We start from the raw sequence: 53,159 nt of genomic DNA on the forward strand, positions 1-53,159 counted from the left end.
GCCGGATTCGTCCGCGTTGACCCAAAGCGGCACCTTCAGCATCACCGCGCTGGACGGCGTAACAACCCTGACGGTTGGCGGCATCGCAGTCGTCACCAACGGCGTGGCCGCAGGCTTCCCGCAATCGATCACTACACCTTTGGGCAGCACGCTCACCATCACTGGATTCAACGCCGCAACCGGCGTTGTCAGCTACAGCTACACCCTCGCCGATAACGAGGCGCATCCGACCGCCAACGGCGCCAACAATCTGCCTGAGCAATTCGCTGTCACCGTGGTCGATGACAACGGCACCACCGCCAATGCGACCCTCGACGTGAACATCGTCGACGACTTGCCAAAAGCGGTGGACGACAGCAACCCAACCACCGCTTCGGAAAGCCAGCTCACGCTGACCGGCAACGTCCTGACCAACGACGTACAAGGCGCCGACCGCGTGCCGACCGGCCCGATCACTGCCGGCACTTTCACCGGGACTTACGGCACGTTACAGCTCAACGCCAACGGCACTTACACCTACACGCTGAACATCAGCGACGCCGACTTCAAAGCCTTGAACGGTGGCGGCAACGGCACGGAAACGTTCACCTATACCCTCACCGATGCCGACGGCGATACCAGCACTGCGAATCTGGTTTTGCAGATCCACAACAACGACGATCCAGTGATCATCAACGGCCTCGACGTCAACGGCGGCGAGCTGACGGTTTACGAGCAAAACCTCAGCGACGGCACCAGCCCCAACACCCCGGCGCTGACCCAGAGCGGTACCTTCACCGTAACCGCCCTCGATGGTCTGCAAACCCTCACCGTGGGCGGCATCAGCGTAGTGACCGGCGGCGTGGCCGCAGGCTTCCCACAATCGATCGTCACGCCGCTGGGCAGCACGCTGACCATCACCGGTTACAACCCGACAACCGGCGTGGTCAGCTATAGCTACACCCTGGTCGACAACGAAACCCATCCGAACGCCAACGGCGCAAACAGCATCACCGAGAACTTCAACGTCGTCGCCACAGACACCGACGGCAGCACTGCCAGCGGCCAGATCAACGTCAACATCGTCGATGACCTGCCGAGCGCCTATCCCGATGCGGCGTCGGTGGCCGAGGGCGGTACCGTCAGCGGCAATGTGCTGAATAACGACATCGGCGGCGCCGACGGCCCGGCGGTTACCGGCGCGGTGGTCGGCGTGCGTGCAGGTTCCGACACGTCGACCTCGGCCATCGGTGGCTTGAACGCGCAAATCAACGGCACCTACGGCTACCTGACGCTCGATGCCAACGGCAACGCGGTCTACCACAGCAATCCGAATGGGGTGAACGGCCCCGGTGCGGTGGATGTGTTCACCTACACCGTGCGCGATGCCGACGGTGACGAAAGCACCACGACCATCACCATTGATGTCGCCAACAGCAAACTGTATGCGGTCAGTGACACCGACGTCACCGTCTTTGAGAAAGCCCTCGACCTGACCAAGGACGGCGCCGATCTGGCCCCTGGTACGGTCACCGGCAGCGACCCGACCAACACTGGCGAAACCGCGTCGGGCACGCTGGTCGGCTCGGTCACCGGTGCGGTCGGTGCGATCAGCTATGCGCTGGTTGGCAGTGCCACCGGCAACTACGGGCAGATCGTGCTCAATTCCAACGGCACTTACACCTACACCCTGACAGCGCCGGCGACCACCTCGCCGAATGCCGACGACGGCGCCAACACCCTGACCGAATCCTTCACCTATCAGGCCACCGATTCGCTGGGCAATATTGTCACCAGCACCATCGTTGTCAGCATCGTCGATGACGTGCCAAAAGCTGTGAACGACAGCAACGCGAACACCGCTTCGGAATCGTTGCTGACCCTCAACGGCAATGTGCTGACCAATGATGTTCAAGGTGCGGACGTGGTCGCGACCGGGCCGATCACTGCCGGCACGTTTGTCGGGACTTACGGCACCCTGGTGCTCAACGCCAACGGCACTTACACCTACACGCTGAACACCAGCGACGCCGATTTCAAAGCCCTGAACGGTGGCGGCAACGGCACGGAAACCTTCACCTACACCCACACCGATGCCGACGGCGACACCAGCACCGCCAACCTGGTGCTGAACATCCACAACAACAACGATCCGGTGGTACTCAACGGCCTCGACGTCTACGGCGGCGAACTCACCGTCTACGAGAAAAACCTCAGCGACGGCACCAGCCCCAACACCCCGGCGTTGACCCAGAGCGGCACCTTTACCGTCACCGCGCTTGATGGTCTGCAGACCCTCACCGTGGGCGGGATCGCGGTGGTCACCAACGGCGTGGCCGCAGGTTTCCCGCAATCGACTGTTTCGCCACTGGGCAGCACGTTCACCATCACCGGCTACAACCCGGCGACCGGTGTGATCAGCTACAGCTACACCCTGGTGGATAACGAAACTCATCCAAACGCCAACGGTGCCAACAGCCTCACCGAGAACTTCACCGTGGTGGCGACCGACACCGATGGCAGCACCGCCAGCGGCCAGATCAACGTCAACATCATCGATGACCTGCCGACCGCCAAACCCGACACCGGCTCAGTGGCGGAGGGCGGCACGGTCAATGTCAGCGTTTTGGGTAATGACGTCAGCGGTGCCGATGGCGCGGCCACGGTGGTCGGCGTGCGCGCCGGCAGCAACACCGGCACCTCGGCCGTCGGCGGCCTCAACAGCAATATCAACGGCGCCTACGGTTACCTGACCCTGGACGCAGCAGGCAACGCCGTTTACCACAGCAACCCGAACTCGGTGAGCCCGCCGGGCGCCACTGACACCTTCACCTACACCATCCGTGACAGTGACGGCGATGAAAGCACCACGACCATCACCATCAACGTCGCTGACTGCAAGCTCGTGGCCTCGGTCGATCAGGACGTGACGGTTTACGAAAAAGCCCTCGACCTGACCCAGAACGGCCAGGATCTGGCCCCCGGCACGGTCACCGGAAGCGATCCGACCAACACTGGCGAAACCGCCACCGGAACACTGGTTGGCGCCGTCACCGGCGGCAGTGGCGCGATCACTTACACACTGGTCGGCAGCGCCACCGGCACCTACGGGCAGATCCAGCTCAACGCCGACGGCACCTACACCTACACACTGACTTCGGCGCCGAAAACCTCGCCGAACGCCAACGACGGGCCGAACACTCTGAGCGAAAGCTTCACCTACAAAGCCACCGACGCGCTGGGCAACAGCACCACCAGCACCCTCGTCGTCAACATCGTCGATGACGTGCCGAAAGCCGTGGCCTCGGATCGCTCGGTGACAGCGGTGGAGATCGATTCCAATCTGCTGATCGTCCTCGACATCTCCGGCAGTATGGCCGACGCGTCCGGCGTGCCGGGCCTGTCGCGGCTGGCCTTGGCCAAGCAGGCCATCAGCGCCTTGCTCGACAAGTACGATGATCTGGGCGATGTGAAAGTGCAGCTCGTCACCTTCAGCAGCAACGCCACTGACAGAACCGCGGTGTGGGTGGACGTGGCCACGGCCAAAACCATTCTCGCCGGGCTCACGGCGGGTGGCGGCACCAACTACGACGCCGCCGTGGCGGTGATGCAAACTGCGTTCAATACCTCGGGCAAACTCACCGGGGCGCAGAACGTTGGCTACTTCTTCTCCGACGGCAAACCCAACGAAGGCGACATCAACGCCGCTGACGAAGCCGCGCTGAAAAACTTCCTCGATGCCAACAACATCAAGAACTACGCGATCGGCCTGGGCAGCGGCGTGAGCAATGCCAACCTCGATCCACTGGCCTACGACGGCATCAACCACACCAACACCAACGCGGTGGTGGTCACCGACCTCAACCAGCTCAACTCGGTGCTGTCGGGCACCGTGGAAGGCGCACCGGTTACCGGTTCGTTGCTGGGCCAGGGCGGCACCTTCGGCGCCGATGGCGGGTTCATCAAATCCATCGTGGTTGACGGCACCACCTACACCTACGATCCGAAAGCCAACGGCGGACAGGGTTCGCTGGTGCCAAGCGGCGGCGTCAATCACGGTACGTTCAACACCGCAAACAACACGTTGAGCATCGCCACCAACAACAGCGGCACGCTGCTGATCAACCTCGACACCGGCGAGTACACCTACACCTCGCAAAAAACCACCACCACGGTGATCACCGAGAACATCGGCTTCACCGTGAGTGACAACGACGGCGATCTCGCCAGCTCGACGCTGACCGTGAAGGTGATCCCCAACGCGCCGCCAGTGGCGATGGACGACCACATCATCACCAACGTGCTGTCGAGCAACATCGTCGTGCCGGGTGAGCTGCTGCTGGCCAACGACACCGATCCGAACGGCGATACGCTCAACGCTACGCCAACCAGCTTCAACACCGGCTGGATCTCGAAAGCGGCGGACTTCACCGGCACCGGCGCCATCAGCTTCACCGGCACCAACCCCAACACTGCTGCCAACCAGAACCTGGCCAACGTGCGTAATTCGTTCTCGGCCAACGCGGCAACCATGACCGCCGTGCTGGTGGTCAGCGGCTACCTCGGTGCGGTGACCAACACCAACGCCAACGATGAAGATCGCATCACCGTCAACCTGCGCCAGGGCGAAACCCTCAATCTGGATCACAACCTGGCAGCCGGTAACGTCAGCATGGAGTACTCGATCAACGGTGGCGCCTACATGGCGCTGGCGGACGGCCAAACCCTCACCGCGACGTCGAACGGCGTCTACCAGATCCACATCACCAACATCACCAACCCCACGGGTGGTAACGCCAACGGGTTGGAAAACTACCAGCTGACCATGACCCTCAACTACGCCGGGGCACATGACATCACTCCGGATTACAACGGCACCTACACCGCCAACGACAACCACGGTGGCAGCGACACGGCCGCCGTAACCATCAGCTATCAGGATGGCCACACCCTCACCGGCACTGCGGGCGATGACGTGCTGGTGGCCGGCACCGGCAACAACATCCTCAACGCGGGCGACGGTAACGACGTGCTCACCGCAGGCTCCGGCAATAACGAAATGCACGGCGGCGCCGGTAACGACTTGCTCTACAGTGGCTCGGGCAATGACCTGCTCGACGGCGGCAGTGGCATCGACACGGCGAGCTATGCCCATGCGACTGCCGGGGTCACGGTCAACCTTGGCCTGCTCGGTGCGCAAAACACTTTGGGCGCCGGGACCGATACCCTGACCGGCATCGAGAACCTCGTCGGCTCGAACTTCAACGACAGCCTGACCGGCGACAACAATAACAACGTGATCAACGGCGGCTTGGGCAACGACACCCTCAACGGTGGCGGCGGCGATGACCTGCTGATCGGCGGCCTGGGCAACAACACGATGACCGGCGGCGCAGGGGCTGACACCTTCCAGTGGCTCAAAGGCAACAGCGGCCACGACCTGATCACCGACTTCACCCCCGGCACCGACAAGCTCGACCTGTCGCAACTGCTGCAAGGTGAAAACGGCAGCACGTCGTCACTCGATGACTACCTGCACTTCACCGTCACCGGCAGTGGCGCGTCGGTCCTCACCAGCATCGACGTCAGCGCCATGGCCGGCGCCACGCCGAACCAGACCATCGACCTGGCCGGCGTCAACCTGGCTAGCCACTATGGTGTTACGCCGGGGGCGGGTGGGGTGATTGCCAGCGGGCATGACACGGCGACGATCATCAGCGGCATGTTGAATGATCATTCGTTGAAGGTGGATACGGTGTGATTGGCCTTTGATCCAGGCCTGAAACGACAAAACCCGCCGTCCCGGTTGAACGGGGCGGCGGGTTTTTCATGCCCGAAGACAGGTGTTATCTGAGGGGCTGCCTTCGCGAGCAGGCTCGCTCCCACCATTGACCGCGTTCCACTGTGGGAGCGAGCCTGCTCGCGAAGGGGCCAGAGTTGCCATCGAATGCTCAGCGGGTGTTCACCACGCCGGCATCAGCCCGGCAACTCCAGATTATCCAGCACCCGATTCACCGCCAGCTCCCCGAGCATGATCAATTGCGCGATACCCAGCAGCGTTCTGCGCTGCGTCGCGGGTATGAGATGGGCGAAGTCATTGGCGATGGTTCGTGCTGAAGCGAGGGTTTCGCAGGCATCGGCCAGTAGCTCCTCGTTTTTGAAGTCCGCGGTAGCGGCGTACATTCTGCGGTTTTTACGTGGCGGAGGCGTCGAGCCAGGCGAGCAGAGGTAATGATCGAGGGCGCGGTCGGCGGCTTCGTTGAGCTTTTTCGAGTCGAGGGATTCGTAGGGGGAGGTGGGGTCGGTTTCAGGCGGGTTGGGCGTTGGTTTGATCATGGTTAAAGTCTCTAGAGTAGTGAAGCTGCCACCGTTCGCTGCTAACGTAGGAGGTGGCGGCTGTACGCGGGTTAGCAGACCAGGACTCTAGAACCCGGCGCACCGAAGTGCCCCACGCAAAGCCGCCATAACGGCAACGGACTTTGTGCGTCTAGAGAAAACCCGGGCTGCTAAACCCGATCACTGAAAAGTCAGCGACCGAGCCACAATAGAACCCGCCCCCAAGGCGCACAAGCCGGCGGATTCTGGCGTAGCTGTAGGCAAAGGCGCAAGGTTTTGTAGCCTGCGAGAGTGTCTGGGTTTTTTTATTAAACATTTCTGTTTAGAGAGGTAGATCATTAGATCCGTCCCGGTTATTCCACATCATCAAGAGACAATACTCACCTGTGGCAAGGGGATTCATCCCCGAGCAGCCCCAAAACCTGCCACCTCGATCCTTGAGGTATATGCATACTCAGGTTTTGCGACTGCTGCGTCGCCGGACGGGGACAAATCCCCTCACTACAGGGGGCTGTGTCCGGCCGTGTGGAGCTGTCGAGTGAAACGGGGCTGCGAGTAAATAAATACGTCCCCTTTTTTTCCTCTTAACTTTGCTGAGGTCATACGTTATTGACCACAACAACATTTTCTCCATTAATCGCACAATACCAATGTTTGCCAGTAGGAGAAACAGCAATACCTGAAGGGTTTTTTCCAATGCCAATGGTTTCCGTTACTTTTGAACTGCCTGTGTCAATAACTGCAATTTCTTCATCGGCGTATTTTATCGCGTAAATTTTGCTGTTGTCAGGAGTAATTGCTAGTCCTCTCATGACCGTTCCTCCCACGTTAATAGTCCCGACAAGCTTCAGTTGTAGCGGATCAATAATGTAAATAATTCCATCCCCCGTGCTTCCTACAAAAATTTTAGAATCGTCAGATGTTCTTACTACATATCTAGGGCTGATCAAGACGGTGTAGCCCAGTGCAATGGAAGCTATTTCGCTTAAATTTACAGCGTTGACAATCAGGAGGCTATTCCCCTGAAATGGGCAAATATACAGGCGGCTGTTATCTGCACTAACTTTTGCATCTATTGGGCGTACACTTCCCAATGATGTTGTCTGGACAGTCAAGTTTTGAACGTTGACTGTCGAAATTGATTTTCCTGTTTCGTTACATACATATGCTTTGGTGCCGTCCGGGCTTATGCATACTGAGTAGGGGCTTGCGCCAACAGGCAATACCGTAATTGGACTATTTGTTTCAGTGTTTATTATCGTAATACTGTAATTCTCTAAGTGACATACGAAAAGGCGAGCACCGTCAGGAGTAATTGCCATTCTTGCAGAGTGTTTTCCGCCCAAATTAATGGTCTCAATAATGGTATTGCTCACGGTTTCAATGACAAAAACATTGCCTGGGCTACCGTTACTGATATAAGCGCGCTGCCCATCTGGCCGGAACACGATGAACGATGGGGTCACTATGGGAATGCGTGTATTCACCTTCCTCACCGTGATGACCCAGGCATCCGATGGTGGCGCACTGGCATCTGCCCGAACGGTAAAACGATGTTCTGCTATATCCAGCCCATCGATTGTAAGAGTCCAAGTACCGTTCGTTGCGTCGACCTCGGGTTCCCCCTTAATGAACGCACCGTCCAGCACCTGGACTTTCCGACCTTTTATACCTTTCCCCGTCAATACCACGCTGGTTTCAATGGTCCAATCCCCATTTTCGATAACAACCTCACTGGGCGAGCCTTCGACCGAGGTGATTTCTGGCTTCACATCCTCCACAGCCTTGACGATATAAGTGCGTTGCGGAAAGGTCACCGCCTTGGCTTCATCGGTGTCGCCGCCGTAACCAACCTTGAACTCGATCCGCAGCCTTGCGCCATTAGCCAATTTCTTGAGCTCGACCACGGGTGTATACGGATGCATACCGCCGGGCACACCTTCGGGTGGTACTGATTGCCCGTTGTAGGTCACGCTGATCGGTGTGGGATTGTCATCGACAAAGTAACGCAGCCAGATCGGTTGCCCCTCTTTGATCAGCGGCCAGGCGTCAATCCGGGTGAGGGGTTGAACCGGCAGGGTGTTGACGTCCAGTTCGGTATTGGTGTTGCCATTGATGATCGGGCTGGGTAGCCGCGTATCTTCATTCGCAATCGGCAGCACACTCAGAACCAGCGGATCCGATGGTGTGTCATTGCCGGTCACGATGTAGGTCACCGTCACCGCTTTACCAAGGTTGAACGCCACGACTGCGTTGTCCAGAGGGATGTTCAGATCCCCTTGCGTGCTCACATTGATGGGGCCGACGGTCTGGCTGCCGGAACCGGCGGTGCCGGCCCAGGTCACGATGATCTGCGTGCCGATCATGTTGAGGTAGGCTGGAATCACGGCCGTCAGGGCGTCCTTGGCGGCAATCGGGTCGAGGCTTGTATCGTTGGGCGCTTCCTTGATTTTTGGTGGTTTAAGCGTCTCGGCCTCACCCACCACAAACTCCAACGGATTCGAATGGCTGGTGGTATTGGTCGCCACCCGCAGTATGCGATAGCGCGCCGTCACCTTTTTCCCGCGGTTGGGCTCGATGTGCGCCGCCACGAACGCCGCATCCAGCGCGAACTCCACGTCCTTGTCCTTGGACAGTGCATTGAGTTTCTTGAAGTCTTCCTTCTCGCCTGTGACCTCGCCGACCCAGGTATAGGTCACGATGTCGCCGGTTTCGGTCGGGTTGGCGACCGGGCGGGGGGCGGTGAGTTTGCCGATGCCGCCGGGCAATTTCTTGGGTTCGAGGACGCCGTCCTTTTCGCCGAGGACGATGGGTTTGACCAGTTCGAACTGCGGTTTGCCGATATTCAGCAGCGCGGCGTGCTGCGAAGGGCGGCGGCCGATCACGTCGTTGCCCTCGTCGCTGAGCAGGTTGTACGACAGATCAAGCGTGCCGCCTTCCAGGGGGTTACCGTGCGCGCCATTGACGGTGATGATGAAGCCGTCGGGATCAGCGGCCTCGTCTTCGGAGGGAAAGAACCAGTCGAGTTCGGGGTCGTAGATCGTGTTATCGGGCCGGGTGCCGAACCATTTGAGTTCGATGGCGTTTTCCGCTGTGATCAGCGGGTCGTAGGGAATACGGATGCGGTATTCGGGCAAGTCAGGGCTGATGGCACCATTGATTTCATCCAGCGCGACAGGCGCGGCCAGGCGCGTCGGTTCGCCGATGATGTCGTAGGAGCGGGATTTGGAGCGCTGGATGATTTGGCCATCGCGCTCCAGTTCGAACGCGTACACCGCCGAGCGTGTTCCCAGTGCGCGAAGGCTGGCGTTGCTGTGCAGTACGTCGACTTTGGTCGGCGGGTTTTTTTCGATGCTCTGGAGCACCTTGATGTCGATCGATTGCTCCTCGGCGGTGATGCCGGTGAGGCGCATGATGATGACGTCGTCCTTGCTGAATTCGCTCGACGATTGCGCCCAGACCTGCAACACGGGTTTTTCGTCACCCAGCACGTCCAGATCCACCCTGAGGCCGTCGGCCTGGTCGAGGATGGGCGCGTCCAGACGCGAGTTGCCGGTGTCGACCACGATGCGCTCAGCCTTGCACCAGTCTTCGGACTGGTTGAGCACGCGGTCGCGGATCATGTAGCTGACGGACAGGCCATCAAGATCCGAATCCCCGGCGGCCTTGATCCTGTCTCCGTCGATGAGGATTTTGATCGGATTGCTGTCAGGGGCGTCGATCTGCGCCTGGGTGACCGGCGCCGACGATACGGTTTGTCCGGCCCAACCCACGATGATCACATCGCCCAGGGCGACGTTGATGTACGGCAGGCCCGAGCCGGATTTGGGCGCGACGATGATCTGCACGCCGTCCACGAGATGTTCCGGACCGACACCGTCGCGCACCACCTCCGGCGGATCGAACGCCATGGCCAGCTCGGAGTGACCGTAGTCAGGATCGATGTCCTGACCGCCGGGCAGTTCGAGCTTCACGAAGAGTTTGAGGACCGGGCCAGGCTCGAGTGCCTGACTGATGCGCTTGACCGAGTAGGACAGCTCCCATGAGCCGCTCAGCAAGCGTTCCGGCGGCACGAACAGGGTGGTGCGTTCTTTCAATTCAACCGGATCGGTGACGGTTTTCTGGTCCACCGTGTTGCCGTTGAGCAACAGCTTGACGTTGTCGCCCAGATCCTTGCTGGACCACGCGGGGATCTGGACTTTCAACCCTTGTGGAAAGTTGAGTCGCGCGGCGGCTAGGTTGATACCCCACGTCCCGTCCGCCAGCAGGATCCCGCCGGGAATTTCCGGGTCGAGAAGGGCCAATGTACTGATGGGTTTGCGAGGTTGTACGAGCATGCCGGGCACTCCTGCCGTGGGATGGGGTGATGGAGTGATTGAACGCTGGATGTGAGAAATGCGCACCTGTCAGATCTGACAGGTGGCGACGAGTGGTCGTCAGATGTTGCTTATGCGCTAACTGCCAAGCAGATGCCCGAATCATCCCTCCGCTCGTTTTCAGAGCGAACGGATGATCGGCAATCAGCCCCGCAAACATTAAAGACAACGTTTTGATGACGTGTGTGATGTCATCGGATGCCTACAACATCCGCCCAGTGCCCAGAGGTCCTTGAGGCGCCCTCACCTCCTGACGCTATGTATTTGGTTCGTTTGGCGGAGAAGGGCCACCAGTAGTTGCTGGAATCGGTCGACCAATAATGGTGATTTGACATGGGCCATCGCGCCCCGTAGGCCGCGTGTATTTCGTTCAGCTCCGCGTAGCTCGGAATGCGCATGCCAGCGCCTGAAACTCTGGCATTTGCTGTCGACCAGTTCTCATTCCCGAAGCCACGGCAATGAACCACCCCTGTCACTGTCACGGTATAGCTTTTGGATTGGTTGGCACTGTCTTTGGCCGTGATAGTCGCCGTACCATTACCCCGGACAGTCACGAGTCCCGTGCCATCGACTACCACGTAACCTGGAGGGGTGACACTGTAAGTAATCCTTCCCGAGCCACCGGTTGCCTGATGTCTTACCGAGTTGCTTGAGTTAAAGGCGGGCAGCACATTCGAGTCGGGAATGATGTATGTCTTGCCACGCAGTGTCACGGGACTCGTATTGAAGTTCAGCGGTGGTATCGGGTTGTTCCGGGTGAAAGTTCGAGTCGCGGAGTTTTCTCCGGTCGCCAGTGCTTTGGCATATATCGAGTGTCCGCCGAGGGCTATCGCCAGTGTGGTCGTCCACACGCCGTCTTCCTTGGCGGGAACAATGTGTTTGGGGCCGTTGTTGTCATAGATTTGCACATCATACAAAGGCGTCACTTCGCCGGTCAGACTCACGGAAGCGTCAGTGGTATTGCCTCCTTGATTCAGCTCTCCACTTGAGTGTCGAACCGACGTCAGCCTCACTGACAAGTGAGCCTTGGCCGTAAAGAAGTGCACCGGAGAATCCAATTGATCGCCGTAGAGTGCCTTGGCCCTGATGGAGTAATCCTTCCTCGCCGGAATGGAGAGTCGGGTAGATCCTGTGCCTTCGTTGTTCAGAGCGATAGGAAGGCCAATGGCGACGACATCGTCATAAAGCTGAACCTGTTGGTTCGCATCCGCGTCGACGGTCACGGTCACCTCGGTGTCATAGGTTTTCCCGTTATGGCCGACCGGTCCTTTGGAGTCGTTGACCGCGGTAATGCTGGGTTTGGTGGCGATCCCAATGGTGAATGTTCGCGGTTGTGAGATCGGTACGTCAGCGTCGTATAGCGCCTCTACTGTTATGGTTTGCAGACCTTCGATCAGGCTGGCAACGGGGCACACCCACTCCCCGGATGGCTTGACTTCAGGTGTTCCCTTGGCGTCATCGTTGATCCTGACTTCGACCTTCTCGCCTCGCGTAGCCGTGCCGTGGATCGTCACACGCTTGTCGTAGGTCAACCCCGCTTCAGGGATTTCCTTATCTTGCGAATCTTGCACAAGGGTGATGATCGGGGTCACATAGTCGTAGCGGGTGCGGATGGTCAGTGGCAGGTTCGGAAACTCGATTGCAGCCCCCACATTAGTGCTGCCATCGAAAATCACTTTGCATTTCACGATGGCGGGTGAGTTGTGGAGCAGCTTGAGCAATTCAATTCTTGACAGCGTTTCGTCCAGGCCTCGGATGACTTGCTGATCGCTGATGATCTCGTGATCTTTCAGTACTTCAATGATGACGGGGCCTGCACTGGTAAGTGCTTCGACGATGATCCAGACGCGTTGCCCCTTGGCGATGAACGGCCAGGGTTTTACCTGCACTCTGGCGTCGCCGACGTATTCCATTAGATCCAGAATGTCGCCTTTCGCTTGCGGAACCTCGGGCCTTGGCAAGTCATTTTCCGGGTTCTGAAAATCAAGGACAGTCAGAGGCAACACCTCTGAAGGTGTCCACAGGCCGTAACGTTGTACGTCGTAGCTCACGTCAACCGAGCGCCGAATGTTGGCGCCGACTAAGGAAGCAGGCAGGTGAAAGGTGACTGTGCCCGAGACTTCGGCAGGTTTCTCGAGATCTTCCGAAGTGCCGGGGCCGGGTGTTCCACGCCACTTCAGCGCTAGCGTGTCCAGCGTCTCGTCCATGGTGGCGTAGCTGCACTCGATGTCGACGCCGTCAATGGCATCCATCGGGTTCAACGTTCTGGTCGGCGCCTGCACGACAGTCGGCGGCAGCAGTTGTCCCAAAGGTATGCCGACCATTACCTCGAATGGCGCCGAATAGCTGTACTTCCCGGTCGTCACATGCTTAAGGGTGTAACGCACGGTGACAGGATAACCAATGTTGGCTGAGACGTACTTGGCGTCTACCCGAAAGCGCACGGTTTGATCGATCGACACAATCGTGATCGGCACGCTGCCCCGGGTGCTGCCATACGCAGTGACGCCAATCCAGTGATAGGTCAGGATATCGCCCTTGACCCAGTTGACCGGTTTGACCAGCACATGGGCCTGGGTATAAACCTGCGTCGGATCGATCACGCCATCCTTTGCTTCTTCCACATCCGGTGCTGGCAGTGTCGCGCGCAGAACGCCAACCTCGACTCTGAGAAAGTCCGATTCGCTGATGCCATAGCGGTCGGCCTCTTCGTTGTACACGCGGTAGTAGAGTTTGAGACTGCCGTTCTCCAGCGCAAGGATGTGCTCGTTCTGCACGTAAACATTCACGAAACCGGCCAGCTCATTATCCTTGCTGACGTCCTGCTGTTGTTCGTGCACGTAGGGTGTGTTGTCTGATTTCGTGCCTTCCCAAATCAGGTTGATCGTATCCCCGATGGCGATGGACGGGTAATCAACACGTACTGTTGCCGCTGTGCTATCGACTGGCAAAATGGCCCCGACCACTTCATTGATCGTCGGCGCTGGCAGCAGTGCCGGGTTGCCTATCACCTTGACAAAAGCACGTCTGGAAGAAAGCGGCGGGGTACCGTCTTGTTTGTGCAGTACGTAGGAGCCATCGAGAGTGCCCCTTGCGAAAAGGCTCACGAACTCGTAGGGGATCGGGAAATCGAGGTAGTAAGGTGGGTTGCTCAGGACCACGTCTCTCGTGTACGTGCGTGAGGCTGTTTCCGGAGCACCGATGCCGATGATCTTGATGGTGATTGTGTCGCCCGCGGCGAAGACGTCAGCGTCCTTGATGTTAATGAGCAGGTTGGTGGCTTGATGATCCAGTCGGTCGAGATGCAGTTCACCATCGTCGTGGTCTTCGAAAATCGCTTCATCCAGCCGTGCGGCACCTGCATCTACTAGAACGGTCGTTTCTTTTGACCACTTTTCGCAGTAGTTCCAGACTTCGTCATGTATCTCGTAACGGATTGGCAGCGCGGTGCTATCGCCAGCAGTCAGTATGTCGCCCGGTAAAGCAGTGATTACAATCTGCGCAGAGCCGTCAGCCTCGGCCTGTGTCACCACATGGGGCTCCAGAAAAATACCGCCCCAACGAACCCAGATAACATCTCGCACCCTGATGTCCGGATACTTCTTGATGGTCATCGGCACACCTTTGGCTGCCCATTCACTGGTTACCCCATTGTTGATCACATCCTCTGGAAGACCGACGATGTCCAGTTCCGAGTGCCACGGCAGATGCTGCTCAACATCTTCACCTGCGGGCCTGTTGAGTTTGACCAGCAGCGTCCGCACGGCGGAAGGATCGTCGGGTTTTGTTTCTCCGGCCCTCGTCACCAGGTAATAACATTCAGCGCTACCGGCGACGATGTCATCGGTCGGCAGAAAAAAAAACAATCGCTTGTTGACCTGTTCGCTTTTTACCTTCAGTTCGAGAATGCTTTCTTGATTCCAGAAGATCTCTATGTCGTCGTCTAGCCCCATCCCCGGATACGGGTCGATGATGCTGAACATCCCTTCTTCCCAGGCAGCAATGTTGATGCCGTTGTCTGCGTCGACGACCGGATGAGTCATGCCGGCTATATAGACGGGATCGAGTCGCAATGGCGCGATGGGCGATACATCGCGACGTGAAGGAAACATAAACAGCCTGAAAGAGGTCATGAGCAAATCCACCTTGGTTATCGAAAACGGGTGGATCTGTTCTAATCTCAGTCATTGCTCATTGGCTACTGTCAGATCTGACAGGTGACTGCCTGTTTCGGACGAATGGTTGCCAGCAGGTGTCAGCTTTTGTGAAGGGTTTTCTGCCTAAGAATGTAAACCGTCACAAGCACCGCACTGGTCAGCATGAACCCTCGCGCCCACGGCAGCGGCACCAGATAGCAGGAAAACAGTATGCTCGCCCACATCAGCCCGATCGCGTAGACCTTGCCCTTGAGCGGAATGCCGTTGCCATCGAGGTAATCGCGAATCCACGGCCCAAGGCGCGGATGCTCGACCAGCCAGCGATAAAAACGCGGAGAGCTGCGGGCGAAACACGCGGCCGCGAGCAATAGAAAGGGGGTAGTGGGCAGGACAGGCAGGAAAATCCCGATCACCCCCAATGCGACGCTAAGCCAGCCGATGGCCAGCAGGATGTAGCGCAACATCAGGGGGCGGTTGCCTATGGGGTTGTCCATAGGCCGTATCTTAGTGGTGACGAGGCTTGAGAATCGCCGGTTTTTCGTCTGGCGCCTGGCACAGCAGGTACAGCGCGGTCAGGGCTTCCGGGATCTGTACGATCATGTCGTCCATCAGGTTGGCGTCTTTGGCGATGTCTTCGAACTCTGGCTGTTCGTCGAACAGGCCCGAACCGACCATGATCGGCAGAAGCATTTCGCTGACTTCTTCTTCGGCGGTTTCGAACCAGGCCGCTTCGCGCAGGAACACGCCTTCCATGAAGCCGATGCACCAGCCACGCAGTTCCGAATCGTCCGGCTCTTCGCCCAGATCCAGTTCGCATGGCAGTTCGAATTCTTCGTCGGACGCCAGTTGGCGGGCGATGTGCGCCTTGAGGCCGATCAGGGTGGCTTCGATCTCTTCGCGCTGTGCCTCGCTGCTGTAATGCGGCTCTTCGGCGAACAGGGCGTCGATCCACTCACGTTCCGATACGTCTTCCGCGCAGATCGACAACGCGGTGAGGTAACCGTGGGCGGCCACGTAATCCAGCGCCTCGTCATGCAGTTCGTCGGCGTCGAGGAAGACTTGCAGGCGGGTCAGTTGCTCAGCGAAGGACATTACGGGGCTACCTTGGGGGAATAAACAATGCGGGAATTCTAGGCCTTCTTGAGCGCTCAAGCCAGCCGCATGGCAGATTTGCCTGATTGCGGCAGGTTTCTCGAGTCTCTTATCAGCGGCACCCTCTGCGGGGGAGGGCTCGGGTATACTGCCTCGTTTTGCGATCCCTGCCCGTATTGCGGCCGCCATGCAACGCGCCCTTACGTTTTGTTTAAGCAGCTCAGGCTGTCTTGAACCAGCCTGAGCAGGGATGTTTCGGTAGATTTTTGGAGTTTTTATGCTCGAACAGGCTCAACGCGTCCTCAAGGACATCTTCGGCTACGACAGTTTCCGTGGCCGGCAGGGTGCAATCATTGAGCGCGTGGCCAGCGGCGGTGATGCGCTGGTGCTGATGCCTACCGGTGGCGGCAAGTCCCTGTGCTTCCAGGTGCCCGCGTTGTTGCGCGATGGCCTGGCGGTGGTGGTCTCGCCGTTGATCGCCTTGATGGACGATCAGGTCGCCACCCTTGAAGAGCTGGGTGTGGCCGCCGCCGCGCTGAACTCCACTTTGAGCGCCGAACAGCAGCGTGATCTGGCGGCGCGGATCAAGCGCGGTGAAGTGAAGATGTTGTATCTGGCGCCCGAGCGTCTGGTGCAGCCGCGCATGTTGTCGTTCCTGCAAGGGCTGAACATTGCCCTGTTCGCCATCGACGAAGCCCACTGCGTATCGCAATGGGGCCACGACTTCCGTCCGGAATACCTGCAACTTGGCCAATTGGCCGAGATGTTCCCCGATGTGCCGCGCATCGCCCTGACTGCCACCGCCGACAAGCGAACTCGCGAAGAAATCGTCACCCGCCTGCATCTGCAGAACGCCGAGCGCTTCCTGTCGAGCTTCGACCGGCCGAACATCTTCTATCGCATCGTGCCCAAGGAGCAGCCACGCAAGCAGTTGCTGGCGTTTCTGGCCGAGCGGCGCAGCGATGCCGGCATCGTCTATTGCCTGTCGCGTAAAAAGGTCGAGGAAGTCGCGGCGTTCCTCAGCGAGCAGGGTTTCCCGGCGCTGCCTTATCACGCCGGCCTGCCCAATGAGTTGCGTGCGTTCAATCAGAAGCGCTTCCTCAATGAGGAAGGGTTGATCATGGTCGCCACCGTGGCGTTCGGCATGGGCATCGACAAGCCCAACGTGCGCTTCGTCGCTCACCTCGATCTGCCGAAATCCCTTGAGGCGTATTACCAGGAAACCGGACGCGGCGGCCGTGACGGTCTGCCGGCGGATGCGTGGATGGCCTACGGCCTGCAAGACGTGGTGATGCTCAAGCAGATGCTGCAGAACTCCGAAGGTGACGAACGTCACAAGCGTCTGGAGCAGCACAAGCTTGACGCCATGCTGTCGCTGTGTGAGGAAACCCGCTGCCGTCGTCAGACCCTGCTGGCCTATTTCGATGAAGAGATGGCCGAACCTTGCGGCCATTGCGACAACTGCGTCGATGGCGTGCAGACCTGGGACGCCACCGAGCCTGCACGTCAGGCGCTGTCGGCGATCTATCGCACCGGTCAGCGTTATGGCGTCGGCCATCTGGTCGATGTGCTGCTGGGCAAGGACAACGAAAAGATTCGCAGCTTCGGCCATCAGCATCTCTCTGTGTACGGCGTCGGCAAGGCGCTGAGCGAGAGCGAATGGCGCTCGCTGTTCCGCCAGTTGGTGGCGCGCGGCCTGGCCGATGTCGATCACGAAGGCTACGGCGGCCTGCGTCTGAGCGACACCTGCCGGCCGCTGCTCAAGGGCGAGGTTACGCTGGAACTGCGCCGCGATCTCAAGCCGCAGGTCACCGCCAAAAGCGGCAGCAAGAGCCCGGCCAGCCAATTGGTGCGCGGCGAAGAGCGCGAACAGTGGGAAGCCCTGCGTGCGCTGCGGCGCAAACTCGCCGAAGAGCATGGTGTGCCGCCGTACGTCATCTTCCCCGACTCGACCTTGCTGGAAATGCTCCGCAGCCAACCGACATCGCTGGCGGACATGGCTCGTGTCAGCGGCGTCGGCGCGCGCAAGCTGGAACGTTATGGCGAGGCCTTCCTCGAAGTGCTCGGCGGCGAAGCGGAGGCGCCGAAAGTGGTGGCCGACGTGCGTCACGAATTGATCACCCTGGCTCGCGCCGGCATGACGCCGATGCAGATCGCCGGTCAGTTGCAATGCTCGGAAAAGAACGTCTACACCATGCTCGCCGAGGCTATTGGCAAGCAGCAGTTATCGCTGGAGCAGGCGCTCGACCTGCCGGAAGAACTGATGGGTGAAGTGCAGGACGCATTCCTTGATGGCGAGGGCGAACTGCCGCCGGTCGCCGAAGTGGCTGAGCTGTTTGCTGGTCGTGTTCCAGAAGGTGTTCTTTATTGCGTGCGGGCTGCGCTGCAATCGGAATTCGAAATGTAAGGCGGCGTTTGCGCCAAGCCCCATACAGTTGTAACGATTCAGTACAGAGCGCCACTTGCCTATAGCTGCAGCTCATGCTTAGCTGACTAATAATTAGTTTTTCTCTATTACTTCAGTTTAATCACGAGAGTTTTATGCCGTTAACCGATCAACACCGCTTTGGCATGCAACTGGCCCAGATGTCGCGCGGCTGGCGTGCCGAACTGGACCGCCGGCTGGCGGGCCTGGGGCTGTCCCAGGCACGCTGGCTGGTGCTGCTGCACCTGGCGCGTTTCGAAGACGCCCCGACCCAGCGAGAGCTGGCGCAAAGCGTCGGCGTTGAAGGCCCGACGCTGGCACGCTTGCTCGATAGTCTGGAAGGCCAGGGTCTGGTGCAACGCCAGTCCGTGATGGAAGACCGCCGGGCGAAAAAAATCGTCCTCTGTGCCCCGGCCCTGCCACTGATTGAGCAGATTGAAACCATTGCCACCCAACTGCGTCACGAATTGTTCGAAGGCGTCGACGAGGCGGATTTGAAGGTGTGCATGCGAGTTCACGGGCACATTCTGGGCAACCTGGAAAAATCTTGAGGCATAACCACGTGCCGGTTTTTTGAGGGATCGCGCTGAGCAAGCTATAAGAACTACTAGGCAATATCGTGTTCGTACCGGATGTGCGAATGCATAGAAGTCGGTTTTGCTTATTAAAGGGATGCTCATGCTCGCAAGTTGGCACGTGGTACTGCGCGTTTGCGCCAAAGGGCTGTTGGTCGCTGGCGCAGTCGGCTATTCAACCTTGTCGTTGGCTCTGGGGCTGGGTGACATCACGGTTCATTCGGGCCTTAATCAGCCGCTCAAGGCCGATATTGCGCTGATCGATGTCGGTGCTTTGACGCAAAGTGACCTGTCGGTGAGCCTGGCCACGGCAGACGAATTCGGCAGTGCCGGGGTCGAACGGGTGTTCTTTCTCAACGACCTCAAGTTCACGCCGATCCTGCATGGCAATCGCCAGATGATCCGGGTCACCTCCAGTAAACCGGTCAACGAACCCTTTCTGAATTTCCTTGTGCAGCTCAATCAGCCCAATGGCCGCGTGTTGCGCGAATACACCGTACTGATCGATCCGCCGGGCTCGCCGGGTATCGTGCCAGCCACCGATGAACCGGATCCGCGTGCGCAGTCTTCGGCGTTTCCCACGGTCGAACCGGTCACCGCGCCGCCCCAGGCAGCGCAGGGCAAGCGCGGAACACCTGCGGTGCCACCACCGACAACGGCGCCGGCCAACGAGGCGCTGGCTGAGCAATTGGCCGCCAGCGTGCTGCAGAGCCAACAATTGCAAAAGTCCCTGGACGAGCTGAATGCGAAATTGCAGGCACAGGATGTGCAGATTGCCGACGGCAAGAAGCAGGTCAGTGATCTGCAGACACGCTTGGCCGAATCTCAGAAGCCACCGCCAGCGCCGGTGGTAACTCCGGCACCAGCTGCGGTTGTTGTACCGGTCGAGTCCACGGACGACGGGTTGAACTGGCCACTGCTCGGAGGTCTGTTGTTACTGCTGGGGGCATTGGCTGCGTTGTTCGTTAACCGTCGACGCCAACAACAGATGCCGAGTGACGCACCAGTGCCGCTGTTGCCGCTGCGCAATGAGGTCGATGTGGATGAACCCGAGAGCGCCGAACCGGTCAGGACTCACGCCTCAGCCGAGCATCGTGAAGAGCCGGCGGCGGGTGATGTCCTGGAAGCCGTGGGCATTTACCTGGCATACGGGCGACTTGGCGAAGCAGCGGGGTTGTTGCGCGATGCGCAGCACAAGGAGCCGGAGCGCATCGATCTCGGTCTGCAATTGCTCGAGGTGCTGGGGCGTCAGGGCGATAGTGCTGCTTACGAGCAGCAGGAAAGTCATTTGCGTGCGCGTGGAGTGGAGGCTCACCAGTTGCAGGATATTCGCGCCCGGCATCCGAAACTGACGAGCACTGAGCCGCTGGCGGCAACGGCGCCATTGGTCGCCAGCATTACGCCTGTCATTGTTGCCGCTCCCGAATCCGCTGCGGCTGAGCATGATTTCGAGTTGAATCTGGATGAGTTGTCGATGGATTCCAGCTGGGATCTGGAGGACAGCCGTGCGGCACCGGTTCAGCCACCAGCCGAAGCGTCCGCTTTGGGTTCCAGCCTGCAAGTGTTGCCGCAGGATTTTGAATTGCCGGAAACCGCGACCAGCGAGGAAGCCGAGCTTGAGTGGATCCCCGAGCCGGACGCGCAGCCGCTGGACGATGACTTTCTCAATGAGTTTTCTGATCCGGAGCCATCGCTCGCGCTGGAGCCGTTGGCGTTGCAAATATCGGAGCCCGAAGAGGCGGCAGGTTCCGGGAAGCTCGAACAGGCTCAGACCTGCATCGATGACGGCGACATCGACAGCGCGATTGCGTTGCTCAATGAATTGCTCAAGGAAGGGGATGAGCCTTTAAAGCAAACCGCGCGGAGCCTTCTGGCAGGCATCCGCTGATCCCCTGTAGAAGCTGCCGAAGGCTCGGGACGCGATCGGACGATCTTTTCAAAGCAAGATCAAAAGATCGCAGCCTCGTTTCACTCGACAGCTCCTACAGGGGTATTCAAAAGGTTTGGCCCAGATTCAAATACACAGCCTGCTCATTCGCATCATTCAACCCATAACTGAAATTCAACGGCCCCAGTGGTGTATCGAAGCCAATAAACACACTGGCCGCATTGATGTAGCCACTGTCGAATTCATTGTCGTTATTCCACGCTCGCCCACGTTCCAGCGAGGCGCCGGCGTACAGCGGGAAATCCAGCGGCAGATACGAACGCGGTGTCAGCCGACGGTAATACACCGCCCGCATCAAACTGACGTTCTGCCCGGAAATCGCGTCCTCACGGAAACCTGACAACTGCCGAGCGCCGCCGAGCAGGAAGCTCGACGTCACCACATTGGTGTCGTCGAGTGTGCGGCCATAGCGTCCCCCCAGAATCAGCGTGTCGGGTCCGTGACTCATGGCTTTATCGAGTTTGAATTCCCATTGTCGGTAGCGTGTGTCTGAACCCAGGCTCGGTTCAAATTGCAGGAAGGTCAGGCTGACCTCCTTGCCCTCGTGCGGGTAGTAAACGTTGTCCAGCGAGTCGTAGGAATATTTCAACGAATAGAAGCCTTCGTTGAAGTTTTCGCTGGGCATATCCTGATCGCCAATACGCACGTCGGCCTTGCCCCAGGCTTCACCGACACCCAAACGCACTTCGCCATTGTTGCCGATCTGCCGACCGACATTCAGGGCCATTCCGTAGCGCTCGACCCGGTATTGGGCGATCGGATCATTGTCGAGCACCGCATCGACGTTCTGTGCCTCAAACACCACCGAGGGCGCTATGAAATAGCGAGAGCCGACGTCCAGTGGCTGATAGAACTCGCTGTACAGCTCCTGTTTTTCGCCGATCTGCGCGCGGGTCAGCCATTCCGCACCGAGGCGGTTGATGCCGTTGATACGGTAGCTGGCGCCAAGGTTGAAGGCGCTGGCGCCGCGCATGTCGTCCGACAGGTTGAGGCCGACTCGCAGGTAGTCGGTGCCGCTGCGCTTGCCCCGGGCGCTGATCACCAACGTGTGATCCTGGCCCTTGTGCACTACGCGGTATTGCACCTGCTCGAAGTAATCGAGGCCGTACAAGGTGCCCATGTCCGAATGCAGTCGGCCCAGATCCAGCGGCTCGCCGATGTGCTGACGGATGTAGTAACGGATCACATCGTCGTCGACTTTCGAGTCATTCTCGACCTTGATCGCGGTGATGATCGGCGTGCGTTGGCCGGGCGCGCGCGCGGCGTTGAGTTGGGCATCCTGAGCAACCACCGGTTTGAGCCGTGCCAGGCGGGCATCGAGGATTTTGGTGGCGCGGTAACCGGCATCTATCATTTCCTGGGCGCGGCCGAAATCAGTGACGCCGAAACTCGCCAGCGCCGGTTGGATCAGCACGTCTGTCGGTTTCAGCGCGGCCAGTTGCTCCTCGGAGTTGCGCCGGGTCATCAAGGTGATCGACTGGTTAAGTACATCAACCACGGTGGTCAGTTGCTTGCGGTTGCGCAGCGGCGTGCCGATGTCGACCACAATGGCGATGTCGACGCCCATTTCCCGTGCGACATCGAGCGGGATGTTGTCGGTCATGCCGCCATCCACCAGCAGCCGGCCATCAAGTTCGACCGGGGCGAACACCGCAGGGATCGACATGCTGGCGCGGATCACCTGGGGCAGGTGACCTTTGCGGAACACCACTTTCTCGCCGTTGGCGATGTCGGTAGCCACGGCGCGAAAGGGGATCGGCAGTTTGTCGAAGTCCCGGGTGTCGCTGGTGTGCGCCAGCAGGCTTTCCAGCAGCAGCGCCAGGTTCTGGCCCTGAATCACCCCCAGCGGCAGGCCGACGCTGCCGTCGTCGCGAAAGCTCAGTTTCTGTTTCACCAGAAAATCGCGGTCATCCTGCTTGCGCCGGAACGGCACGTCTTCCCGGGGCGGCGCATCGGACAACGCCTGTTGCCAGTCGATGCTCAGGGCGAGTTTTTCCAGTTCGTCGATCTTGTAGCCCGAGGCATACAGGCCGCCAACCACCGCGCCCATGCTGGTGCCGGCAATCACATCGATCTTGATGCCTTGCTCCTCCAGCGCCTTGAGCACGCCGATGTGCGCCAACCCGCGAGCGGCACCACCGGACAGCACGAGGCCGACTTTCGGTCGCGGCGTTTCGCTGGCGAAAACGAACAGAGGAAGGAAACCAAGCAGCAGGCAGAACAGCAGACGGCGCATTGTGAGTCTCGGGGCAAGCGGTAAAGCCGGCTATTATAGCGGCGCCCTCTGTCTCAGGAGTTTCCACGAACATGACCGTCGCAAAAGCAGAAGTTGTCATCACTTATTGCACCCAATGCCAGTGGCTGCTGCGCGCCGCGTGGCTGGCGCAGGAACTGCTCAGCACCTTCGGCGATGATCTGGGCAAAGTGTCACTGGTGCCGGGCACCGGCGGGGTGTTTCACATCACTTGCGATGACGTGCAGATCTGGGAGCGCAAGGCCGATGGTGGTTTTCCCGAAGCCAAGGTGCTCAAGCAGCGAGTGCGCGATCAGATCGATCCTGACCGCGACCTCGGCCACAACGATCGTACTCAGTGAGAGGTTGCCTCGGCGGCGACGGTTTTTTTGTCGGCATGGCCGGACATGCGCGCCGACACCACGATGGCGACGATGATCAATGCGCCGCCGAGAAGCATGCGTAACGTCGGGTTCTCATTGAACAGAAGCCAGGCGATGGTGATGCCGTAGACGGGCTCCATGGCGAACACCACTGCGGCGGTGCGCGCCTTGATCACCGCCAGGCTGGCGACGAACAGGCTGTGGGCGACGCCGGTGCAGAACACCCCGAGCAGGGCGATCCACAACCAGTCCAGTGCGCGCACTTCGCTCAGTTGCGGCGCCGCGACCGGCAGCAGACACAACGCCACCACCACGTTTTGACACAACGCCGCCTGCACCGCCGGGATGCGTCCGGAGCTGGCGCGGTTGGTCAGCGACAGTAGGGAAAACAACAGCCCGGATAACACCGCCCAGAGCAAACCGACGGTAGAGCCGCTGGCCAGATCGAACGCCGGGGTCACCAGCACCAGACCGACGCTCACCAGCACCACCAGCACAATTTCATTGGCGCGGATGCGCTCACGGAAGATCAGCCCTTCGAGAATCACCGTGAAGGCCGGGAAACTGGCGAAGCCCAACGTCGCGATCGCCACGCCGGCAACCTTCACCGCAATGAAAAAGCTCACCCAATGTCCGGCCAACAGTACGCCGCTCAGCGCCAGGCGCCGCCAGTCCACGGCTTGCAGTTTTTGCCAGCCGCTCTGGCTGGCGAAACGGGCGAAAAACGCCAGGGCAAGTACGGCGAAAGCGGCACGTCCGAAGACGATCACGGCCGGCGATGCTGCGGCGAGTTTGCCGAACACGCCGGTCAGGCCGAACATCAGAGCGCCGATATGCAGGGCGCCGAGGGCGGTACGCGGGGTCATTGCAATCCTTAATCCAGACAAGGTTTTTTTGATTGATCGTTCCCACGCAGGAGCGTGGGAACGATCAATCGTCTGCGGCAGCTCCTACACATTGAACCGTGTAACGACGTATATGTCTGTCGGCGGACTATCGGGTTTTGTTGCAGGAATCGCGTCGTAGCTGGCCGGGCGATGAACCAAACTCACGCAGGACAGCGGCCGAGAAAGCGCTTTGCGAGCTGTAGCCAACGCGACTGGCGATTTCACCGATGGGCAGCACAGTCTCGCGCAGCAGGCCCATGGCCTTGTGCAGCCGCCGACTGCGAATGTAGTCCATCGGTGTCTGCCCGCATTCAGCGACAAACCGTGCGTGCAGGCGCGCCGTAGACAACCCGGCCACTTGCGCCAGATCGGCGACTTGCAGCGGGTATGCAGCGTTTTGCTCAATGTGCGCATCCAGCGCCGCGTAGGGCAGGCGCCGAGTGCAGACTTCGGCAGGTTTGGCGTGATTCAGACTGGCCAACAACAGCACTGCACCTTGCTGCGCAATCACTGGATCGGTGACCGGACTGTTCGCCAGCCAGTTGACCAACTGGCTTTGCCCGGAATCCAGCGACAGGCGCGCAGGGTTGTCGAGCAAGCGGCGGCTGGCGTCGGCATGGTCACCGAGTGAATCCGCGACCCATTGCCCATCGGGAATATCCAGCACCAGACAACGACTCCCCTGTGGACTGCCGCAGGCGTGATGGGCGCCGGAGGGGACCACCACGAAGCTCTGCTGACGCACCTGACTGCCACAACCTTCCACCTCGAAATCCAGCGCGCCGGACAGGCCGAACACCAGTTGGGCGTGCTCGTGGCTGTGGACGATCAGATCGCGGGTGTACTGACGCAAGGTAAGGATCGGTCGCATGGCAGATCGTCTCCGAAGTGATCGCCAGTCTACACCAGCGCCCCCGGAATGCGCTGTCACAGGACTGACTCGTGACTGTCATGGTCGATTAACCGGACGGGCGCACTGTGGCGAAAACATCGCAGAGGGTTGCCCATGACCAGCGCCGAGCTCGCCAAACCCAGCCGCAAACAACGGGTGCGCACCTTGTGGATCTCCGACGTGCATCTGGGCACTCGGGATTGCCAGGCCGAACACTTGTCGCAATTTCTCAAGGGCTATCACGCCGACAAGATCTATCTGGTCGGCGACATCATCGACGGCTGGAAACTGCGTGGCGGCATGTACTGGCCTCAGGCGCATACCAATGTGATCCGCCGCTTGCTGACCATGAGCAAGCGCGGCACCGAGGTTATCTACGTCACCGGCAACCACGATGAATTCCTGCGTCGTTATTCGAAGCTGATTCTGGGCAACATTCAGTTGGTCGATGAGGCTGTGCATGTCACGGCGGATGGCCGGCATCTGCTGGTGATTCACGGTGACCAGTTTGATGTGATCACTCGATACCACCGCTGGCTGGCGTTTCTCGGCGACTCGGCCTACGAATTTACGCTGACGCTCAATCGCTGGCTCAACCATTGGCGCGCGCGGTATGGCTACGGTTACTGGTCCCTTTCGGCCTATCTCAAACACAAAGTGAAGACCGCCGTGAGCTTTATCAGCGATTTTGAAGAAGCGATCGCCCATGAGTGTGTGAAGCGTGAATTGCATGGCGTGGTGTGCGGGCACATTCACCATGCCGAGATCCGTAAGGTCGGCGAGGTGGATTACCTCAATTGTGGCGATTGGGTGGAGTCGTGTACGGCGTTGATCGAACACTGGGACGGCACGATCGAGCTTTATCGGTTGGCGGATGCGCAGGCGCGTGAGGCTGAACTCAAGACTGCCAAAGTGGCAGAGATCGCTTAAAAGCAAAAGCTCGCAGCCTTCGGCAGCTCCTGCACATGGCCTCATGTAGGCGCTGCCGAAGGCTGCGAGCTTTTGATCTTCAGGCGTGTTCTTCCATCGCCGCCTTGTAAATCGAGTGCTTCGGCTGGGCAAACAACCGCTGCATCATCGGCTGGAAAAAGCTCAGCGGCAGAGTGTCATACGCCGGGTCGAACGCCGCCGCGTCGTATTTTGCGCAGAATTCGGCGGTCGCCTGAAACTGCGGGTGCTCCTTGAACTGCTCGCGCAGGTGCCGATCCATGCCCAGGTGATGGAAGAAGTAATAGCCCTGGAAGATCCCGTGCTTTTCCACCATCCAAAGGTTTTCGGCACTGACGAACGGCTTGAGAATCGCCGCGGCAATGTCCGGATGGTTGTAAGAACCGAGGGTGTCGCCGATGTCATGCAACAACGCGCACACCACGTATTCCTCGTCACGCCCGTCACGATACGCGCGGGTCGCGGTTTGCAGCGAGTGGGTCAGGCGATCCACCGGGAAACCGCCGAAATCACCTTCAAGCAATTTCAGGTGGGTCATGATCCGTGATGGCAGCTGTTTGGCGTAGGCACTGAAGTCTGCGGCGATGATCGCCCAGTCTTCCTGCGTACCGTCCTTCATGTGGGTGAAGCGGGCATTGGCGTTCATGGGCCATCCTCAATGTCGGTTTTCAGAAGGCCACGCGACCCAGAATCATGTCGCGGTACATGGCGAAATCGCCGAGCAAGCTGTACAGCGGATGCTGAAAAGTCGCCGGTCGATTCTTTTCAAAGAAGAAATGCCCGACCCAGGCGAAGCTGTAACCGGCCAGCGGCAAGGCCAGCAACAGCAGCCAGGCACCCTTGGCGATGGTCAGCGCGAGAATAAAAATCACCAGTGTCGTGCCGATGAAATGCAGGCGACGACAGGTGCTATTGCTGTGTTCGCTGAGGTAATACGGGTAGAACTCAGCGAAGCTGTTGAAATGCTTGATGTTTTCCACGACCGCGTTCTCTGTGGTTGTTGTTCTGGCGACGAGTTGTTCTGCGGGTAGCTTATTTGAGTCTAGAGTGATCATTGGCGTGGGCCAGTGACTATCGGCGCCACTTTAGTATCCTTCGCAAATCAGGCCGCAGCATGCGGCCCCTCATGTAAAAGAAAAACACCATGAGCGAACGAACGACTTCTGCAAGCTGGGCGATGGGGATTGTCAAAGCATTGGAGATGGACGGCCTGGATTGCCGGGTTCTGTTCAAGCAGTTGGGGCTTGATTACGCCGCCCTGGATGATCCGGATGCGCGCTTCCCGCAAGATTCCATGACCCGACTCTGGCAACGGGCGGTCGAGCTGTCCGGCAACCCGGCGATCGGCCTGAACATGGGCAAAGTGGTGCGACCGGCGTCGTTTCATGTCGCCGGTTATGCGCTGATGTCCAGCAACACGTTGGCCGAAGGCTTTCAGCGACTGGTGCGCTATCAGCGGATCATTGCCGAGAGTGCCGACCTGAGTTTTCGCCTGCTGGAAGAAGGTTATGCGCTGATTCTGACGGTGCATGGCGACCACCTGCCGCCGACCCGGCAAAGCGCCGAAGCCTCGCTGGCGTGTGCGTTGGCCCTGTGTGGCTGGCTGAGCGGGCGCACGCTGCACCCGGTCAAAGTGCTGGTGCAGGGCGATGAACCGCAAAATCTGCAACCTTACAAACAGGCTTTCCATGCACCGCTGACGTTTAACGCACCTTACGACGCGTTGATTTTCGAGCGCGCCGACATGGAAGCGCCGCTGCCCACCGCCAACGAGGCGATGGCGCTGCTGCATGACCGGTTTGCCGGGGAATACCTGGCGCGGTTTTCCGAAAGTCGCGTGACCCACAAGGCCCGCCAGGTGCTCTGCCGTTTGCTGCCGCAGGGTGAGCCCAAGCGCGATACCGTCGCGCAGACCTTGCACTTGTCGCAGCGCACGCTGCAGCGCCGGTTGCAGGAGGAGGGCACGAGTTTTCAGCAATTGCTCGATGACACCCGCCGCGAACTGGCCGAGCAGTACCTGGCGCAACCGAGCATGACCCTGCTGGAAATCGCCTATCTGTTGGGTTTTGCCGATCCGAGCAATTTCTTTCGCGCGTTCCGGCGCTGGTTCGACACCACGCCCGGCGATTACCGGGCGCGGTTGTTACAGGCGCCGAATGCGATCAGTGACGCCAAAAGGCCGGAATACACAGCACAAACACCGTGATGATCTCCAGTCGGCCGAGCAGCATGCCGAACGACAGGATCCACTTGGCAGCATCCGGCAGCGTCGCGAAGTTGCCCGCCGGGCCAATGGTTTCGCCCAACCCCGGGCCTACGCCGGATACGGTACTGGCGGCGCCGGTCAGCGCGGTCATCCAGTCCACGCCCAACAGTGACAGCAGCAGGGCGATCACGCAGATGGTGATGGCGAAGAAGAACGAGAAGGTCAGAATCGAGCGCACGATCTCTTCGTCGAGGCGGTGACCGTTGTACTTCTGCTTGATTACCGCGCGCGGGTGGATCAACTGGTTAAGGTTGGCCTTGAGGAGGATGTAGGCGACCTGGAAACGGAAGATCTTGATCCCGCCGGCAGTCGAGCCCGAGCAACCACCCACAAAACCCAGATAGAAAAACAGCATCAGCGAGAAGTTGCCCCACAGGCTGTAGTCACCGAGGGCAAAACCGGTGGTGGTCAGCACCGACGTCACGTTCAGCGCCACATGGCGCAAAGCTTCGAGCCAATGCAGATTGGTCGTCCACCAATACCAGGTGCCGAGCACCAGCCAGGTCACCAGCAACATGCCGAGCAAACCCTGCACCTGTTGATCCTTGATCAGCGCCTTGCGGTTGCCCCGCAACGTGGCTACGTAGAGGGTAAACGGCAAGCTGCCGAGAATCATGACCACCACCGCCACCCAGTGCACCGCCGGTTGCGTCCACTTGGCCAGCGACTGGTCGGATGTCGAGAACCCGCCGGTGGAAATCGCCGACATCGCATGATTGATCGCGTCGAACAGGCTCATCCCGGCCCACCAGAACGCCAGGCTGCCAAGGATGGTGATGCCGACATACGCCGCCACGATCAGCCGCGCCACCATGTGCGAGCGCGGCATGACCTTTTCCGAGCGGTCTGACGATTCGGTCTGGAACAGGCGCATGCCACCGATGCGCAACAGCGGCAGAATCGCCACCGCCATGCCGATAAAGCCGATGCCGCCGATCCAGTGCAGCAACGAGCGCCACATCAAGATGCCGGGGGACATGTTGTCCAGGCCCGTGAGCACGGTCGAACCGGTGGCGGTGATGCCGGACATGCTTTCGAAAAACGAGTCGGTGTAGCTGATGTGCTGGGTCAGCAGAAACGGCAGCGCCGCGAAGATACATACCACCAGCCAACTGCTGACGGTCAGCAGGTACATGTCGCGCGGGCGCAGATGAATGTGTTCCGGGCGACCGGGAATCACCAGCGCGAGGCCGGCGACGAAGGTGATCATGCTTGCCCAGAGGAACGACGGCAGATCGCCGGTGCGATCGAAAATCACCAGGGTGGCCATGGGCACGACCATGGCAATCGCCAGGGTGATCAGGAAGATGCCGATGATGAAACCAATGATCCGTAAGGTCGGCAACGCCATGAAGTCCGCTCGGGCTGATGTGGGAAGGGCGCCATTCTACCTGTGGGGCAGGGCATGTAAACCGGCATCCCTTTGACAGATACAGCTAGAATAGCCGCACATTTTTCTCAGGAGGTGGCCGATGCAGGCTCTCGACGCTTTGCTCAACCGTGTTTCCGTTCCCCGACTGGTCGAACCGGCCCCGACTGCCGAGCAGCGCGAAGCCTTGTTTGGCGCGGCGCTGCGTGCACCGGATCACGGGCATTTGCAGCCGTATCGCTTCCTGACTGTCGAAGGCGCGGCGCGTGAGCAGATGGGCGAGTTGCTGGCCGAGGCTGCGCAGAAGCAGGAAGGCGAAGTCACTGAAGCAATGATCGACAAAGCCCGCAACGGCCCACTGCGGGCGCCGTTGGTAGTTGTGGTGATCGCGAAGTTGCAGGAACACGTCAAGTACCCGAAGGCTGAGCAATTGCTGGCGGCGGGCTGTGCGGCACACGGGATTTTGCTGGCAGCGTATGCGCAGGGGATTGGTGCTGTTTGGCGTACCGGTGATCTGGCTTATTCGGCGCATGTGGCCAAAGGCCTGGGGCTGGCGGAAGGTGAAGAAGTGATTGCCTTCCTGTACCTCGGCACGCCGCAGAAAGAACCGCGTGTGGCCGAGAAGGTTGATCTGGCGGAGTTTGTCAGCGCTTGGCCGGGTAAAGCCTGAAGATCAAAAGCCCCTCACCCTAACCCTCTCCCGGGGGGAGAGGGGACTGATTGGGGGATACTCCAGAGATACGCCGACCTGAGCGATTTTTGGTGAATCCGGAATCGACTCGGTTTAGCGCTTGGTGTAACCATAATCGACACGGTTTTTCAGGTCGATGTATGACGCAAGACCCTTCGGTCGGCCCCCTCTCCCTCCGGGAGAGGGCTGGGGTGAGGGTGGCTCTTAGGGCTGCACTACAGCACCCGGCACCAACGGCAACTCCAGACTGGCAATAAACCCGCCCTCAGAATGATTCGCCAACACCAGACTCCCGCCATGGCGCTCCGCCGCACGCTTGGCAATCGCCAATCCAAGACCATGCCCCGCTGCGGTCTGCCCCGGCGCCCGATAGAACGGCTCGCCTAACTGATTCAAATGCTCGGCCTGCACCCCCGGCCCATGGTCACGCACGCTCACCACGATGCGTTCGCCCTGACGTGAGGCCTTCATTTCAATCGGCTGGCCCTCCGGATTGAAACGCTGGGCATTGCGCAGCAGGTTATCGACAGCGCGCTCGATCATGGTCGGCCAACCCTTGAAATTCAGTTGCGGCTCGACGTCCAGGTGCACGGTCTGCTCTGGCGAGCCGAGTTGCGCGTCCTTTTGCAGAAGGCTGAGCAGTGCGTTCAAGTCCACTTCTTCAGCGCTGGCGTTGTCGGCATCGACCCGCGCCAACACCAGAATTTCACTGATCAACGCTTCGAGCCGGTCGCATTCGCGGGTCAGGCGGGGCCAGAGCTTTTCCCGTTCTTCAGGGTTTGCCCGTTCCGCCAGTGCCAGTGCAATGCGCAGCCGTGCCAGCGGTGAACGCAGTTCGTGAGACACGTCTCGCAGTAATTGACGCTGACTGCCGATCAGACTTTGCAGGCGCGCGCCCATGCGGTTGAAGTCGGTTGCCAGCACGCCGAATTCGTCGCGGCGGTTGGCCAGTTTCGCCAGGCTATTTTGCTGATAAGTCGTCTGCCCCAGATCATGCACCGCGCCGCGTAATCGGCTGAGCGGGCGGGTGATGGAGAACGTCACCAGCAGGCTGAACAGGGTTAGCACCACCAGCGCGATACCCAGCGCACTTAACGGCCAGAGCAGGCTTTCGCGGTGCCAGGCGTCGAGTTCCGGGTGCGGGATGCGGTAGATGAACAGGTAGGTGTCGCCGGTTTTATCACTGGTGAATTCATCGGTCAGACGCCGCCATGGCAGGCGGCGGTCATCGTTGTTCTGGCGGGCTTCGAAGGCTGCCGCGCGGCGGGGAAAGGTGCCGCGCACCACTGGGTCGCCGGTCTCGTTGAGGACCTGAACGTCGATGTGGTACTGGCGTTTGCGTTGCTCGAGGATGTTCTGAGCGGCTTCTTCGCCTTGGGCTTCGTAGGTCTGCGTCCACTCGGCGGCCAGAGTGTTGAGGCCCGGGTGACGACTGAGGATCCACGCGTCCTGATTGAGCATGTGCCCCAGCAGAATGGAGAGCCCTGCCACCAGAGCGATAGCCAGCCAGAAGCTCGCGAGAATACGCCAGAACAATGAACGCACAGAAAATCCTCAATCAGACACAAAACCCCTGTAGGAGCTGCCGCAGGCTGCGATCTGATCGTTCCCACGCTTTGCGTGGGAATGCAGCCGGGGACGTTCTGCGTCCCACAGCTAAAAGATCGCAGCCTGCGGCAGCTCCTACAGGGTCGAATGTAAGCAGGCCCAACGGTTTAAGCCGTTGGGCCTGAAGTCAGAACATTATTGCGCCTTTTGCGGCTGTTGCGCTTTCCAGGCCTTGAACTCGGCCCATTCTGCGCGACGTTCGGCCTGTTTCTTCTGCATCTCGTCGAATTTCTTCTGTTGATCCGGTTTCAACACGGCGCGGACATCAGACTCGGCTTTTTTGTGGTTGGCCGCCATCTCGTCCTTCATGGCTTTCTGGTCAGCTGGCGAGAGTTTTTCCAGGTACTTGTCGACCACTTGCTTACGCTCGTGCATCTGCTCGCCCATGATCTTGCGGATCTGCTCGCGTTGTTCGCGGGACAGGTCGAGTTGGCTGTACGGGCCTTTGCCGTGCATGCCGTGCATCTGACCGCCGTGGCGTGGGCCTTCGAGTGGGCCACCCATCGGGCCGCCATCTTGCGGCATGGCCATGGCGACGGTTGGCAGAGCGGCAGCGAACATCAGAGCGATAAGAGTCTTGCGCATGGTGTATCTCCTTGTCTCGTTCCCGGTACGTTCCGGATGAGTTCAGATTACGGAGATCAAGGTCAGCGGCGGTCAGCGCTACGTAAAGCTTGGGTAAAGACGATACGGCGCTGACCTGACAAAAATGACACAGCGTCAGAGGCTGTAGTAGTAACCGCGGCTGCGCAGAGCCACGATCCGCGGGCGGCCGTCGGGGTGTGGGCCGATCTTTTTGCGCAGGTTGCTGACGTGCATGTCGAGGCTGCGGTCGTACAGGGTCAACTTGCGGCCGAGGGCAAGTTGCGCCAGTTCCTGTTTGTCCAGCGGCTCGCCGGGCTGTTTGAGCAACGCTTCGAGCAAGCGGCTTTCGGAAACGGTAAGGGTCAGTTCTTTCTCGTCGATGCTGACCACGCCGCGCACCGGGCTGAAACTCAGGTCACCCAGTTCCAACTGCGTCGACACGGCGGCCGGATGGCTGCGGCGCAACACGGCGCGCAAGCGGGCAGTCAGTTCACGCGGGTCGCAGGGTTTGGCCAGGTAATCGTCGGCACCCAGTTCCAGGCCGAGAATGCGGTCCAGCGGCTCGCCACGGGCGGAGAGCATCAGCACCGGCAGATCGGCGTGATCGTTACGCAATTGCTTGAGCAGTTCCAGACCACTGCCATCGGGCAGCATCACGTCCAGCACCACTGCCGCCGGAGCGGTTTCGGCCAAGGCCTTGCGGGCGCTCTGACCGTCGTGGCAGGCGCGCACCTGGAAGCCTTCCTGGCTCAACCAACTGCTCAGGAGCTCACACAGCTCCACGTCATCATCAATAAGTAACAGCTCGCTCATGACTCACTCAATTTAGCCATTGCCGACGTTTTCGGCTTGCACCACTGGCAAAGATACCGCAGAGCAGCGCCAATAGCGCTACCCCGGCGCCGGTGACGAACCACTGCTGCTGATCGGTCAGCAGGCGCGGCAGCGTGCTGGCCTGGGCTTCCTTGAGTTGCAGCTTGAGGCGCTGGTTCTCTTGGCGCAACCGGGCGAGCTGGGCGCTCTCGCGGGTGTTGTCGGCATTTTGCAGTTGTTTGTTCAATTCTTCGCGCTGCTGCTCGCTGGCCTTGAGACGCTGTTGCAACTCGGTGATCTGGCTGCCGGCACTCAATGACAATGGCGTAGAGCTGCCGCCTTCGGTGGCTTCCTCACCATGGGCGGGCGCCATGATCGACAACGTGACCAACATCAGACACAACGGACCCTTGCGCATCGCGACACCTGTTTCCAAATGGATATTGGGCAGGTTGTCGGCAGGCAAACAAGAATAATGAGCGATTGAGAACGCGATGAACCGACAAGGTTCATCGCGTGGAGGATTTGCGGGGGAAAGTTACGGCAGGACTTGCTTGAACGGCTTCACGATCACAGTGGCGTAGACCCCGGCAGCGATGTACGGATCGGCATCGGCCCAGGCTTGCGCGGCGCTAAGGGAATCGAATTCGGCGACGATCAGGCTGCCGGTGAAACCCGCTGCACCCGGATCATTGCTGTCGACGGCCGGGTGCGGGCCGGCCAATACGATGCGGCCTTCGCCCTTGAGCACTTGCAGGCGTTCCAGGTGCGCAGGGCGCGCGGCCAGGCGAGCTTCGAGCGAGTTGGCAACGTCGGTGGCAATGATTGCGTAGAGCATGTCAGTCCTCGGTTTTTGGTGTTGTGGTATCGGTGTCGTGCAGGTGACGGGACAGATAAATGCCCTGAGCCACCAGGAACAGCACGGTCATGCCCAGGCTGCCGAACACCTGGAAGTCCACCCAGAGCCTCTGGAAGCTGAAGGCGACGAACAGGTTGGCGGCCCCGCAGAACAGGAAAAAGGCGATCCAGGCGATGTTCAGGCGCGTCCAGACTGGATCCGGCAGGGTCAGTGCATGGCCCATGATGCGCTTGATCAGCAGGCGGTCACCGATGAAGTGGCTGCCGATGAAGGCGACAGCGAACAACCAGTTGACCACCGGGGCTTTCCATTTCAGGAACGTCTCGCTGTGGAAGGCCAGGGTCAGGCTGCCGAACACGAGGCAGGCGATCAGGGTCAGCCATTGGCTCTTTTCCAGCTTGCGCTGTTTGATGAAAAGCGCGCCGTACACCGCCAGAGAGCTGATGATCAGCATCGCAGTGGCGCTGTAAATACCGCCTACAGTGACTTCATGGCCCGCAATGTCGACGACCCGTGGATCAAGTTTGTAAACGATGAAAAACAGCAGAAGCGGGATGAAATCGATGAATTGTTTCACAGTGAGAGCCAGAAGCTGGATGTGGCGGCATAATAACAAACATATGGGCGCGCGATAGCGCCGGCTGATTTGAGGTTACAACTCCCCGTGAATGTTGATTTGCACTGCCACAGCACGGCCTCCGATGGCGGCCTGGCGCCTGCGGTTCTGGTTGCGCGTGCGTTCGAGAACGGCGTGCGAGTCTTGGCATTGACCGACCATGACACCCTCGAAGGCCTCGCCGAAGCGCGCATGGCCGCGACTGAGTTGGGGATGCAACTGGTCAATGGCGTCGAACTCTCCTGCACCTGGGGCGGCGCGACCATCCATGTGTTGGGCTACGGTTTCGACGTCAACGCCGCGCCGCTGGTCGAGGCCATCGCCAAGTTGCACGATGGCCGCTGGCTGCGGTCGGAAGAAATAAGCCGCAAGCTCGCCCTCAAGGGCATGCCCGGCGCCCTCGACGGCGCACGACAGATCCAGCAAGCACTGGGTGACAGCGGCAACGCGCCGGCCCGTCCGCATTTCGCCGACTGGATGGTGCGTGAAGGTTATGTAAAGGATCGCGCCGAGGCATTCCGCAAATGGCTTGGCGCCGGCAAGCTGGGCGACGTCAAACTGCACTGGCCGACTCTGGAAGACACTGTCGGTACTCTGCGCGCCGCCGGGGCCTGGGTCAGTCTGGCGCATCCATGGCACTACGATTTCACCCGCAGCAAGCGCCGAAAGCTGATTGCCGACTATATTCAAGCGGGCGGGCATGCGATCGAAGTGGTCAATGGCCATCAGCCTGCGGAACAGGTGGGCAGCCTGGCAATCCTTGCCCGTGAGTTCGGTCTGCTGGTCAGCGCCGGCAGTGATTTTCATGGCCCTGGAGGCTGGTCCGAGATCGGCCAATACCGGCCGGTTCCCGAGGACCTTCCACCCCTGTGGTGTCGGTTCAAACATGACACAGTTATTGCCGCCGTCTGAACAGGTAGAGAATGTGAGTCAATTTTTCCAGATTCATCCGGAAAACCCGCAAGCGCGCCTGATCAAACAGGCAGTCGAGATCATCCGCAAGGGCGGGGTGGTGATTTATCCCACGGACTCTTCCTACGCCATTGGTTGCCAGATTGGCGACAAGACGGCCATTGAGCGCGTGCGGCGGCTGCGTCAGCTCGATGAGAAACACAACTTCGCGCTGATCTGCAGCGATCTGTCGCAACTGGGTAACTACGCCAAGATCGACACCGGCACCTTCCGCATTCTCAAGGCTCACCTGCCAGGGCCGTACACCTTCATTCTCAATGCCACCCGTGAAGTGCCACGGCTGCTCCTGCATCCGAAGAAGCGCACCATCGGCCTGCGTGTGCCGAGCCACCCGATTGCGTTGGCGCTGTTGGCCGAGCTCGGCGAGCCGCTGATGAGCGTGACCCTGATCATGCCCGGCGACGAAGATCCACTGAGCGATCCGTACGAAATGCGCCAGTTGCTCGAACACCAAGTGGACTTGATCATCGACGGCGGTTTTGGCGGCATCAAGGCCTCCACCGTGATCGACCTGACCGGCGACGATCCGGAAGTGATCCGCGTCGGTTGCGGCGATCCTTCCCCGTTCATGGTCGAGGCCTGAATGTCCGCAGTAGAAACCGTTGTCGATCCGCAGGCCGGCGCCCAGCAGGAACTGCCGTTTGCCATGGTCTATGGCCAGGCGGTCATGGAAATGCCGCTGGACCTTTACATTCCTCCGGATGCACTCGAGGTCTTCCTTGAAGCCTTCGAAGGCCCGCTCGACCTGCTGCTGTACCTGATCCGCAAACAGAACATCAACATCCTCGACATCCCGGTGGCGGAAATCACCCGCCAGTACATGGGTTATGTCGAGTTGATGCAGTCGGTGCGTCTTGAACTGGCCGCCGAGTATCTGGTGATGGCCGCGATGCTGGCCGAGATCAAGTCGCGCATGCTGCTGCCACGGGCCGAAACCGTCGAAGACGAAGAAGACGACCCGCGCGCCGAACTGATCCGCCGCTTGCAGGAGTACGAACGCTTCAAGGCGGCCGCTGAAGGCATTGATGGCTTGAGCCGGGTTGGCCGCGACGTCGTGGTGCCCAAGCTCGACGCCCCGGAAGCCCGGGCGCGCAAGTTGTTGCCCGATGTGGCGCTGGAAGAAATCCTGATGTGCATGGCCGAAGTGCTGCGCCGTGGCGACATGTTTGAAAGCCATCAGGTCAGTCGCGAGGCCCTGTCGACCCGCGAGCGCATGAGCGATGTGCTGGAACGGCTCAAGGGCGGCGGTTTTGTGCCGTTCGTCGAGCTGTTCACTGCCGAAGAAGGTCGCCTCGGTGTGGTAGTGACCTTTATGGCGATCCTTGAACTGGTCAAGGAATCCTTGGTCGAGCTGGTGCAGAATGAGCCGTTCGCCGCGATCCACGTGCGAGCCCGAGCCGAATAACGAGTCGAAACATGAACCTGACTGAACCCCGCGAGCTGGCGTCCCTGCTTGAAGCCTTTCTGTTGGCCTCGGGAAAACCGCAATCCCTTGAGCGCCTCTACGAACTGTTCGAAGAGGGCGAGCGGCCAGAACCGCCGGTCTTCAAGAAAGCCCTGGCATTGTTGGCCAAGTCCTGTGATGGGCGCGCGTTCGAGCTGAAGGAAGTCTCGTCCGGCTATCGCCTGCAGATTCGCGAGAAGTTTTCGCCGTGGGTTGGCCGCCTCTGGGAAGAACGCCCGCAGCGTTATTCCCGTGCCTTGCTGGAAACCATCGCGCTGATTGCCTATCGCCAGCCGATCACCCGAGGCGAGATCGAAGACGTTCGTGGTGTGGCGGTCAACAGCAACATCGTCAAAACCCTGATCGAGCGCGAGTGGATCCGCATCGTCGGTTACCGCGACGTGCCGGGCAAACCGGCGATGTTCGCCACCACCAAGGCGTTTCTCGATCACTTCAACCTGAAGAACCTTGAAGACCTGCCGCCGCTGGCCGAGTTGCGCGAGATGGAAGCCGACCCGGTGCTGGATTTCGACGATGCCCCGGTGCCGCAGAGTTTGCAGGAACTGGCCGACGCCAGCGCCGAGCCGGAAGAGGAGAAGGAGGAAACCAGTTTCCACACCTTGCTGCTGGAGCTGGACAGCATGGAGGAGGGGATCAAGACCGACTTCGACGATTTGCTGCGTGATGGTGCCGATGGCGACGTGCTGCCGACCGAGCCTGAGGTTGAAATTGTCGAGCCAGTCATTGAGATTGAACCTGAGACCGAGCCTGAAGCCGAACCTGAAGAGGACATTCTTGGTGTTGCCGAGGCCCGGGAAAAACTCTTGGCTGCCGTTGCTGCCCTGGAGCAGTCCGCACCAGAACCCGAACTGAGCGAAGAAGAAGCCGAAGCCCGCGCGCTGGCCGAAGCGATCGAAGCCGAACGCCGCGAGTTCGAGGACTGAGGCTCGCCGAAGGCTGCGATCTTTTGATCTTCAAGTGAGACCCCATGAGCTCGACTAAAGACCCCTGCATCAGCCTCTGCAAATTCACCGATGACATTTGCCTCGGCTGCGGGCGCAGCAAGCGCGAAATCAAAGCCTGGAAGAAACTCGACAAGGATGACAAGCGCATCGTGCTGGCCGAAGCTGCGCTGCGCCTGATCAAGCTTGGCGGCGCCGGTCGGCGGAAAAAGAAATAACTGTCGATCGATCAGCTAGTCTCTGATGCGCGATGGCCCACATCCGCGTATGATTCGCGACCCTTCGTCGATCCCTTCGGCAAAGCAAACAGTTTTCAATGCTTCAGGCGCCGCCTGAACAGACCACACCGGGAGGTGCCCAGATGAGCGACATCATTCAGAAAGACGACCAGGAAATCGGCCCAGCAGGCGAAAAACTGCAGAAAGTCCTCGCCCGTATCGGCGTCGGCTCACGCCGCGACGTAGAAGCCTGGATCAGCCAGGGCCGGATCAAGGTCAATGGCAAAGACGCCACCCTCGGCCTGCGCGTCGACATGCACGACGCCATCTCCATTGATGGCAAGGTGATCAAGCGTGAAGAAGCTGCCGAATCGGTACGCCGCGTGATCATGTACAACAAACCCGATGGCGAGATCTGCACCCGTGACGACCCGGAAGGCCGTCCGACCGTGTTCGACAAGCTGCCACGTCCGAAAGAAGGACGCTGGATCAACATCGGTCGCCTCGACATCAACACCACCGGTCTGTTGATGTTCACCACCGACGGTGAACTGGCCAACCGCCTGATGCACCCGTCCTACGAGATGGACCGTGAATACGCCGTGCGTGTACGCGGTGAAGTCGATGACGAAATGATCGAGCGTCTGAAGGCTGGCGTCGTGCTGGAAGACGGCCCGGCCAAGTTCACCGACATCAAGCAGGCTCCGGGCGGCGAAGGTTTCAACCACTGGTATCACTGCGTGGTCATGGAAGGTCGTAACCGTGAGGTTCGTCGTCTGTGGGAGTCGCAAGGTCTCGTTGTCAGCCGTCTGAAGCGCGTGCGTTTCGGCCCGGTGTTCCTCAACTCCGACCTGCCGATGGGGCGCTGGCGCGAAATGAGCCAGTACGAAGTCGACATCCTCAGTGCTGAAGTCGGTCTGACGCCGGTAGCGATGCCACAACTGAACGCCAAGAGCAAAGACAAGCTTGAGCGCATGCAGCGCAAATCGTCGCGGCCGATGGCCAAGACCGAGCGCGTGCGCACTCTGCGTCCAGCCGCTGGCGCGCCGACCGGCCCACGTCCAGGCCGCGAGCCGCAGATCGAAGGTGAGCGCCCGGGTCGCAAGCCTGCCGCGCGTCCGGATGGCGAGCGCGCTCCACGCGGCCGTACCGAGCGTGGCGAAGGCCGTGCACCTGCCGGTCGCGGTACACCGGTAGCGGATCGTCCTGCTGACACCACCAACAAGCGTCCGGCCAAACCGGCGCCTAAGCGTCCGGGCATCAAGCTTGTTGACGGTGACAAGCCGTCGGGCAATCGCCGTGGCGCACCGGCCGGTTCTGGCCAGCGTCCGGGGTTCGGTCGCAAGAAGCCTGAGTGATCGGATTCAGTGACTGAATGAAAAACGCCAACCGCAGGGTTGGCGTTTTTTTTCGTCTGGCAAAAGTGTTTCCGCTCGCTTGGAAACAAAACGCCCATCAGCCAGCGGATTGTCATCCAGCGCAAACCACCGTCAACGTGCAGACGTCTGACAGGAAATTCTGAAATGGAAATTTCACGTTACGCCTCGTAAATAAATATTTACGAAAACCACGCGAAAACCCAATGAACAACAACGTGCGCCGAAGCTGTAAGGAAAAACTGCCGGAGCTCGCCCAGCTGGGTGTTGTGCAAGGCTCTGGCACGCTTGTTTCAGCTGCGCTGGAAGGGTGAGATGCGCCCCATGCCTGTCGTGCAGGTGCATAACAAAAAGGAGGCGCAATGAACGCCGTGACTGATCTCCACCTCTCACAGTGGGACGGTTTTCCCCTCGTCCCCGTCGATGACCTGCAAAGGTCTGACTCAATTTTTGCAGCCGCTCGAGCGTCTCGAGGCGGACACACGCAATCCCGGCAACCGACACGCTGATCCAGCGGAGTCTGGCAGCAGGGGGTTAGCGGTGTACAATGCGCCGCGTTTTAACTGTGACCCTCTGCGTAATCGCGCAAATCTCAAGGCTACCCGCCTTGTTCACTCCGCCGCGCCACAAGCGTGTCGGGTTCGATTTCGTCACAGATAAAAACAAACAGGTGACGCATGACCGTTGTAAAAAAGCTGAACTCCTGGTGCCTGCGCTGGGGTTTGATCGGGGCTGCTTGAAATCGCAACCTTGCAGCAACGTCTACTGAACATCATCAAACCTTGCGTGAGACCTTTTTCATGAGTGGACAACCCTCGCAATCAGGCGAGCTGAAACGCGGCCTGAAAAATCGCCATATTCAACTGATCGCCCTCGGTGGCGCGATCGGTACCGGATTGTTCCTCGGCTCGGCCGGGGTGCTGAAATCCGCTGGTCCGTCGATGATCCTCGGCTACGCCATCTGCGGCTTCATCGCCTTCATGATCATGCGCCAGCTCGGCGAAATGATTGTCGAAGAGCCGGTGGCCGGTTCCTTCAGTCATTTTGCGCACAAGTACTGGGGCGGCTTCGCCGGCTTTCTGTCGGGCTGGAACTGCTGGATTCTGTACATTCTGGTGGGCATGTCCGAGCTGACCGCCGTCGGCAAATACATTCATTACTGGGCGCCGGATATCCCGACCTGGGTTTCCGCTGCAGCATTCTTCGTGCTGATCAATGCGATCAACCTGGCCAACGTCAAAGTCTTCGGTGAAGCCGAATTCTGGTTCGCGATCATCAAGGTCGTGGCAATCGTCGGCATGATCGCGCTGGGTAGCTACCTATTGGTCAGCGGCCATGGTGGCCCGCAAGCTTCGGTCAGCAACCTCTGGGCTCACGGCGGCTTCTTCCCCAACGGTGTCAGCGGTCTGGTGATGGCCATGGCGATCATCATGTTCTCCTTCGGCGGTCTGGAAATGCTCGGTTTCACCGCAGCCGAAGCCGACAAACCGAAAACCGTGATCCCGAAAGCGATCAACCAGGTGATCTACCGGATCCTGATTTTCTACATCGGCGCCCTGGTTATCCTGCTGTCGTTGACCCCGTGGGACAGCCTGCTGGAAACCCTCAATGCGTCCGGCGATTCCTATAGCGGCAGCCCGTTCGTGCAAGTGTTCTCGATGCTTGGCAGCAACACCGCAGCGCATATCCTCAACTTCGTCGTGCTGACTGCGGCACTGTCGGTGTACAACAGCGGCACCTACTGCAACAGCCGCATGTTGCTGGGCATGGCCGAGCAGGGCGACGCGCCGAAAGGTCTGGCGAAGATCGACAAGCGTGGCGTGCCAGTGCGTTCGATCCTCGCTTCGGCGGCGGTGACGCTGGTGGCGGTGCTGCTCAACTATCTGATCCCGCAACACGCGCTGGAGTTGCTGATGTCGCTGGTAGTGGCGACCCTGGTGATCAACTGGGCGATGATCAGCTTCTCGCACTTCAAGTTCCGCCAGCACATGAACAAGACCAAACAGACGCCGCTGTTCAAGGCCCTGTGGTATCCGTATGGCAACTACATTTGCCTGGCGTTCGTAGCGTTCATCCTTGGTGTGATGCTGCTGATCCCGGGCATCCAGATCTCGGTCTACGCGATTCCGGTGTGGGTTGTGTTCATGTGGGGCTGCTACGTGATCAAAAACAAGCGTGGTGCGCAGCAGGCGTTGCACGCGGCGGGTTCTGTGGCGAAGTAAGCCAACCGCAAAAACAACAAACCCGGCCAAGTCAGACTGTGTGAAAACACGCTGATGGCGGCTCCAGCAAACGCCCCGACTTGTTCGGGGCGTTTGCTTTTGTGCTCACAGCCGACGAAAAAGGCTTTTCAGCCCGTCAACGCCATCAACTGACGTTCGCCAAGCACGTTAATTGCTCTTTTCAGGTTATAGGCGTTCACCGCCAAGGCCGTTTCAGACCTCGTGCCCTCAAGCTGTCGCAGCAAGAAACGAGCGTTACCAAGCAACCGTCATTTCGCAAGCGTCCCACACTCATTACGCTTTCGCTCTCTAAGGTGGATGCCGCCGCGATCAAGCGGCACCCCCCAAGGACGAAAAAATGCGTAAAAAAGCGGTTATCGTTTTCAGCGGCGGCCAATCCGCAGCTATGTAACCTGCACATTCGCCACATAACGCCTAAATATAGATCTAGCGCCATATGCGGGAAAAATATTAAATAGCGCAAAGAACATTTTTATCATTATCTGCACCCCTACCATGGCTAATATATCACTGCCAGTCATTACGCCATAAAATGCAATATAGAAAAAAAGAAAACTATCGATTATTATCGCAAAAAAAGTACTCAAAAATACCCTTAAAAACAAAAATCTTGAATTAGTGAGCTCTTTGATTTTGCATAATAAATATGAATTTAAATATTCGGAGACAAGAAATGCGACTGACGATGCCACTAGTGCTGAAGCGATATGCCCCACAACCTCATCATAGTGCGCATCCAGCGCCCAATCAGGCAATCCGGGCGCATACGTCGAGACACTCAAAAGAACAATAATCAGTGCATTACTTGAGAAAACAAATAAAATAGCCTTCCTTGCAAGTCTCAGTCCATAAAATTCATTCAACAGATCCACTATTAAGAATGTAAACGGATAGAGAAATACCCCGGGCGTAACAACAATATCGAAGGCATCTAGGTAAATAGGCTTTGCTGCCGACACATTGGTGAATACGTACAACGCAAACAGCATCAGATTAAGCGAAACATAAGTCATCCATGAACATTCATGACGATCCGTGACTTCATATACCGACGGGGCTACCCCATGAGAGTAGAATTTTCTGTATATTTCTCGAACCTCCAGTTTATTCAAGTCATCTGCTATTTCACTGCTGAGCAATTCGTTAAGCTTTATTCTGAGAACCTTTCCCGTGGCGATTACCATCACTACAGCGAGGCCTTTGCGATTATCAAAACCTAACAACTTGTATTTTTTGTTGACACCACCTCCATCACTTAGCATTGAATCTTTCCTCAATTACGTCGCCAACAATAAAAACCGAGTCAGAGAGAAAGGATGACTCATCTGTTATGAACAGTTTCTTCGCAGCACTGTCATATACCAGTTTTTCCATACCACTGGTTGACACTCCTCTTTTAACGATCAGAATATCTCCCGCACCATTCAGATCCCCCATTTCACTCTCCAACAACACGCCTATCAAATTGCAAGCGACACCAAAATAATAAGTCAGCGGACAAGTAATGGATAACTCTCCAATCTTCTTATCCAGACTCTGCATCAGTAAGCTTTCTTTAATTATCGGAACTGCAGCGGGATTCATATTACCTTGAGGGGCTGCAATGCTTTCGATTATCTCCCTCTCCTCAAATGAGATTGTTTCGATTTCCCTGTATGAAACACCAAAAAAATCAGATATTTTTCTAATGGTGGACTGTTGAACATTAACCACTTTCCCTTCGAGGATATTGTATATCGTAGTTCGCGTCAGGCCACTGGCATTACATAAAGATAACTGCGTTTCGCCACGACTTTTTATTAAATATTTGATGTTGCTTTTCAGATTCTCAGCTCTTTCTTTTTTGTGCATCAAATACACCTCTACGTATCACTACCAAACAAACCTAGAAAATCAATCACATCGAGGTGAATCCAGCATCGTACATGCCACGAGTTAACGCAAAAGCTCAGCCATCCAAACAGGCTATAAAAACGTTAAATTATATTTCAAAGTTGTGAGTAAACCAGTCTTACAGAAAGATCCTATTCATATATAAGATATTTCTTACGCTTATTTCCTACAAAGCATAGAGCGCAATAACCCATGCTGTTGATTAACAGCAGCTGTCCAAGTTCGTGGTGCCCCGGCAACTCGGTCTTACTATTAATCATTTAATTACCCAAATGTTCACTTCTTTGTTTAATAGCATAAATTTTTTCAAAACTAACTTTACTGGCATCTAGATCCGGGTTAGTGATAACGCATCCCCCTGAGCAACATGGGAGATACGTTTTCAAATTTCTTAACCTCACTGGGAATTTAAAATGAAAAAAAACAATCCCGATCACCGGCAGTCTTCAAAATCCAAGCGCGACCCAGTCGATATCACCAAGCTGTCACAAGTCACCGAGCCTCTTGTCAGCAAACGGCTACGCAACCCAGGGCAGATTAGCCATATGTTCACCATCCTTCCGAACGTCGATACGGAGTCCATCCTTTGCCACGCCTGTGAAAACGTTGCATCGCTGAACGTCATGGCTACCGATCTGGCGGGTGAACTGCAAGGATCACAACGCAACATCGCGTTAGCCATTCAGCAGCTCGCCGTGTTGTGCGAATTAGCGCTGAATCGGGTGCTGGACAACCTTGACCCACCGCTCGGGCTCACTTGAGCCAACCGCACACTCACTGAGTCATAGCGCTTTTCGCCAAAAATGGAGGTTTACTTTTCATGGATAGATATCTACCCATCACCGGCATCGACTGCAAAATCGCATCGCTGCTGATCGACACCGAAGCACCGCTGGACGTATTGCACGAAACAGCGGCGCATCGCATTCAAACCGCGACACAATTGTTGGAAAACCTGGCGCATCAAGAAGGCGTTTACAGTGAGCTTGCGAAGGTGCTGGTGACGTCTTTACGCGATGGTTGCGATTTGCTGGATGTGATTGGGTGGCGTATACGTCAGCAAATATCTACATAGACAAGATCGCCGAAACCTACAAAAGGCGCCATTCCAGGCTGTGTGAAAATACCTGATGGTGGTTTCACACAGTCTGAATGTGCCGGGTTTGATGTTTCAACGGGTTGCACAACGCCCTTAGTAGAAGTGAGCCTGCTCGCGATAGCGGTGGATCAGGTAAACATTCGTCGACTAATACGCCGCTATCGCGAGCAGGCTCACTCCTACAAGGGATCTTCGGCAGGCCCGGCATCTGTTTCGCGGTATCCTGCGCGTTCTGAATACGGACGCTTTTCCATGCTGGTGATTTCCAACAACGTGCATCTGCCGGATGCCGAGATCGAATTGACGGCCATTCGTGCCCAGGGCGCCGGGGGGCAGAACGTCAACAAGGTCTCCAGCGCCGTGCACCTTCGCTTCGATATTCCGGCCTCGTCCTTGCCCGAGTTCTACAAGGAACGGCTGCTGGCGTTGCGCGACAGTCGTATCACCAGCGATGGCGTGTTGATCATCAAGGCCCAGCAGTACCGCACGCAGGAAGCCAACCGTGCCGATGCGCTGGAGCGTCTGGTCGAGCTGATCCTCAGCGCCACCAAAGTCGAAAAGAAACGCCGTCCGACCAAGCCGACGCTCGGCTCGAAGAAGCGTCGGCTCGAGTCGAAAACCAAGCGCGGCAGTATCAAGGCCGGGCGTGGCAAGGTGGATTTCTAGTCTTCCCGGTATTTTGCGGTGTGCTTGTACAGATACACGCTCAACGCCAACCCACTCAGCGAGGCGAGGGCGGCGAACAGGAAGATCGAGGCGAAGCCGAATCCGGCAGCAATTGCCCCGGCCAGCGGTCCGGTGATCCCCAGCGATAAGTCGATGAACAACGAATAGGCGCCGACAGCTGCGCCGCGACTCGACGCTGGAACCAGATTCACTGCTTCCACACCCAGCGCCGGGAACACCAGCGAGAAGCCGAAACCGCTCAATGCCGCACCGGCCAATGCCCAGTGCGCATCCGGCGCGAGCCACAACAGCAACAGGCCGAGGGTTTCAACCGACAGGCAGGCAATCGCCACGCGGAAACCGCCGAGGCGGTTGATCAGGTTGCCGAACAGCAGGCGCGCGCCGATGAAGCTGGCGCCGAACAGACTCAAGCACAGCACCGCGTTGTCCCAATGCTGAGTGGCGTAATACAGGGTAATGAAGGTGGCGATGGTGCCGAAGCCGATCGAACCCAGCGCCAGCCCGCAACCGTGAGGAAAGACCCGTCCCAACACATGCATGAACGGCAGACGCTCACCGATGACAATCGGCGCGGCAGTCTTGGGCCATGCCAGCAGCAGGCCTAACGCCGCCAGCAAAATGATGCTGACGCCCATGCTCCACAAGCCAAGTTGGCCGACCAGCCACACCCCGAACGGTGCGCCGACGGCCAGTGCGCCGTAACTGGCGATGCCGTTCCACGAGATCACCTTGGCGGTGTTCGCCGCGCCGACGCGGCCGATCCCCCAGCCAATCGAGCCGGAACCGACCAGGCTTTCCGCGCTGCCCAGCACCAGTCGACCGATCAACAGGCTGATCAGGCTGAGCATCGGCATGTTCGGAGTCCACGCCGAAATCAGCATGAACACACCGCTCAAGCCGCACCCGGCCAAGCCATACATCACCGCGAGTTTGCTGCCCTTGTTGTCGATGATCTTGCCGGCGTAAGGGCGGCTGAGCAGGGTGGCGAGGTATTGCACGCTGATCACCAGGCCGGCGATTACTGCGCCGAAACCCAGGTCGCTGTGGACATAGCCCGGCAATACAGCCAGCGGAATGCCGATGTTCAGGTAGCCGATGAAAGTGAAGAGGACGATGGAAACGACTTGCAGCGTGACCGCCAGGGGGCGCTGGGGCTCTGACTTGAAGAACGACATGGGTAAAGGTCCACGGGAGCAGCAGATTAGATAGGCTGCTTATGATACCGACGCGAACGGCACTGGGGCGGGGAAAAGTAAAACTATTTGCCGGACGGCGGTTTCAGGGTTTGGCCGGGGCGACCAGTTGCGTGGTGACCAGTGCGGCGAGGGCGTTTTCTTCGCTGCCAAAACGGGCGAGCAGAGCGGCCTGTTTTTCGGGGGAGAGTCGGCTCCAGATCTCGATCATTTTCTCGGTGGCACCGATCAGAACGGCGGCTTGGTTTTCGGAGAATTCGTCGGTCATGGCAGGGCTCGGGCATTCAGGCAGTGTGGAAAGCGCATGTTAGCGCTTTCCACACGGTCTGTACGGCGGGTTTTACTCTTCGCTGTCGGCCGGGCGGCTCTCAACGGCTTCTTTCGACTCGGGCTGTTGGGCACCGGCTTGTTGCGTGGTCGTCTGCTCAGGTACGTGCAGGCTTGGGAAGGGGAGATTAGGAATCTCGTGCATGGTTGCGCTCCTCGCTAAGTCTGTTGATAGATCTGGTAGATCCGCGCTTTTGGAAAGCCTGCGCAGGATACAGCAGGAAAAATGACAATCAGACTTTTAATTCGAATTATTGCGACAAATGGCCGCAGGGAGGCAGGTCGCCGAAACAAATGTAGGAGCTGCCGAAGGCTGCGATCTTTTGATCCTGCTTTTAAACAAGATCAAAAGATCGCAGCCTCCGGCAGCTCCTACAGGGGTATTGCGGTACTACTTGCAGACGTTGGCTATGGCCTCGGCCAGCAGCGCCAGACGTGTCGCATCGATACCGGCCACGTTCGCCCGGCCCGAACTCACCATGTACACGCTGTGATGCTCGCGCAGTTGTTTCACTTGCTCCGGCGACAGGCCGGTGTAAGAGAACATCCCGCGCTGCACGCCAATGTGCGCAAAACGCTCGCGCAGACCGTGCGGCTCCAGCGCTTCCACCAAACCACTACGCAACTGCGCGATGCGCAAACGCATGGCTTCCACCTCGTCGGCCCAGCGGCTTTTCAGCTCCGGGTCGGCAAGGATGGTCGCGACCACGGCCGCGCCGTGATCCGGTGGCGTTGACCACAGGTTGCGGGCGATGTTGGCCAGTTGGCTGCGAATGTCGATGAGCTTGTCGGCGGTTTTCGCGCAGACGATCAGCGCACCGGTACGGTCGCGATACAGGCCGAAGTTCTTCGAGCAGGAACTGGTGATCAGCAACTCCGGCGCTTGCGCGGCGAACAAGCGGGTCGACCACGCATCCTGCTCCAGACCGTCGCCAAAGCCTTGGTAGGCAAAGTCGATCAGTGGCAGCAGGTCGCGACGGCGCACCACGTCCAGTACGCGCTGCCAGTCGTCTTGGCTCAGGTCGAACCCGGTCGGGTTGTGGCAGCACGCGTGCAGCAGCACCACATCACCTTTCGGCACTTCGTTGAGCACGGCGAGCATGGCTTCGACGTCGAGACGGTTGTCACTGCCCACGTAAGGGTAGTGACTGACCTTGACGCCAGCCGTGGCGAAAATGGTTTCGTGGATCGGCCAGGTCGGGTTGCTCAACCACACGCCTTTGCCCGGCAGGCATTGGGCGATGAAGTCGGCAGCCAGACGCAGGGCACCGGTGCCACCCGGGGTCTGGGTGGCGCCGGCACGCTGTTCGGCGATAAGTTTCGAGTCGCCACCCAGCACAAGCTCATTGATGACTTTGCCGAACAGCGGGTTGCCGTGGCCACCGATGTAGGTTTTGGTGTCCTGGCTCTCGACCAGCCGCGCTTCGGCGATTTTCACCGCTTCAGGGATGGGGGTCAGGCCTTGGGCATCCTTGTAGACGCCAACGCCGAGGTCGAATTTGCGCGGATTGGCATCCTGCGCATACGCCTCCATCAAGCCGAGGATCGGGTCGCCGGGCACCCGGCCGATGGCGTCGAAGTGCATTACTTGCGTCCTTCTGCGGTCTTGGCCACTTCGTCAGTGCGCGCGGCCATGATGAAGTCGTTGCGGTGCAAGCCTTTGATCGAGTGGCTCCACCAGGTCACAGTCACTTTGCCCCACTCGGTCAGCAGACCCGGGTGGTGACCTTCGGCCTCGGAGATTTCGCCGACGGCGTTGGTGAACGCCAGCGCGTGCTTGAAATTCTTGAACAGGAAGACTTTTTCCAGCTGCATGATGCTGTCGCGAACTTCGATGTTCCAATCTGGGATCTGCTTGATCAGGATCGGCAGTTCTTCGTCGCTGACTTGTGGCGCATCGGCGCGGCAGGCTTCGCAGTGGGCTTGGTTCAAAGTTGACATGGTGTATTCCTGAATTCGATTCTTGTTGGAAATTACTATCTTTGCGCGCAAGTCGCGAGCGGGTTCTGCTCAGGCCGCTTTCGGCTTCGGCGGAAATTTCGGTGCGTGCAATCCCATCTGCATGCCTTGCTTGACCATGGCCATGATGTCTTCATGGGCCACGTCGAACAGACGCTTGAGGTTCGGCAGGACAAAGTACAGTGGTTGCAGGATGTCTATGCGATAAGGCGTGCGCATGGCTTCCAGCGGATCGAAGGTCTGATGCTCGGGCTCGTCCGACAGCGAGTAAACAGTTTCTTTCGGTGAGGAGAGGATGCCCCCGCCGTAGATGCGTTTGCCTTGCGGGGTGTCGACCAGCCCGAATTCGATGGTCATCCAGTACAGGCGCGCGAGATACACGCGCTCTTCCTTGGTGGCTTGCAGGCCGAGCTTGCCGTAGGTGTGGGTGAATTCGGCAAACCACGGGTTGGTCAGCAGCGGGCAGTGACCAAAGATCTCGTGGAAAATGTCCGGCTCTTGCAGGTAGTCCAGCTCTTCGCGGGTGCGAATAAAGGTGGCCACGGGAAATTGCTTGCTGGCGAGCAATTCAAAGAAGGTCTGGAACGGAATCAGTGCCGGAACGCGCGCGACCTGCCAACCGGTGGTCTCGCCGAGCACCTTGTTGATCTCGCCCAGTTGCGGGATGCGGTCGTGGGGCAGACCGAGTTTTTCGATACCGTCCAGGTATTCCTGGCACGCACGACCTTCGATCACTTTCAGTTGGCGAGTGATCAGCGTGTTCCACACCGCATGTTCTTCGGCGGGGTAGTCGATAAAACCTTGCGCATCGGGCTCGCGGGCCACGTATTGCGTCTGCTTCATACTGCTCTCCTGCTAGGGGAATTCGTTCTTGTTATGTCCAGCGATGGACTCAGAATTACCCGAGAGCGCGTTGATGTGCAGCAGGTTGAATCGCCTTCGCGTAGGAATTTTCCCTTTAATTCGTAAAATAATCGTTACGCTTTGGCGGATATCTCGCGTTTGCAGTGATTTGCAGGTTTGAAAAGGGTCATTGCTGTCACATAATCTTGACAACTATCTGCGCGCCTCGGCAGAAAATACCCCCTGTGGGAGCGAGCCTGCTCGCGAATACGGTCTGTCTGACAGATCACATGCTGAATGTGACGCCGCCTTCGCGAGCAGGCTCGCTCCCACAGGGTCTGTGTTCAACCTTTTTACTGGTTTGTCGGGTCATTTATATGCGTATCAAAGTCCACTGCCAAAACCGCATCGGCATCCTGCGCGACATTCTCAACCTGTTGGTGGCGTACGGGATCAACGTCGCGCGCGGCGAGGTTGGTGGTGAGCATGGCAACGCGATCTATCTGCATTGCCCGAACCTGATCAACATCCAGTTCCAGGCGTTGCGCCCGAAGTTCGAAGCGATTGCCGGGGTGTTCGGCGTCAAGCGGGTAGGGCTGATGCCCAGCGAGCGGCGGCACATGGAGTTGAACGCACTGCTCGGTGCGCTGGAATTTCCGGTGTTGTCGATCGATATGGGTGGCTCGATTGTCGCCGCCAACCGCGCGGCGGCGCAGTTGCTCGGCGTGCGCGTCGACGAGGTGCCGGGGATTCCGCTGTCCCGCTACGCCGAAGATTTCGACCTGCCGGAACTGGTGCGCGCCAATAAATCGCGAATCAACGGCATGCGGGTCAAGGTCAAGGGCGACGTTTTTCTCGCCGACATCGCCCCGCTGCAATCGGAGCACGACGACAGCGAAGCGATGGCCGGTGCGGTGCTGACCTTGCATCGCGCCGACCGTGTCGGCGAGCGCATCTATAACGTGCGCAAGCAGGAGTTGCGCGGTTTCGACAGCATCTTCCAAAGCTCGAAAGTCATGGCGGCGGTGGTGCGCGAAGCGCGTCGCATGGCGCCCCTTGATGCACCTCTATTGATAGAAGGCGAAACCGGCACCGGCAAGGAGTTGCTGGCACGCGCCTGTCACCTCGCCAGTCCGCGCGGACAATCGCCGCTGATGGCGCTCAACTGCGCCGGCCTGCCGGAGTCGATGGCCGAGACCGAGCTGTTCGGCTATGGCCCCGGTGCTTTCGAAGGCGCACGCGCTGAAGGCAAGCTCGGTCTGCTGGAGTTGACAGCGGGCGGCACGCTGTTTCTCGATGGTGTCGGCGAAATGAGCCCGCGCTTGCAGGTGAAATTGCTGCGCTTCTTACAGGACGGCTGTTTCCGTCGCGTCGGCAGCGATGAAGAGGTTTATCTGGATGTGCGGGTGATCTGCGCAACACAGGTGGACTTGTCCGAGTTGTGCGCTCGCGGCGAGTTTCGTCAGGATTTGTACCACCGCTTGAACGTGCTTTCGCTGCACATTCCGCCGCTGCGCGAATGCCTCGACGGATTGACGCCATTGGTGGAGCACTTCCTCGATCAGGCCAGTCGGCAGATCGGCTGCTCGCTACCAAAACTGGCGCCGACGGCCATGGATCGGCTCAGTCATTATCACTGGCCGGGCAATGTGCGGCAGTTAGAGAATGTGCTGTTTCAGGCGGTGTCGCTGTGTGATGGCGGCACGGTCAAGGCCGAGCATATTCGCCTGCCGGATTATGGCGTGCGTCAGCCGCTTGGCGATTTTTCCCTTGAAGGTGGGCTGGACGAGATCGTCGGGCGGTTTGAGAAGGCCGTGCTGGAACGTCTGTATTCCGAGCACCCGAGCAGTCGGCAACTGGGTAAGCGCCTTGGCGTTTCGCATACCACCATTGCCAATAAGTTGCGTGAGTATGAGGTGGGCAAAGAGCCTGAAGCCTAAGATCAAAAGATCGTCCGAACGCGGCCCGAATCTTCGGCAGCTTCTACAGTTGGAATGCGGATTCCTGTAGGAGCTGCGGCACGCTGCGATCTTTTGGTCCATTGCCGCGAAGCGGCATAACACCGCCGGTTTTTCGACTTCGATACATTTCCCAATTCCCCGCAATACCCCTCAAGTCCTTTGTTTGCCGGGCCTCAAGCCGCCAGAAAAAAGTTGGTCTGCAAATTGCTTATGGCTCAGCAGTACAGCGGTGGGCGGCAAACGTCCGGCATGCAGAGGAAAGAGTGTGGACAAGTACCTTTATGTGGCAATGACCGGCGCCAGCCAGAACGCACTGGCGCAGAAGGCTCATGCCAACAACCTGGCGAACATCTCCACCAACGGTTTTCAGCGCGACCTGGAGCAGGCGCGTTCGATGCCGGTGTTCGGTGACAGCTTTCCGGCGCGCGCGTTTGCCCTGAGCGAACGGCCCGCCACTGATTTCACGCCAGGCTCGCTGGTGCAGACCGGCCGTGACCTCGACGTCGCCGTGACCGGCAATGGCTGGATCGCCGTGCAGAATCCCAACGGCGGCGAAAGCTACGTGCGCACCGGCAGCCTGAATGTCGACGCCCTCGGCGTCCTGCGTGCCGGCAACGGCATGCCGGTGATGGGCAATGGCGGTCCGATCGCCGTGCCGCCCGAGCAGCAGATTGAAGTCGGCGAAGACGGCACCATCAGTATTCGTGCGATGGGCGAAGGCCCGCGCGTCATGGCGGAAGTCGACCGGATCAAACTGGTCAACCCGGACATCAAGAACATGAACAAGGGCCTCGACGGCTCGATCTACACCAAGGACGGCCAGCCTGCGCCGATCGATGCCAACGTCAAACTGGTGTCGGGTTTCCTGGAGTCGAGCAACGTCAATGCCGTGGAAGAAATGACTTCGGTGCTGGCCCTGGCCAAGCAGTTCGAGTTGCACGTCA

45 protein-coding genes are annotated in these 53,159 nt (G+C 58.7%); 21 read left to right on the top strand and 24 right to left on the bottom strand.

All coding sequences use genetic code 11. The features are described 5' to 3' along the window. Positions 1 to 5,740: Ig-like domain-containing protein (locus ACIOVB_RS15110; protein ID WP_401268932.1), on the top strand; the 5,740-nt coding region annotated here is incomplete at its 5' end. Positions 5,741 to 5,955: 215 nt separating this feature from the next. Here ACIOVB_RS15110 and ACIOVB_RS15115 read toward each other — a convergent pair. Together ACIOVB_RS15115 and ACIOVB_RS15120 are read right to left on the bottom strand one after the other, a co-directional pair. Continuing rightward, positions 5,956 to 6,315, bottom strand: coding sequence for a DUF6124 family protein (locus ACIOVB_RS15115; RefSeq protein WP_401268934.1), 360 nt, complete (start codon positions 6,313 to 6,315; stop codon positions 5,956 to 5,958). Positions 6,316 to 6,914: 599 nt separating this feature from the next. Next, on the bottom strand, positions 6,915 to 10,652 hold the full coding sequence (locus ACIOVB_RS15120) for a beta-propeller fold lactonase family protein (RefSeq protein ID WP_401268937.1): 3,738 nt from the start codon (positions 10,650 to 10,652) through the stop codon (positions 6,915 to 6,917). Between the two features lie 497 nt (positions 10,653 to 11,149). Between ACIOVB_RS15120 and ACIOVB_RS15125 the strand changes: the two genes are divergently transcribed. Further along, on the top strand, positions 11,150 to 11,344 hold the full coding sequence (locus ACIOVB_RS15125) for a hypothetical protein (RefSeq protein ID WP_401268998.1): 195 nt from the start codon (positions 11,150 to 11,152) through the stop codon (positions 11,342 to 11,344). A 3,602-nt stretch (positions 11,345 to 14,946) separates the two neighbouring features. Here the strand turns inward: ACIOVB_RS15125 and ACIOVB_RS15130 are convergent. Both ACIOVB_RS15130 and ACIOVB_RS15135 read right to left on the bottom strand, forming a co-directional pair. Beyond that, entirely contained in the window at positions 14,947 to 15,342 is a 396-nt protein-coding gene (locus ACIOVB_RS15130; protein WP_401268940.1) for a YbaN family protein, read from the bottom strand. A 10-nt stretch (positions 15,343 to 15,352) separates the two neighbouring features. Further along, positions 15,353 to 15,940: a YecA family protein gene (locus tag ACIOVB_RS15135; protein ID WP_187677314.1), complete on the bottom strand. Its 588-nt coding sequence runs from the start codon at positions 15,938 to 15,940 to the stop codon at positions 15,353 to 15,355. Between the two features lie 277 nt (positions 15,941 to 16,217). On the opposite strand from ACIOVB_RS15135, the gene recQ reads away from it, so the two are divergent. The 3 genes from recQ (at position 16,218) to ACIOVB_RS15150 (ending at position 20,828) form a co-directional block, all read left to right on the top strand. Next, positions 16,218 to 18,347, top strand: a complete 2,130-nt coding sequence (gene recQ / locus ACIOVB_RS15140; RefSeq protein ID WP_187677315.1) for a DNA helicase RecQ — start codon at positions 16,218 to 16,220, stop codon at positions 18,345 to 18,347. 134 nt (positions 18,348 to 18,481) lie between these two features. Then, entirely contained in the window at positions 18,482 to 18,916 is a 435-nt protein-coding gene (locus ACIOVB_RS15145) for a MarR family transcriptional regulator (protein ID WP_187677316.1), read from the top strand. 127 nt (positions 18,917 to 19,043) lie between these two features. Continuing rightward, complete coding sequence (locus tag ACIOVB_RS15150) at positions 19,044 to 20,828, top strand: FimV/HubP family polar landmark protein (protein WP_401268943.1); 1,785 nt, start codon at positions 19,044 to 19,046, stop codon at positions 20,826 to 20,828. Between the two features lie 106 nt (positions 20,829 to 20,934). On the opposite strand, the gene ACIOVB_RS15155 is transcribed toward ACIOVB_RS15150, so the two are convergent. Further along, entirely contained in the window at positions 20,935 to 23,124 is a 2,190-nt protein-coding gene (locus ACIOVB_RS15155; RefSeq protein ID WP_401268945.1) for a patatin-like phospholipase family protein, read from the bottom strand. A gap of 71 nt (positions 23,125 to 23,195) precedes the next feature. On the opposite strand from ACIOVB_RS15155, the gene ACIOVB_RS15160 reads away from it, so the two are divergent. After that, entirely contained in the window at positions 23,196 to 23,483 is a 288-nt protein-coding gene (locus ACIOVB_RS15160) for a SelT/SelW/SelH family protein (protein WP_095187805.1), read from the top strand. Here ACIOVB_RS15160 and ACIOVB_RS15165 read toward each other — a convergent pair. After that, positions 23,477 to 24,370: a DMT family transporter gene (locus ACIOVB_RS15165; protein ID WP_187677319.1), complete on the bottom strand. Its 894-nt coding sequence runs from the start codon at positions 24,368 to 24,370 to the stop codon at positions 23,477 to 23,479. The two genes, ACIOVB_RS15160 and ACIOVB_RS15165, sit on opposite strands and share 7 nt — an antisense overlap. 127 nt (positions 24,371 to 24,497) lie before the next feature. After that, positions 24,498 to 25,262 (bottom strand): AraC family transcriptional regulator, encoded by a 765-nt coding sequence (locus ACIOVB_RS15170; RefSeq protein WP_401268948.1) that lies wholly within the window; start codon positions 25,260 to 25,262, stop codon positions 24,498 to 24,500. A 135-nt stretch (positions 25,263 to 25,397) separates the two neighbouring features. Between ACIOVB_RS15170 and ACIOVB_RS15175 the strand changes: the two genes are divergently transcribed. Further along, positions 25,398 to 26,213 carry a UDP-2,3-diacylglucosamine diphosphatase gene (locus ACIOVB_RS15175; protein ID WP_187677321.1) on the top strand — a complete coding sequence of 272 codons (816 nt, stop codon included), beginning with the start codon at positions 25,398 to 25,400 and terminating at the stop codon, positions 26,211 to 26,213. Between the two features lie 79 nt (positions 26,214 to 26,292). Here ACIOVB_RS15175 and ACIOVB_RS15180 read toward each other — a convergent pair whose 3' ends face one another. Both ACIOVB_RS15180 and ACIOVB_RS15185 read right to left on the bottom strand, forming a co-directional pair. Beyond that, complete coding sequence (locus tag ACIOVB_RS15180) at positions 26,293 to 26,877, bottom strand: HD domain-containing protein (RefSeq protein WP_401268951.1); 585 nt, start codon at positions 26,875 to 26,877, stop codon at positions 26,293 to 26,295. 22 nt (positions 26,878 to 26,899) lie between these two features. Then, positions 26,900 to 27,211, bottom strand: a complete 312-nt coding sequence (locus ACIOVB_RS15185; protein WP_187677323.1) for a DUF962 domain-containing protein — start codon at positions 27,209 to 27,211, stop codon at positions 26,900 to 26,902. Positions 27,212 to 27,375: 164 nt separating this feature from the next. Here ACIOVB_RS15185 and ACIOVB_RS15190 point away from each other — a divergent pair, with 164 nt between their 5' ends. Next, the gene (locus ACIOVB_RS15190) at positions 27,376 to 28,437 is read left to right on the top strand and encodes an AraC family transcriptional regulator (RefSeq protein ID WP_401268954.1); all 1,062 of its coding nucleotides are present in this window, start codon (positions 27,376 to 27,378) and stop codon (positions 28,435 to 28,437) included. On the opposite strand, the gene ACIOVB_RS15195 is transcribed toward ACIOVB_RS15190, so the two are convergent. Beyond that, positions 28,394 to 29,848 (bottom strand): TrkH family potassium uptake protein, encoded by a 1,455-nt coding sequence (locus tag ACIOVB_RS15195; RefSeq protein ID WP_187677324.1) that lies wholly within the window; start codon positions 29,846 to 29,848, stop codon positions 28,394 to 28,396. The genes ACIOVB_RS15190 and ACIOVB_RS15195 overlap by 44 nt on opposite strands. A 121-nt stretch (positions 29,849 to 29,969) precedes the next feature. On the opposite strand from ACIOVB_RS15195, the gene ACIOVB_RS15200 reads away from it, so the two are divergent. Next, positions 29,970 to 30,536 (top strand): nitroreductase family protein, encoded by a 567-nt coding sequence (locus tag ACIOVB_RS15200; protein ID WP_187677325.1) that lies wholly within the window; start codon positions 29,970 to 29,972, stop codon positions 30,534 to 30,536. Positions 30,537 to 30,761: 225 nt separating this feature from the next. Here the strand turns inward: ACIOVB_RS15200 and ACIOVB_RS15205 are convergent, their stop codons facing one another. From ACIOVB_RS15205 to ACIOVB_RS15230, 6 genes are all read right to left on the bottom strand, one after another. Then, positions 30,762 to 32,102, bottom strand: a complete 1,341-nt coding sequence (locus tag ACIOVB_RS15205) for a sensor histidine kinase (RefSeq protein WP_401268956.1) — start codon at positions 32,100 to 32,102, stop codon at positions 30,762 to 30,764. Positions 32,103 to 32,300: 198 nt separating this feature from the next. After that, positions 32,301 to 32,750 carry a Spy/CpxP family protein refolding chaperone gene (locus tag ACIOVB_RS15210; protein WP_401268959.1) on the bottom strand — a complete coding sequence of 150 codons (450 nt, stop codon included), beginning with the start codon at positions 32,748 to 32,750 and terminating at the stop codon, positions 32,301 to 32,303. A gap of 135 nt (positions 32,751 to 32,885) precedes the next feature. Further along, a complete protein-coding gene (locus ACIOVB_RS15215) occupies positions 32,886 to 33,563 on the bottom strand; it encodes a response regulator transcription factor (RefSeq protein WP_187677328.1) in 678 nt (225 codons plus the stop codon). A gap of 7 nt (positions 33,564 to 33,570) precedes the next feature. Beyond that, a complete protein-coding gene (locus tag ACIOVB_RS15220; RefSeq protein WP_187677329.1) occupies positions 33,571 to 33,981 on the bottom strand; it encodes a translation initiation factor 2 in 411 nt (136 codons plus the stop codon). Positions 33,982 to 34,101: 120 nt separating this feature from the next. Further along, complete coding sequence (locus tag ACIOVB_RS15225; protein ID WP_187677330.1) at positions 34,102 to 34,401, bottom strand: YciI family protein; 300 nt, start codon at positions 34,399 to 34,401, stop codon at positions 34,102 to 34,104. Between the two features lies 1 nt (position 34,402). Beyond that, complete coding sequence (locus ACIOVB_RS15230) at positions 34,403 to 34,999, bottom strand: septation protein A (RefSeq protein WP_401268961.1); 597 nt, start codon at positions 34,997 to 34,999, stop codon at positions 34,403 to 34,405. An 87-nt stretch (positions 35,000 to 35,086) separates the two neighbouring features. On the opposite strand from ACIOVB_RS15230, the gene ACIOVB_RS15235 reads away from it, so the two are divergent. The 7 genes from ACIOVB_RS15235 (at position 35,087) to ACIOVB_RS15265 (ending at position 42,232) form a co-directional block, all read left to right on the top strand. Then, on the top strand, positions 35,087 to 35,950 hold the full coding sequence (locus tag ACIOVB_RS15235; protein WP_401268962.1) for a PHP domain-containing protein: 864 nt from the start codon (positions 35,087 to 35,089) through the stop codon (positions 35,948 to 35,950). A 13-nt stretch (positions 35,951 to 35,963) separates the two neighbouring features. After that, on the top strand, positions 35,964 to 36,593 hold the full coding sequence (locus tag ACIOVB_RS15240) for an L-threonylcarbamoyladenylate synthase (RefSeq protein ID WP_401268964.1): 630 nt from the start codon (positions 35,964 to 35,966) through the stop codon (positions 36,591 to 36,593). After that, complete coding sequence (locus ACIOVB_RS15245; protein ID WP_103305317.1) at positions 36,594 to 37,415, top strand: ScpA family protein; 822 nt, start codon at positions 36,594 to 36,596, stop codon at positions 37,413 to 37,415. An 11-nt stretch (positions 37,416 to 37,426) separates the two neighbouring features. Next, positions 37,427 to 38,398, top strand: a complete 972-nt coding sequence (gene scpB, locus ACIOVB_RS15250; RefSeq protein ID WP_401268967.1) for an SMC-Scp complex subunit ScpB — start codon at positions 37,427 to 37,429, stop codon at positions 38,396 to 38,398. Between the two features lie 44 nt (positions 38,399 to 38,442). After that, positions 38,443 to 38,634: a DUF1289 domain-containing protein gene (locus ACIOVB_RS15255; protein WP_187677335.1), complete on the top strand. Its 192-nt coding sequence runs from the start codon at positions 38,443 to 38,445 to the stop codon at positions 38,632 to 38,634. Between the two features lie 143 nt (positions 38,635 to 38,777). Then, positions 38,778 to 39,992 (top strand): 23S rRNA pseudouridine(2605) synthase RluB, encoded by a 1,215-nt coding sequence (gene rluB, locus ACIOVB_RS15260; RefSeq protein WP_401268969.1) that lies wholly within the window; start codon positions 38,778 to 38,780, stop codon positions 39,990 to 39,992. An 818-nt stretch (positions 39,993 to 40,810) separates the two neighbouring features. Continuing rightward, a complete protein-coding gene (locus ACIOVB_RS15265; RefSeq protein ID WP_401268972.1) occupies positions 40,811 to 42,232 on the top strand; it encodes an amino acid permease in 1,422 nt (473 codons plus the stop codon). Between the two features lie 404 nt (positions 42,233 to 42,636). Here ACIOVB_RS15265 and ACIOVB_RS15270 read toward each other — a convergent pair whose 3' ends face one another. Both ACIOVB_RS15270 and ACIOVB_RS15275 read right to left on the bottom strand, forming a co-directional pair. Next, positions 42,637 to 43,515 (bottom strand): queuosine precursor transporter, encoded by an 879-nt coding sequence (locus ACIOVB_RS15270; protein WP_401268975.1) that lies wholly within the window; start codon positions 43,513 to 43,515, stop codon positions 42,637 to 42,639. Then, a complete protein-coding gene (locus ACIOVB_RS15275) occupies positions 43,505 to 44,104 on the bottom strand; it encodes a helix-turn-helix transcriptional regulator (protein ID WP_401268977.1) in 600 nt (199 codons plus the stop codon). The genes ACIOVB_RS15270 and ACIOVB_RS15275 overlap by 11 nt, the downstream gene beginning before the upstream one ends. Before the next feature lie 455 nt (positions 44,105 to 44,559). Between ACIOVB_RS15275 and ACIOVB_RS15280 the strand changes: the two genes are divergently transcribed. From ACIOVB_RS15280 to arfB, 3 genes are all read left to right on the top strand, one after another. After that, positions 44,560 to 44,907: a DUF6124 family protein gene (locus ACIOVB_RS15280; protein WP_401268980.1), complete on the top strand. Its 348-nt coding sequence runs from the start codon at positions 44,560 to 44,562 to the stop codon at positions 44,905 to 44,907. 59 nt (positions 44,908 to 44,966) lie between these two features. Continuing rightward, positions 44,967 to 45,221: a hypothetical protein gene (locus ACIOVB_RS15285; protein WP_401268983.1), complete on the top strand. Its 255-nt coding sequence runs from the start codon at positions 44,967 to 44,969 to the stop codon at positions 45,219 to 45,221. Positions 45,222 to 45,497: 276 nt separating this feature from the next. Next, positions 45,498 to 45,911, top strand: a complete 414-nt coding sequence (arfB, locus tag ACIOVB_RS15290; RefSeq protein ID WP_095050152.1) for an alternative ribosome rescue aminoacyl-tRNA hydrolase ArfB — start codon at positions 45,498 to 45,500, stop codon at positions 45,909 to 45,911. On the opposite strand, the gene ACIOVB_RS15295 is transcribed toward arfB, so the two are convergent. From ACIOVB_RS15295 to phhA, 6 genes are all read right to left on the bottom strand, one after another. Beyond that, positions 45,908 to 47,107 (bottom strand): MFS transporter, encoded by a 1,200-nt coding sequence (locus ACIOVB_RS15295; RefSeq protein ID WP_401268986.1) that lies wholly within the window; start codon positions 47,105 to 47,107, stop codon positions 45,908 to 45,910. The genes arfB and ACIOVB_RS15295 overlap by 4 nt on opposite strands. 103 nt (positions 47,108 to 47,210) lie before the next feature. Further along, positions 47,211 to 47,393, bottom strand: coding sequence for a hypothetical protein (locus ACIOVB_RS15300; RefSeq protein ID WP_187677343.1), 183 nt, complete (start codon positions 47,391 to 47,393; stop codon positions 47,211 to 47,213). 72 nt (positions 47,394 to 47,465) lie between these two features. After that, positions 47,466 to 47,597, bottom strand: a complete 132-nt coding sequence (locus ACIOVB_RS15305) for a hypothetical protein (protein WP_262410290.1) — start codon at positions 47,595 to 47,597, stop codon at positions 47,466 to 47,468. A 246-nt stretch (positions 47,598 to 47,843) separates the two neighbouring features. Beyond that, entirely contained in the window at positions 47,844 to 49,037 is a 1,194-nt protein-coding gene (locus tag ACIOVB_RS15310; protein ID WP_401268989.1) for an amino acid aminotransferase, read from the bottom strand. Continuing rightward, positions 49,037 to 49,393, bottom strand: a complete 357-nt coding sequence (locus ACIOVB_RS15315; RefSeq protein WP_003222798.1) for a 4a-hydroxytetrahydrobiopterin dehydratase — start codon at positions 49,391 to 49,393, stop codon at positions 49,037 to 49,039. The genes ACIOVB_RS15310 and ACIOVB_RS15315 overlap by 1 nt, the downstream gene beginning before the upstream one ends. 69 nt (positions 49,394 to 49,462) lie before the next feature. Further along, the gene (gene phhA, locus ACIOVB_RS15320; RefSeq protein ID WP_401268992.1) at positions 49,463 to 50,254 is read right to left on the bottom strand and encodes a phenylalanine 4-monooxygenase; all 792 of its coding nucleotides are present in this window, start codon (positions 50,252 to 50,254) and stop codon (positions 49,463 to 49,465) included. Positions 50,255 to 50,631: 377 nt separating this feature from the next. Here phhA and ACIOVB_RS15325 point away from each other — a divergent pair, with 377 nt between their 5' ends. Continuing rightward, on the top strand, positions 50,632 to 52,194 hold the full coding sequence (locus tag ACIOVB_RS15325) for a sigma-54-dependent transcriptional regulator (protein ID WP_401268994.1): 1,563 nt from the start codon (positions 50,632 to 50,634) through the stop codon (positions 52,192 to 52,194). Positions 52,195 to 52,480: 286 nt separating this feature from the next. Beyond that, on the top strand, positions 52,481 to 53,159 hold a 679-nt coding region (locus ACIOVB_RS15330; protein WP_401268996.1), incomplete at its 3' end, for a flagellar basal body rod protein FlgF.

It is taken from the genome of Pseudomonas sp. NPDC087639 (assembly GCF_044743385.1).
GTDB lineage: Bacteria > Pseudomonadota > Gammaproteobacteria > Pseudomonadales > Pseudomonadaceae > Aquipseudomonas.

What these genes read in the sequence shown, in the direction of transcription:
- ACIOVB_RS15115 (WP_401268934.1), bottom strand. Translation starts at nt 6,315, where the DNA reads ATGATCAAACCAACGCCCAACCCGCCTGAAACCGACCCCACCTCCCCC.
- ACIOVB_RS15120 (WP_401268937.1), bottom strand. Translation starts at nt 10,652, where the DNA reads ATGCTCGTACAACCTCGCAAACCCATCAGTACATTGGCCCTTCTCGAC.
- ACIOVB_RS15125 (WP_401268998.1), top strand. Translation starts at nt 11,150, where the DNA reads ATGAACCACCCCTGTCACTGTCACGGTATAGCTTTTGGATTGGTTGGC.
- ACIOVB_RS15130 (WP_401268940.1), bottom strand. Translation starts at nt 15,342, where the DNA reads ATGGACAACCCCATAGGCAACCGCCCCCTGATGTTGCGCTACATCCTG.
- ACIOVB_RS15135 (WP_187677314.1), bottom strand. Translation starts at nt 15,940, where the DNA reads ATGTCCTTCGCTGAGCAACTGACCCGCCTGCAAGTCTTCCTCGACGCC.
- recQ (WP_187677315.1), top strand. Translation starts at nt 16,218, where the DNA reads ATGCTCGAACAGGCTCAACGCGTCCTCAAGGACATCTTCGGCTACGAC.
- ACIOVB_RS15145 (WP_187677316.1), top strand. Translation starts at nt 18,482, where the DNA reads ATGCCGTTAACCGATCAACACCGCTTTGGCATGCAACTGGCCCAGATG.
- ACIOVB_RS15150 (WP_401268943.1), top strand. Translation starts at nt 19,044, where the DNA reads ATGCTCGCAAGTTGGCACGTGGTACTGCGCGTTTGCGCCAAAGGGCTG.
- ACIOVB_RS15155 (WP_401268945.1), bottom strand. Translation starts at nt 23,124, where the DNA reads ATGCGCCGTCTGCTGTTCTGCCTGCTGCTTGGTTTCCTTCCTCTGTTC.
- ACIOVB_RS15160 (WP_095187805.1), top strand. Translation starts at nt 23,196, where the DNA reads ATGACCGTCGCAAAAGCAGAAGTTGTCATCACTTATTGCACCCAATGC.
- ACIOVB_RS15165 (WP_187677319.1), bottom strand. Translation starts at nt 24,370, where the DNA reads ATGACCCCGCGTACCGCCCTCGGCGCCCTGCATATCGGCGCTCTGATG.
- ACIOVB_RS15170 (WP_401268948.1), bottom strand. Translation starts at nt 25,262, where the DNA reads ATGCGACCGATCCTTACCTTGCGTCAGTACACCCGCGATCTGATCGTC.
- ACIOVB_RS15175 (WP_187677321.1), top strand. Translation starts at nt 25,398, where the DNA reads ATGACCAGCGCCGAGCTCGCCAAACCCAGCCGCAAACAACGGGTGCGC.
- ACIOVB_RS15180 (WP_401268951.1), bottom strand. Translation starts at nt 26,877, where the DNA reads ATGAACGCCAATGCCCGCTTCACCCACATGAAGGACGGTACGCAGGAA.
- ACIOVB_RS15190 (WP_401268954.1), top strand. Translation starts at nt 27,376, where the DNA reads ATGAGCGAACGAACGACTTCTGCAAGCTGGGCGATGGGGATTGTCAAA.
- ACIOVB_RS15195 (WP_187677324.1), bottom strand. Translation starts at nt 29,848, where the DNA reads ATGGCGTTGCCGACCTTACGGATCATTGGTTTCATCATCGGCATCTTC.
- ACIOVB_RS15200 (WP_187677325.1), top strand. Translation starts at nt 29,970, where the DNA reads ATGCAGGCTCTCGACGCTTTGCTCAACCGTGTTTCCGTTCCCCGACTG.
- ACIOVB_RS15210 (WP_401268959.1), bottom strand. Translation starts at nt 32,750, where the DNA reads ATGCGCAAGACTCTTATCGCTCTGATGTTCGCTGCCGCTCTGCCAACC.
- ACIOVB_RS15215 (WP_187677328.1), bottom strand. Translation starts at nt 33,563, where the DNA reads ATGAGCGAGCTGTTACTTATTGATGATGACGTGGAGCTGTGTGAGCTC.
- ACIOVB_RS15220 (WP_187677329.1), bottom strand. Translation starts at nt 33,981, where the DNA reads ATGCGCAAGGGTCCGTTGTGTCTGATGTTGGTCACGTTGTCGATCATG.
- ACIOVB_RS15225 (WP_187677330.1), bottom strand. Translation starts at nt 34,401, where the DNA reads ATGCTCTACGCAATCATTGCCACCGACGTTGCCAACTCGCTCGAAGCT.
- ACIOVB_RS15245 (WP_103305317.1), top strand. Translation starts at nt 36,594, where the DNA reads ATGTCCGCAGTAGAAACCGTTGTCGATCCGCAGGCCGGCGCCCAGCAG.
- scpB (WP_401268967.1), top strand. Translation starts at nt 37,427, where the DNA reads ATGAACCTGACTGAACCCCGCGAGCTGGCGTCCCTGCTTGAAGCCTTT.
- ACIOVB_RS15255 (WP_187677335.1), top strand. Translation starts at nt 38,443, where the DNA reads ATGAGCTCGACTAAAGACCCCTGCATCAGCCTCTGCAAATTCACCGAT.
- rluB (WP_401268969.1), top strand. Translation starts at nt 38,778, where the DNA reads ATGAGCGACATCATTCAGAAAGACGACCAGGAAATCGGCCCAGCAGGC.
- ACIOVB_RS15265 (WP_401268972.1), top strand. Translation starts at nt 40,811, where the DNA reads ATGAGTGGACAACCCTCGCAATCAGGCGAGCTGAAACGCGGCCTGAAA.
- ACIOVB_RS15270 (WP_401268975.1), bottom strand. Translation starts at nt 43,515, where the DNA reads ATGCTAAGTGATGGAGGTGGTGTCAACAAAAAATACAAGTTGTTAGGT.
- ACIOVB_RS15275 (WP_401268977.1), bottom strand. Translation starts at nt 44,104, where the DNA reads ATGCACAAAAAAGAAAGAGCTGAGAATCTGAAAAGCAACATCAAATAT.
- ACIOVB_RS15280 (WP_401268980.1), top strand. Translation starts at nt 44,560, where the DNA reads ATGAAAAAAAACAATCCCGATCACCGGCAGTCTTCAAAATCCAAGCGC.
- ACIOVB_RS15285 (WP_401268983.1), top strand. Translation starts at nt 44,967, where the DNA reads ATGGATAGATATCTACCCATCACCGGCATCGACTGCAAAATCGCATCG.
- arfB (WP_095050152.1), top strand. Translation starts at nt 45,498, where the DNA reads ATGCTGGTGATTTCCAACAACGTGCATCTGCCGGATGCCGAGATCGAA.
- ACIOVB_RS15295 (WP_401268986.1), bottom strand. Translation starts at nt 47,107, where the DNA reads ATGTCGTTCTTCAAGTCAGAGCCCCAGCGCCCCCTGGCGGTCACGCTG.
- ACIOVB_RS15300 (WP_187677343.1), bottom strand. Translation starts at nt 47,393, where the DNA reads ATGACCGACGAATTCTCCGAAAACCAAGCCGCCGTTCTGATCGGTGCC.
- ACIOVB_RS15305 (WP_262410290.1), bottom strand. Translation starts at nt 47,597, where the DNA reads ATGCACGAGATTCCTAATCTCCCCTTCCCAAGCCTGCACGTACCTGAG.
- ACIOVB_RS15310 (WP_401268989.1), bottom strand. Translation starts at nt 49,037, where the DNA reads ATGCACTTCGACGCCATCGGCCGGGTGCCCGGCGACCCGATCCTCGGC.
- ACIOVB_RS15315 (WP_003222798.1), bottom strand. Translation starts at nt 49,393, where the DNA reads ATGTCAACTTTGAACCAAGCCCACTGCGAAGCCTGCCGCGCCGATGCG.
- phhA (WP_401268992.1), bottom strand. Translation starts at nt 50,254, where the DNA reads ATGAAGCAGACGCAATACGTGGCCCGCGAGCCCGATGCGCAAGGTTTT.
- ACIOVB_RS15325 (WP_401268994.1), top strand. Translation starts at nt 50,632, where the DNA reads ATGCGTATCAAAGTCCACTGCCAAAACCGCATCGGCATCCTGCGCGAC.